The organism is Mycobacterium sp. E802 (assembly GCF_001666875.1).
In the GTDB taxonomy this organism is placed as follows: domain Bacteria; phylum Actinomycetota; class Actinomycetes; order Mycobacteriales; family Mycobacteriaceae; genus Mycobacterium.
This window is the reverse complement of record NZ_LZJD01000033.1, coordinates 1-45,547: the sequence shown is the minus strand read 5'-3', so window position 1 is coordinate 45,547 and position 45,547 is coordinate 1. Positions and strand designations below refer to the sequence as shown.

Below are 45,547 nucleotides of genomic sequence, written 5' to 3'. Positions count from 1 at the left end.
AAGCCAGAAACCTAGAGCCGCAACGACGTGCGCCCACCTCAAATCAACAAACCACCCACGGAAACGTCACAAGAGCCAAAAATGACCAGCTTCCCAACTCCCAACACGTGCGCTTCGGCGGAGTGGTCGTGCCGCCGGCCAGCAGTGCCATATCGATTGCCCAGGCCATCCTCAACGGGCAGATCAACGGCAACGATATCGTCGAGCAGGGCCGCATCATTGGCCTGGACCTGTCAGCGGACTGGTGCATGTCCCCGCCGGAGTTCCGCGACAATCTGCTCTATGTCACCTGCTCAGACAACGGCTTCCTGGCGCTGCGTCTCGACCCCGCCGTCTACCCACCGCGATGACCACCACCATCATCGGGCGCATCGCAGCACTGCTCATGGTGGCCGTCCTAGGCGGCATCATCGGGGCGGCGGCCACTCAGCGCGACGATCCGTCTCCCTTACTGTCCGCGCTCGATATTGGCTTCGCGCAAGACATGTCGGCCCATCACCAACAAGCGATCACTCTGTCGGACATGCTTACCGCCGACGCCGCCGGCGATGTACGAGCCTTGGCAGAACAGATCCGCTTCACCCAACTCAACGAAATCGGCCAGATGACCGGATGGCTCCAGCTGGCCGGCGCAGCACCCTCATCGGCAACACCCATGGCATGGATGCACGGCCACCACGATCACACCATGCTCGCTGCGGCCATGCCCGGCATGGCAACACCAGCAGACCTCATCCGACTGCAACGCGCCACCGGAACCGCCAACGAAACCCTCTACCTACAACTCATGCTGCGCCACCACCAAGGCGGCATCGACATGGCCGCCCACGCTGCCCAACACACCTCGACCGACATCGTCCGCCGCGCAGCTGCCCTCATGGTCGCCGATCAAACCCAAGAAATCCAGATCATGACCATCATGCTCACCCAACGCCGCGCACGACCACTGAGCTACCCATAAACCGCCGCTAGCGATTCACCCGAGGTAAGCCGAGCGCGACCATGCCGATGATGTCACGCTGAATCTCGTTGGTGCCGCCGCCGAAGGTCAGGATCAGACAGCGGCGATGGGCCTGGTCGATCTTCCCACGCAAATGCGCGCCCTTGCTGTCCGGGCGCAGCGTCGCCGAGGTACCCAGCACCTCCATCAGCAGGCGGTAGGCCTCGGTGGCCAGCTCGGTCCCGTACACCTTGGCCGCCGACGCATCCGCCGGAGAAGGCGCACCATCCACAGAGGCCAGCTCCCAGTTGATCAGCTTGAGCACCTCGGCCTTGGCATGCACCCGAGCCAGGTTCAGCTGCACCCACTCGGAGTCGATGACCCGCTTGCCGTGCACATCCACGGTGTTCTGGGCCCATTCGCGGACCCCGTCCAGCGCGACGTAGATCGGCTGCGAGGACACCAGCGCGACACGCTCATGATTGAGCTGGTTGGTCACCAACTTCCAGCCGGCATTCTCCTCGCCGACCAGGTTGGTCGCCGGGACGCGCACATCCTGGTAGTAGGTGGCACTGGTATCGGCGTCGGACACGGTGTGCACCGGCGTCCAGGAGAAGCCCTCGGCGGTGGTCGGCATGATCAGCATCGAGATGCCGCGGTGCTTCTTGGCCTCGGAGTTGGTGCGCACGGCCAGCCACACGTAGTCGGCATAGGCGATCAGGCTGGTCCACATCTTCTGGCCGTTGACCACATAGTCATCGCCGTCGCGCACCGCCGTGGTCCGCAGCGCGGCCAGGTCAGTGCCCGCACCCGGCTCGGAGTAGCCGATCGAGAAATGCAGCTCACCCGCGGCGATCTTGGGCAGGAAGAACTTCTTCTGCTCCTCGGTGCCGAAGTGCATGATCGTCGGCGCGACGCTGTTGATTGTTAGGAACGGCACCGGCGCGCCCGCGATCGCGGCCTCGTCGGTGAAGATCAGCGATTCCATCGGGGTACGCGCCTGGCCGCCGTACTCCTCGGGCCAGTTCAGCGTCAGCCAGCCGTCCTTGCCCATCTGCGCGACGGTGTCGCGGTAGACGTTGCCTCGACCCATCTCGCCCTCGGACGAGTTGAGTGCCTCGACCCGTTCGGGCGTCATCAACTTAGAGAAGTACGCGCGCAACTCGCGGCGCAGCTCCTCCTGCTCGGGGGTGTAACCGATCCGCACCGTGCCTCGCTATCCTGGTGCCGACATGGCCCGATCGCGGTGCGCCGACGTAGTCAGCACTGTGGCACCGCACTCGAAACCTCCACTGATGCACTGCTATTCACCACTACCGCGGGCATGCCGTCCAGTAATCTTGCGGTTTCGCGGCCGGGGAGCGAACAGTGCCTCGCCCATGCACGGGTCACCGCCATCGCACAGTTCAACACTTGACACTTATTACTGTTTGTCCAGCGATGGTGACGGTACCACGGGGCGTTCGAGAATTCACCGGAGTGCGCTGCACTCGCAATCCGCCGGTCTAACCGATGCCCATCGCTGGACGACGAGGTTCTCGTCGGTGCGAATCCGCCGAGATGAGCCTCAGCGCGACTCCCTCCAACGGTCGCCGACCCGGCCAGGGGTCCTGTGGTTGGCATGCGACGTGGCGTGCCCGGGATCGCTAGGTTGCGCTTCGATGACGGCCATCGCGGGGCGAGAGAACGTCGCTCAGGTGTCAGGGGTGTGACGGTTCATCGACTAGGCTCGATCGCAGCGCTCGGCATTGGCTGGCGAAAAATCGCTGTGACACCGAGGCTTTCGGCGCAATCATGTCGAAGGCATGAAAGGCGCCTTCGGCGATGTGCAGGCGGGTGGGCACGCCGGCGTCGCGCAGACGGCCGGCGTAGGTCCTCGATTCGTCGTGAAACAGATCCAGGGAGCCCACTCCGATCCATGCCGGCGCCAGGCCCGCCAAATCGGTGCGGCGAGAGGGCACCGCTGCGGCCGGGTCGGCCGAGCCGAGATACCACCGCCAGGCGATCTGATTGTCACGCGCCGACCACATCACGCGCCGACCATGATGCCCTGCGGCCTCACCAGTGCGGTCGTCGAGCATCGGGTAGACCAGCAGCTGCAATGCGGGGGTCACCTCCGCGCGGTCGCGCGCCAGGAATGCCAGCATCGCCGCGAAACCCCCACCGGCACTTGCCCCTCCGACGGCAATCCGCGCAGGGTCCACCCACGGTTGACGCGCCAGCCACTGCAGCGCCACGTAGCAATCCTCCACCGGCGTCGGATGCGGATGCTCGGGCGCCAATCGGTGGTCGACCGCCACGACTGACACGTCGCTGAAGTTCATCAGCCGGCTACAGAACCGATCCTCCTGGGCAGCACCCCCCATCACCGTGCCGCCGCCGTGAATCCACAGAAGTGCAGGTTGCGGCCCGGACAGGTCGGACAAACGATGCACCCGCACGCTCACATCGGGGTTGACGGCAACAACACTCACCCGCTTGAGCCGGCCAGTGCGGACCGCAAGATTCATCACCGCACGCGGCAGGGCCAACCCGCGGTGCAGGCCATACCCGCCGGGCAGTGCGCGAGCAACCCACCTCAACTCGCGGTGGACCTTGGCGAGTTCGGGCCCCAGTCTGGCCATCAACCATCCCTTTGATTTGACACTTATCAGATTCCGTCCATCCGTAGGCTAGCATCGACGTCGACCTCTGGTGCGACAGCTCGAACACGGGAGAACACATGCGTGCGGTGATCATGAACAGTGGCGGCGATGTCCAGGTCGAGTCGGTACCGAATCCGCAGCTGCCGGGGCCACACGGGGCCGTGATCGCCGTCGATGCCGCCGCGATCTGCGGCTCTGATCTGCATTTCTATGACGGTGACCTGCCCTCGGTCGACGGTCTGGCGATCGGCCATGAAGCGGTCGGCACGGTCGTTGAATTGGGAAGTGCGGCACGTACAGTCGCCGTCGGTGACCGGGTGATGGTGTCGTGCATCGCCGGCTGCGGTCACTGCTCAGGCTGCGGTGCAGGCGACCCTGCGACATGCCAGAGCGGCTCGGCCATCTTCGGTTTCGGTGGAGCCCTCGGTGGAGCACAGGCTGAGCTTCTCGCGGTGCCGCTGGCCGATCACACTCTGCAGGTACTGCCTGAATCAATCGACGACGAAGCCGCGCTGCTGCTGACCGACAACCTGGCGACCGGATGGACCGCGGCACGACGTGGCGAAGTGGGTCCTGGGGACTCGGTGCTCGTCCTCGGTCTCGGCGCGGTCGGGCTGTGCGCGGTGCGCTCAGCGCTGAGCCTGGGGGCCGCAAGGGTTTTCGTGTTCGATCCGGTCGCGGGCCGACGAGCTCACGCCGAAGCCTGCGGCGGTACTCCACTCGACGGGGACGTCGCGGCCGCCATTCTCGAGGCGACTGCGGGGCGGGGGGTCGACGTGGTCATCGACGCGGTAGCCACAGACAGGTCACTGGATTCGGCTTTCGCCGCGGTGCGCACCGGCGGGATCGTGTCGGTGGTGGGCATCCACGATCTCGCGCCGTATCCGATGCCGATGCTCATCGGGGTCCACCGGTCGATCACTCTACGGATGTCGATGGCCGCCGTACAGTCGGCCTGGCGCGAAACGCTGCCGCTGATCGCTGCCGGAAAACTGGACACCCGAGGCATTTTCACCCATCGCATTGGCCTTGAGAAGGCCGCTGAGGGCTACGCGAAGGTGGCAGCGCGCACCGCTGACTGCACCAAGGTGATGCTCACCGTGTGAGCATCAGCGCCGCATCCCATTGGCGATGCAGGTGCTGCACAAGCGGTTCAGATCGGCCGAGGATGATCTGTTCGAGTCCGTGCTCAGCGCCGCGCTGGCACGCCTCAGCTGCCGGGAAATCTTCGTCCCGCAGCACCGCCGTGGCCCCGTCGAAGCCGGCTTGGGCCAACATTCGATCCGCATCGGTCACCATGGGATGGAGGGCGCCGCCGATCATGTGCACGACGCTGGTGTCGGCCGTGTCACCGGGATAGATGCGCAGCATCAGCGTCGAAACCGGGGATTCGACCAGGACGCAACTCGGGAAGATGCCGTACACCACCGACCCGCTGAACCGCTCGGGCCAATCCTGCTCGGGCAGCTCGCGAAGGTCTTCGATGTTGCGGAACGGGAATGCCCATCTGCAGTGGGCACCGAAAATGTCGAACACCGAGTTGTTGGTGACGATCGGCGCCAGCGTGTCCTTGTGCAGGAACGGGAAGTGATAGCCCTCAAAGTTCACGTCGACTGCCAGCTTCCAGTTCGCCCGCAACTGCAAATCCATGCTCTGCGCATGGGCGTATCGGTGGAACCCGAAGCTTGTCAGGTCCGCGAGCGCGTCGTCGAGGAAACCGTCCACCGAGACTGATTGATCGAGGGCGACCACGATGAGCCCGGCCTGTTCGCCGGCCGGCAGCGGGCGCAGACCCAACTGCGACAAGTCAACCCCGTCGAACATCCGCCGGCCCGGCACACTGGCCAGCCGGCCGTCTAGGTCGTAGCTCCAGGCGTGGTAGGGGCAGGTGAATCTGGTCGCGTGCCCGCAACCGTCGGCGACCTGGGCGCCTCGGTGTGCGCATACGTTGGCGAAAGCCTTTGCAAGGCCGTCTTTACCGCGCACCAACAGCACAGGCGTGCCCATCACATCCTTGGTGGTGAAATCGCCCGGCTCGGCAATCTCACCACCCCACGCAATCACATGTGGCACCCGCCGCATCATCTCGCGATCGGCGACGTGACGCTGCGCGCTCGTGAACACGTCCGCAGGCACGATCTTGACGTCCTCGGTGATGTCGAGGCCCTTGGTGAGGAAATGATCGAGCACCCGACGTGTCATCGACGCCACGAAAGGCAACTGGGTGGTGACTGTTTCGGCCGCCTTACGCACGGGCGCCAGGACCTCATCGAGATCTCCGCCCGTCTCGAATGAGAAGGCGACCGCCTCGGTGCGCTGTTCGGACATGACCCCTCCACATTGACTGGACATTCCTTGTATTGTGTCAACCCTGACGCTAGCATTGCCCCGCATGAGAGACAACGATCTTCTCGATGACCCTCGCCAGCAGTGCGCACCGGATGCGCTGCTCGGGCTCCCCTTCGACGACAACGACGATGTCATCCGTGCGGCGATCAACGACGCGAGCGTGCCGGCGCTGCTGATGTCGATGGTGCACATGACCGGCGACATGGGCCTGCTCGACGAACTGCCCAGACCGTTCATGCTCATCCCGATGGACCTGCAGGGCGGCATGAATGAGGCCGACAAACAGGTCGTGCGCGACCGGGCGTTCGATGTGGTGTGCGACTACCGGGACCGCGGATGCCCCCCACCGTTCGTTCCGAACGCCGAGCAGATGCGCCTCATGCTCGACGTCATGTCGGTCGGCCAGGTCACCGAGGACTACGTCGACTATGTTGCCGCCGACCTTCGCCTCTCTGATGCCGACCAGACCGGCCCAGCGCTGGGGTCAACCGCCCAGCAGCGCAGTACCTTCCCGGTGGTGGTGATCGGGTGTGGCGAGGCGGGTCTGTTGGCCGGCATCAAACTCAAGCAGGCCGGCATTCCGTTCACCATCATCGACAAGCAGAGCGGGGTAGGCGGCACCTGGCGGGCCAACCGCTATCCGGGCTGCCGCGTCGACATTGCCAACCAGTACTACGCCTACTCTTTCGAGCCCAGCGACCACTGGACGCATTACTACTCAGAGCAGCCGGAGATTCTCGGCTACCTCGAACGAGTCATGGCGAAGTACGACATCGCCTCGCACGTGCGGTTTTCGACCGAGGTCACCGACGCTGCCTGGGACGACGAAACCTCAACCTGGCGTGTGGGTATTCGCCCTAGCGACGGTGCCGTCGAGCAGTTGCAGGCGCGTGCGCTCATCTGTGCGGTCGGCCAGTTCAGCAACCCTGTCATTCCGGATATCAAAGGCACCAGTGCTTTCCACGGACCGTCGTTCCACACGGCGAACTGGCGCGACGATGTCGACCTCAGCGGCAAACGGGTCGCAGTGATCGGCGCCGGAGCCAGCGGCTTCCAGCTCGTCCCGGCCATCGCCGATCGCACCGAGCAGGTCGATGTCTATCAGCGCACGCCGCAGTGGATGGCCCCCAATGTCACCTATCATGACGCCATCCCAGATGGTGCCCGGTGGGCGATCCGTCACCTGCCCTATTACGGGCGTTGGCTGCGCTTCATCTCGTGGTGGCCGCTCACCGACGCCGCCGAGGACCGGGTGATGGTCGACCCCGATTGGGACACCGACGGGCTGTCCTGCGGTGAAGCCAACCACGCCGTGCGAGAGATGCTGATCGCCTGGATGCGGGCATTCACCGACGACGAAGAGCTTCTCGCCAAGGTGATTCCCACCTACCCTCCGATGGGCAAGCGGATGCTGCAGGACAACGGGACCTGGCTCAAAACCCTGCAACGTGACGATGTGGAGCTGATTCGCGACGGCATCGCCGAGCTCACCGCAGATGGGGTCCGAACCGTCGACGGAACCCACCGACCCGCCGATATCCTGTTGTGGGCCACAGGTTTCGATGTCAACCATCAACTCGGGCCAATCGATATTCGCGGCGTGGACGGCCAGGCACTCAATGACGCGTGGGGACAATCCCCCTACGCCTATCTCGGTATCACCGTGCCGGGATTTCCCAACTTCTACTGCATGTACGGGCCGGGCACCAACGCCGTCAACGGCGCCAGCATCATTTACAACTCCGAATGCCAGATGCGTTACATCCTGGGCTGCCTCGACATGGTCATCGCCAACGATGCCCGCAGCGCGACGGTACGCCCCGAGGTGTGCCAGGACTACAACCGGCGCAACCAAGCCCGGCTCAAGACAATGGTCTACACCTACCCGAATGTCGCCAGCTACTACAAGAATGCGGCGGGCATGGTCCCCAGCCTCTATGGTTTCCGCATCGTGGACTACTGGAAATGGACCAACCGCCCGAATCCCGACGACTACGAGATGCGGCACTGAACCAATGAGCAGAGCACTCATTGTCGGCTCCGGCCCGAACGGCCTGGCGGCGGCCGTGACCTTGGCACGCGCGGGCCTGTCGGTCACCGTCCTGGAAGCCGATGACACCGTCGGCGGGGGCACCCGCACGGTGGAGGCGATCGTGCCGGGACTGCTTCATGACCGATGCTCTGGATTTCACACGATAGCTGCCGGATCGCCTTTTTTGGCCGAGCTCGACCTGCACCGCTACGGCTTGAAGTGGTTGCATGCCGAGATCGACTGCGTGCACCCGCTCGACGATGGGTCTGCCGGGGTGCTGTACCGCTCAGTCGAGCGCACCGCCGAGGCGCTGGGGCCCGACGGCCGACGGTGGCGGGCATTGTTCAGCCACAACGTGTCCCGCTACGACAGGCTGTGCGAGGACATTCTCGGACCATTGCTGCACCTCCCCTGCCACCCGCTGGCGTTGGCCAGGTTCGGCCTACCGACGTTATTGCCGGCATCGATGCTGGTCAAAGGTTTCGCCACAGCCCAGGCGCGCGCCCTCTTCGGCGGTGTTGCCGCCCACACCTTCCAGCCACTGCACCGCCCGCTCACCTCCGCGATCGGGCTGGGCATCCTGACCGCCGGACACCACGACGGATGGGCGGTGGCCGCCGGTGGCTCACAGTCGATCACCAGGGCACTGGCCGCGCTGCTCGCCGACCTCGGTGGCGTGATCGAAACCGGTACCCGCATCACCTCGGCCACGCAGCTGCCGCCGGCCGACATCACAGTGTTCGACCTCGACCCTGTCGGTGTCGCCGGGATCCTCGGAGATCGACTGCCGGCACGTATCGCCAAGTCGTTCCGGCGATTCCGCTTCGGCCCCGCGGCGTTCAAGGTCGACTTCGCCGTCGAGGGAGGCGTGCCGTGGACCAACCCCGAGGCTCGCCGGGCCGCGATGGTTCACCTCGGCGGCGACTACGCCGAACTAGCTGCCACCGAGCGCGCTATCGCTGCCGGGCACATGCCCGAGCGGCCATTCATGCTGGTGGGCCAACAGTATCTGGCCGACCCGCAGCGCTCAGCGGGAACCGTTCACCCGCTGTGGACCTACGCCCATGTGCCCAACGGATTCCAAGGCGACGCGACTGCGGCGATGATCGCCCAGATCGAACGGTTCGCACCCGGCTTTCGCGAACGCATTGTCGGTCACAGCACCACATCGGCCACCGAACTGGCCTCTTACAACACCAACTACGTAGGCGGAGACATCAATACCGGCGCCAAAGACATTCGTCAGCTCGTATTCGGACCACGAACCACGCTGTCTCCCTACCACCTGGGCCTACCTGGCATGTACATCTGCTCAGCGGCCACCCCACCGGGACCGGGTGCACACGGCATGTGCGGATTCAACGCGGCACGCCTAGCGCTGGCTGGGCTCACCAGCTGAAAGCCCCAGCCACACCGCACGCCTGGAAAGCTTTGTGTCACAGGGACAGATGACCGTAGTCAACTATGCTGCCACGCTGGCTTCAGCTATCGAGCGCCCACCGCGGCGTGATGTAGGTCCCCTCGGCATCGGCGATGACGTCCCCACCGGGACTCGTCGCCATCCGGCCGGTGACAGCTATCTTGCGTCCTTCGGCCACACCGGCCCTTGCCTGCGCGTAGAGCGGGCCGATCGGCATCGGGCGGTGATACCGCACCGTGAGTGTGCCGGTCACTCCTGCCGTCCCCGCGGCCTCGGCAGCTTCGCCCAGCAGATGATCGAAGATCATCGCGACGAACCCACCGTGGACGATGCCAGGCATCCCTTCGTACACCGGGCCCAATTGCAGACTCGTCCACACCAAACCGCTGCCATCATGGTGGAACTCGACCGGCGGAGCGATGGGATTGCGGATCCCGGTGAGCGCATTGCCCCACATTCTGCGTGCGCCACCTTCGCCGGCACGGATACCCAACGTCGGCACCTGCCGCGCCCCGAGCATTCCCGTGGCCTCGTCGATCATGCGGCGCGAGGCCTCGATCCCCTCCGACCCGACAGCGGTGAGGGTGGCTGCCTCGATCAGCGACCGCACGCTTTCTGACAAAGGCGAAAACATCTCCACTTCGGCAGCGATCTCCGACGGCGTCAGTCCATCTACGATGAAACCTTCCATAGGACGAAGACATTACAGTCTGGCTATTCTGCTCACCCACTCTGGTGGAACCATGCGAGGCCACGCGACTGTCGACGATCGGCAATCCAGTCCCCTCCTGCGGAATTAGTTGCTCTGATTGGCTTTTGGTGTCGCGTAGGGCGCTGATGATGTAGTGCTGGAGCGTCACTGCGAAAAAGCGGGTTGGTGAGGATGCCAAGAAAAGGCAGCAGGAACTGGGGCATCCACCGCAGCATGTCACCAACCAAGTTGGCTATCGCGTCGCTCTTTGGATCTCTCGACTCATCCCATATCCCTACATCTTGGCAATTATGTCCTGTCGTCGCTCGGCGATCCGGGATCAAACGATGGCCATCCACTCTGTCTAACGCGTATGGTCATCAGTACCGGCCAACGGCAGGACGGGCTTCACCCCTGATCTGCGTGGGCCAACCCGAGTTGAAAACACGATCCCACCTGTGACGGCGATGACCGCAATCTGCACTGGCGTTTGCTCGTCGTTCAAACGAAAGAGGTGCTAGTGACCCGTCTTCAAGGATCAACGATGATTGTCACCGGAGCCTCATCCGGCATAGGGCTGGCCACTGCGCGCCGCCTTCTGAAGGAAGGGGCCACAGTCATCGGGTGTGATGTGAATCCGGGCAGCGAAGTCCTCGGCGGCCCGGGCGGCTACACGTTCGTCGCGGCCGATGTCACTGACGAGGCCGACGTCTCGCAGGTGTTTGCCGCCGCGACAGGCAGGATCGCCGGGGTCGTCCACTCCGCCGGGGTGGCCAGCGGAGGACCTGTGCACCTTTTGGACCGGGCGGAATGGGATCGCGTCATTGCGATCAACCTGACCGGCACTTTCGTTGTCGCCAAGGCTGCGCTTACCAGAATGGTCGGACAAGAGCGGGTCAACGGTGAGCGCGGTGCCATCGTGACGCTGGCGAGCATCGAAGGAATCGAGGGTACGGCCGGCGGTAGCTGCTACAACGCCTCAAAAGGCGGAGTGATCCTGCTGACCAAAAACATCGCCCTTGACTACGGTCCCATCGGTATCCGGTGCAACGCGATCTGCCCCGGTTTCGTCGACACCCCGCTGCTGTCGGTGTTGACCGCCGAGCCTTTCATGGCCGAGATGCGAGACAAGACCATCAACGAACACGCATTGCGCCGACTGGGCAGGGCCGATGAAATCGCCGCCACTGCAGCCTTTCTCGTCTCGCCGGACGCCTCGTTCCTCAGTGGCCAGGCAATTGCCGTTGACGGTGGCTACACCGCTGGACGCGACCACGGCGTCACAGCGATGATGGGCCTGGCTGGACCCTAGCCGCGGCGGCCCCGCTGCGGCTCAGCCGATGTTGCGAGACTCACCTGTCCAGAATCTGTTTCGCACCGCTTTCTTATCGGGCTTGCCCAGTGCGGTCAAAGGCAGACTATCGACCACGACGATTCGCTTCGGCACGTGCACGGATCCCTTGCGCGCCTTGACCGCCGCCTGAATCTGCGCCGTCATGGTCGCCACCGCAGACTCGTCGGCTGCCGCATCTGGACGCAGCACCACAACGGCGGTCACCGCCTCACCCCATTTCTGATCGGGCGCACCCACCACACACACCTGGCCGACGGCGCCATGTTCTGCGACGACATCCTCAACTTCACGCGGATACACGTTGAATCCGCCAGAAACGATCATGTCCTTGACGCGGTCGACGATGAACCAGAAGCCATCCTCGTCCTCACGCGCCAGATCGCCGGTGTGCAACCAACCATCTCGGAACGTCTCGGCCGTCTGCTGGGGCAGCTTCCAGTAGCCGCTGGCCAAGAGTGGTCCGCTCACACAGATCTCGCCGACCTCTCCCTGCGGTACCGCTTGTCCCTGGGCATCCAGCAGCGCGCAACGCGCGAACAGTGTCGGTCGACCACACGACGTCAGGCGTTTCTCGTCATGGTCGTCCCTGGCAAGGTAGGTGATCGCCATCGGCGCCTCGGTTTGCCCATACGTCTGGGCGAAGATCTTGCCGAACCGGCCGATCGCCTCAGCAAGCCGGACGGGGTTCATCGGCGAGGCCCCGTAGTACACCGTTTCCAGGGAGGAAAGGTCACGGGTGTGCGAATCCGGATGGTCCAGCAACGCATACAGCATCGCCGGGACCAGAAACGTTGCGGTGATCCGCTTTTCCTCGATGATCTTCAAGATCTCAGCCGGATCGAAGTTCGACAGGACGATCATCTCTCCCCCCTTGACCACCACCGGGGTGAAAAACGCGCCGCCGGCGTGCGACAGTGGGGTGATCATCAGAAATCGCGGCGTGTCTGGCCACTCCCACTCGGCGAGCTGAATCGAGGCCATCGCTGTTGTGGCCCGTGGCGTCAGGACCACGCCCTTCGGGTTGCCCGTCGTTCCCCCGGTGTAGCTGATACCCCCGATGTGATCAGGGCCCAGTTCGGCAGCAACCAGTGGACGTGGCGTGAAACCCGCAGCTACCTCGTTCAGGTCGGTCCCACGGCCTGCGAGTTCTGGCGGCACCGGTCCGAATGTCAGGACGTGTTCGAGTGTGGCGACTTTATCCAGTAGCGCCACCGCACGTTCGACGAACACCGGATTGGGGTCGATGATCAGCGCGGTCGCTTCGGCGTCGTTGAGGACGTAGGCGTGATCGGTGAGCGAGCCGAGGGGATGCAGAGGTGTCCGTCGATAGCCTTGAGTCTGGGCTGCCCCGGCGACCATCAGCACCTCGGGCCGGTTCAGCGCCAAGAGCCCGGCCATAGCGTCGCCACCAGCGCCGAGCGCTTCGAATGCCTGGACATACTGGTCGATCCGGTTCGCGAGTTCGCGTCCGGTCAGTGTGGTGTCACCGACGGAAAGCAGTGGCTTGTCGGCGTGTCTTTTCAGTGCGCCGATCAGCAAGTGCCCGGCATGCAGTGGGTGCCACAGTGCGTCGACACCGTGATGCGAACCAGGGGCTTCGGAGGGGAAGATCGCCGCCATCAGGACTCCAACCTTGACATGACACTTTCAAGCAACCGTCAAGCGGCACGCTACCATCGACGGCGTGTCTGATCCTGCAGTCCTCCTGGAACGCGATGGCCATATCCTGACGATCACGCTGAACCGCCCGCACAAGCGCAACGCGTTCAACGCCGAAATGCTCTGCCGACTGTGCGATACGTGGGATCTGCTCGACAACGATCCCGACTTGCGCGTGGGCGTTTTGACGGGCGCGGGAGGCAACTTCTCCGCCGGCGCCGACCTCGAAAGGCTTATCGGCGCCCTGTTGTCGGGAGCTGCGCCGGCTGACGAGTTCGAGGAGCGTATTCGTGACGACATCTCCATCCCCTACAAGGGATTCCTCAAAGACCACTACGTCAAGAAACCGATCGTGGCCGCGGTAGAAGGCTATTGCTATGCCGGCGGGATGGAGATTCTGCAGGCGATTGACATCCGAGTCGCAGCCGCTGACGCTCAACTCGCTGTCAGCGAAGTGCAGCGCGGCCTGTTCCCGATGAGCGCCTCGACCATCCGCCTGCCGCGCCAGATCCCCTACACCGTGGCGATGGACATGCTCATCGTGGGCGATCCGATATCCGGGCAGCGCGCCTACGACATCGGCCTGGTGGGTCACGTGACACCGACCGGGGGCGCACTGGCGCGTGCGCACGAACTCGCCGTGCGGCTCGCCTCGAACGGTCCACTCGCGGTGCGCAACATCAAGGCTTCGGTCATCGAGAATCTCGAGAAGACCGAAGCAGAGGCGTACCCGAGAGAACTTGAACTCGGCATGGCGGTGATGATGTCGAAAGATGCTAAAGAAGGGCCCCGCGCTTTTCTGGACAAACGCGCTCCACTCTTCACTGGTGAATAGTGTTGGCACACCGAAATGCACGAACCTACGCCGACGGCCGACCGTTCCGGGGCCCGGTTCCCGATGCCCACCAGCCCAGACGCCGGACCGCCGCATCGGACTCCCACAAAAAGCTCATCCACGTGGCTGGACATCTAGATGCTAGCTTCACGTCCAGTGGTGGTTCGAGGGTCGCGGCCGGCAAGCTGAGCGTAGAGCGGTAGAAGGCGAGTCAGTATGGGCAGTAACGTCGATCCATGCACCCCGGTCGTGGTTGGTGCTGGGCAGTTCTCGGAACGCTGCGGCGATCCGGAATATTCGGAACTGACGCCAATCGACCTGGCCACCAATGCGGTACGTCGCGCGATCGAAGACACCGGATGCCGGATCCGCGAGCTCACGGCCCGGATCGACACGGCGATCGGCATTCGCTCGTATGCCGATTCGATACCGTCGCAGACGTCCCACGCCGGTAACTACCCACGCTCGGTCTGCGATCGCGTGGGTGCAGACCCTGAGCGCGCCGTTCTGGGTACCGTCGGTGGGCACACCCCGCAACGGATGCTCACCGAACTTGCGGGTGACATCGCCGCGGGGCGCAGCCATGTCGGGGTCCTGTTCGGGTCGGAGGCCGTGGCCACCCAACGCCACCTGGCAGCGCAGTCACGACCGGCCGTTTTCGGCGAGCACCGCGACGGGCAACTGGAAGACCGCGGCCTCGGCCTAGACGGCTTGCCGCTCGCGTTGCTCTGGGAGTCCGGTTTGACTGAGCCCACAAGTCAATTCGCCGTATTCGAGAACGCCCGGCGTGCTCGTCTCGGAATGAACCGCGACGAATATGCCCAGCGGATGGGCAGGCTATTGGCGCCCATGCAAACAGTCGCCGCGGCCAACCCTCATGCCGTCGCACGCAGCCCCCGAAGCGTGCACGACCTGATCACCGCCACCGTGAGCAACCGGTACATCGCGCAGCCCTACACTCGGTCACTGGTTGCGCAGGACCGCGTCAACCAGGCTGCCGCAGTCGTCATCATGTCCAGACGGGCCGCGCAGCGCCTGGGCGTAGATCCGGATCAATGGGTGCACCTGCACGGCCACAGCGACCTCGACGGCCGGCGCATCCTCGACCGGACTGATCTTTCTCAGAGCCCGGCGGCGGTGCGTGCGGTCCAGACCGCGCTCACAATGTCGTCTCTGACCGTGAACGACGTGTCCTTTCTCGACCTGTACAGCTGCTTCCCCATCGCCGTGTTCACGCTGACCGACGGTCTCGGCCTGGACGAGGCCGACCCGCGAGGTTTCACCGTCACCGGCGGACTTCCGTTTTTCGGCGGCCCGGGCAACAACTATGCAATGCACGCAATATGCGAAACCTACCAACGGATCCGGGCAACGCCTGCAACGTTCGGAATGGTCTCCGCGACAGGTGGACCAGCGTGCAAATACTCGGTGGGTGTGTACTCGACAACCCCCTGTGAATGGCAACCGAGCGCAGACCGACCCGTCCAGGACCTGCTCGATTCTGAGGCGGGTGTCGACGTTGCCGCGCGTACCCAGGGTGCTGTGACAGTGGAGACCTACACCGTCAAACACACCAAGGACGGCCCCGTGGGCATCGTGGCCGGGCGATGCGACGACGGCCAACGCGTCTTCGCCACCACCCGTGACACCTCGACGACCACCCTGCTCACCGATGAAGACCCGATCGGGCAGCAGATGCATGTACGTCCGACAAAGTCGGGAAACACCTTAGAGCCGTGAACGGCGCTCGGTATGCGGGACTAGTTGAGAACCCGACAAAGCCGATCAAGCTCGGGTGAAGTTCGTAGCCACGGATGCAGCCCTGGCCCTACTTGCAGGCGGCGATTCCGGTGCCGGGATGGTGAAGAAGGTGATCGTGGCGGGATCGAGGGTTACCTATCCGGCCGGAATTTCACGAATCAGAACCACCCGTTCTGCTTAGCAGGTATAACGACCACATCAATGCGCCCCGAGCCCAGTGCGCGTAGCGCCCAGGTCACAACGATGGCGCGACACCCAACAGGTCAGTAGGCATGCTAACTAGAACATGTTCTAGGTTGGTGTTATGGACGTAGATTACGAGGGCAGCAAACGTGAAATTCAGACCGAACAGGGCACGCTCCGTTACCACGAAGCGGGATCAGGCGCGCCGCTGATACTGCTGCACGGATCGGGGATCGGTGTCACCGGTTGGCGCAACTATCGCCACAACGTCGCCGCCTTCGCCCAGCATTTCCACACCTACATCCTCGAATTTCCCGGGTTCGGCGTGAGCGACCCGGTAGGCGGGCACCCCGTCGTGGCCGCTTCCAGCTCCATCGTGCGGTTCATGGACGCGCTCGGCATCCCCGCCGCATCTTTCATCGGCAATTCGATGGGTGCGGTCGCCGCGGTGAACGTTGCACTCAGCCATGGTGATCGGGTGAGCAAGCTGGTCACCATCGGCGGTATCGGCCCCAACCTCTTCAGCTCCGTCGCCAGCGAGGGCATGCGCCTGCTCCAGGAATTCGCCGACGCCCCATCGAAGGACAAACTCGTCCAGTGGCTGCGGGCGATGGTCGCCGATCCAACGTTGGTGACCGACAAACTGATCGAGGAGCGCTGGCTGGCCGCCACCGATCCCGATGCCCAGCAGACCCTCAAGTCCATGTACGGCTCAGCGGCCTTCGCCGCCCAACAACGATTCCTGGCTCAAAGTGACACGCCACCGTACTGGTCGATGCTGCACAAACTCACCTGCCCGACCCTGCTCACCTGGGGTCGAGATGATCGGGTCAGCCCCCTGGACATGGCACTGCTGCCGATGCGGGTGATACCCGATGCCGAACTGCACATCTTCCCCTGCGGGCATTGGACCATGACCGAAGCACAACACCAGTTCGAAGCCGTCGCGATCGATTTCCTGCGGCGGTCCGGCTCATGAGGCGACAACGCCCACCACACCCGACCGGGCGCTCGGTCCTGCCCGATCGGCCCATACGAAACGTGCACGAGAGGTGGCTGGCCGCACCCGCGGACGTCGTCTGGGACCTGCTAGGCGAGATCGGACAAGACTCTGATGCCGTGTGGCCACACCGAAACTGGCCACCGATGAAACTCGATGGGCCACTGCGGGTGGGAGCCGCAGGCGGCCACAGCGCCGTGCGGTACCGCTGCACCGCCATGGTCCCCCGCCGACTGATCGAATTCACCTTCGACGACATCGGCGGACGCCGACTCGACGGTCACCACGCATTCGAGCTACTGGACCGCCGAGGCGGCACCCTGCTACGGCACACCATCGACGCTCAAGTCGCCGACCGCAAGGGCACGTGGTGGTTTCGCGTGTTCGTCCAGCCCACCCACGACGTCGTGGTCGAAGAACTGTTCCAGACCATCGAATCCCGACTCGCTCAGTCTGAATGCGCGCCACCGCGTTGGTCGCCGTGGGTGCGGTTGCTTCGACGGCGCCGCGGGCTTCCCACCCGGCCCCAACGCGGATGACATCCATATGGTTTTCGACACCGATTTCGAATAAGCCCCGTGCTCCCTGGAAGCCGAGCAGGGCGGTGCCCACCCGCGCCGCTGTTAGCCCTTTGGGTATACCCCAGAACGGTTCTCAGCCGACCGGCCCGACAGTTCTTTCCCTGCCGACACACCCGATGACGATGAATTGGCTTCTACCCGTTGACCTGTCGGTGACTCGGTGCACTATCCGGTGCGCCGTGCCCGCCGCCGTCGCGGCTTGGTCATCGCCGAGAACGCGCCCATTGCCCGCGCCATGTGTGGATACAACACGGCCGGACCGATCCAGCGGGTGAGAACATCTCGAAGTTCGATACCGTTGCGGGGTGGCACACCAGGCTCGAGCAGGAAGGAATGCAGAATCCGCAAACACAGCTCGGCCAGCTCGCCTAGAGCAGCCTCATCGAATCCTTCGTGCTCCCAGTCGACGTGGTATCTGTGCAGCATCGCCCGACTGAATGCCAACGAGGTTTCCGATGCGACGCCGGCTCCGGGCTTGCTGTTCGTCAGCATCGTGACGATCTTGGGTTCGTCGGGCAACGTCTCGATCGCGAACGCTACCCCGTCCACCACAGCTGTCACCGGGTCGGACGTGGTTCCCACGTGAGCTGCGAGGTGGTCGAGGAAGCCATCTGCACTCCGTACGGCAGTGGCGACAAGCAACGCGTCCGAGCTGGGAAAGTAGCGGTATATGGTCTGACGCGACACACCGACCGCCCTCGCGACATCGGCGATCTTCATCGCGGCGCCGCGTTCTTCAACGATGACATCAGCCGCATCGAGGATGCGTTCGATCGCCTCGTCGTCGGAAGTCGGTGCGTGGCCCGACCAACCGTGGCTGCGCATGCCTTGGTAGTCCTTTGCTCGATATGACAAGTCGTCATTCGGAATCGTAGCGACTGGCCAGGCGCTCGCGCGTCCCACCTGCGGTATCCGATGCGGAACATGACTCACCTGCGCCAGTGACTGCGCACATTATCGGCCCATACCCCGACTGCACAGCACTGCGCAGCACCGGCGATCCCGATACCTCCAGATTCGCCCACACGCCCCAGCGCCGGCACCGTCACGGCCGATGATTCAGCACCAGCCTCGGCGCGAGGTTTTCCCTCCCGCCATGTGGGATGCTGACACCACGCACCAACTCACGCAGCGCCTCTGTCAATTGAATACTGCTTGGCACAAACATGATTCGATAAGGCAGACCGTGGCTGGCTGCAATGGTGGGGCGAATCGTCGGCGGCCGGATTATCCTGCGACGGCGGTGGTTCCGTAGTAGTGCGCCATGTCCTCGCCAGCGTAGTAGCTGGTCATCCAGGTGTGGTACCACGGGGGTACGGCGACGGTGGCGGTGTGATGGTTGGGCAGCTGCGATCGAACCAGGCCGCCAACGAGTTTGAGCAGCCGACGTGTCGGAATACCGGCATAGATGCTCGGCGCCCGGGAGCCGGCCCTCCGACGCAGAAACGGTGCTCTGGCGACGAATTCGTCTTTCCATATCGTCTTGGTGGCCGCGTCCACCGGTACTCCGATCGCCTCAGCAGGCACGTGGGCGCAAAATCCGTCGGCAATCAGCTGGGCAAGTGAACTGATGTGCGCCATCGATGTGCGCAGGGTACGGAGCCGATAGAACCGGTCCCCCACCACCCCGTCGAAGATCAACTCCGCCGAACTACGGTGTTCGATCTCCTCGATGTAGTGCCAGAGGAACAATGAAGCAATGCGGGAATCGCCGTGGAACAACCTTTCCCGCTGTTCGATCATGAAGGTGAACAGCGGTGGGAACGTCGCTTCCAGGCTGGCGACGTAGGCGAGGTGGAACTTCAACGGCCTGCTGTCGTAGAGCTCCTCATAGGACGCGTTGACGTCGTCGAGAACCTGCTGTAGACCCGGATGGCGCGCGATCATCGCGTTAACGTGCTTGCGGTGCGCAGCGGTGTGTTGGGCCTCCTGCGCGATGAAGACCTCGGCCTCTTCGCGCAGATCCGGATCGGTCATGGTTTTCAGCGCCTCGCGCACGGCCAGCACGATGTAGCGCTCGAACCCCACGGCCATAAACGAGATCATGTTGGCTTGAACTCCGGAAGCCGGATTGGCCGGATTCCACTGGAACGGGATCGACTTGTCGATGTCGAATCGCATCTTACGGAATGTTACATCTGTCATGCCGTCACGTACTCCTTGATCAGCTCGTGCACCGTGCTGCGTTGGTCGAGATGCATGAAATGTCCTGCACCATCGATGACTTCGTGTCTGCTTCCAGGCGGGAGCACATGCATTCCCAACTCCCCCATCCGCGCGTCGATCGCGCCGTCGATCCGGCCGTGCATGACCAGCATCGGCAGCAACGGCGCACTGCTCATCGCGTACTGGTCCAGGGCGCGGTGGCGTCTGCCACGCCGCAGCGGCCGAAACTGTGCCCGGTAGTAGGACAATGCGGCGGTGCGGCGGCGCGGACCAGTCAGGCTTTCGCGCAGCCGCGCGAGGTCGACGCCGGCGTCATAGCCCGGTGGGCACCAGTCCCGCCACAACTTCGGCAGGACCCATCCCAGACTGCGCTCGGAGACACCCGGAAGCTGTTGGAACAGCACGTACCAACTCATACGCACCTGTCTGGGTAGGACCCGCATCAGGATGCGTCCACGGCCGGATCCGGGCTTGAGTCCGGCCACCATGGGCACACCCATCGAAACGACCTTCTCGAACGGGTTGTCCGGGTGTGCGGCGATGCCGTTGGCGGCCAAGCCGCCCCAGTCGTGGCCGACCAGGACCGCATCGGCGCCGCCGCCGAGTGCGGCATGCAAGGCGATCGCATCGAACATCAGGGCGCCGATGCCGTAGTCGCCGTCACGGGCGAGTTCGGTGGGTCCGTAACCGCGCATGAACGGTGCGACGACACGGAATCCTTGTTCGGCGAAGAACGGACCAACGTGGCGCCATGTCCATGCCGTATCAGGATACCCGTGCAGGCACAGCATCAGCCGGCCGTCCTCGGGCCCCCAGGCCAGTGCTTCAAAACGCAGATGCGCAAGCTCGACGGTCAGCCGCTGGGGCTCACTCATACCGTTGCGACGTTCGGGTGCCCAACGCTACGGGGCAGCGGCGCGTTGCGTGGGCGCCCGTCGGCGCGCAGGAAACTACCCGTGCGCCGGCGGCCCACCAACTCCGACGGTTGGCCATCGGCGAATACCGTCTGCCCGGCCACCATAACAGTCCGAACAGTGGCGTCGTTGCGGTTGACCATCCGGCTGAGCCCGCCGAACGCGGGGATGGGTGCTTCCTGATAGTCGTCGAGCGTCGCGTCGAGACGTTCGGGGTCGACCACCAGCACGTCGGCCCAGTCACCGATGCGTAGATGCCCGGCGTCCAGGTGATACCAGTCGGCGAGTTCCCCGGTCAGCCGGTGGACGGCGCGTTCGACGGTCATGAACTCCTGCCCGGCCCGTTGCGCGTCGCGCACATGACGCAGCAGTCTCAGCCCACAGTTGTAGAACGCCATGTTGCGCAGATGCGCGCCTGCGTCGGAGAAGCCCATCTGGATGCCGCCTTTGACTGCCAGTTGTCGCAGCATCTTGGGCCGGTGGTTGGAAATCGTAGTCCGCCAACGTAAATCGTTGCCATGTTCGAGAACCAGGTCAAGGAATGCATCCACCGGGTGCAGACCGCCGCGCTCGACACCGACATCGCCGAACGACTTGCCGATCAGACTCTGATCAGGGCACGCCACGATCTCGGCATCGAAGAAGTCTCGGTGCCAGGCACGCGGACCGAACCTGTTGTCGTAGTCCTTACGGAACTGCCGGCGGTATTGCTCGTCCTTGATCAGCTCGTTGCGCTCCATCTCGGTCTTGAGATGCAGTGCTGCCGCGCCCGAACCAAACTCCTCGAAGATGACCAGATCGATCCCGTCGGCATACACCTCGAACGGGACGGGCAGGTGCTGGAACCGGAAGTCACCGCCGAGCCGGTTGGCGATGGCGGCCAGCACCACGGTGATCCACATTCCGCCGGGTGCGGATTTCATGTCTGCAGCTGCCAGCAGGCTCGTCTTGAGTCGCGGGCGCCCGAAACCCACCGACTGCATTGCTTGCGACACGATGTTGTGCGGGTGAGTGATGTCGGGTCCCGATTGCAGCGCGCGGTCGCGGCGGCGCAGCAGTGACTTGAGCCGGCGCAGTTCTCTGGCCTTGGCGTAGGTCGAGGGCAATGTTCGTGAGCGGCATACATCGCCGTCGATGCGGTCGAAAAGCAGTTGTTGCGAAGACATCCCGATCAAACCGGCATCGAGCGCCTCAGTCAGCATGTCCTCCAGGCGGGCCTGTTCATCGCGGGTTGGCCGAACGTCCTTGCGGGTAGCTCTGTCGAGTCCCATCACCGCCACGCGCATGTCCGAATGGCCGATGAAGGCCGTCACGTTGGGGCCCAGTGGCAGGTCCTCCAACGCCTGCACATACTCCTCGGCGCCGGTCCAGTTCTTGTGCTCTCCGACGATGCGCACGACATGTTCGTGCGGGATGGCCTCGACGCGGCCGAACAGGTCGGCGGCCTCCGAGGCGTTGACGTGGACCGTGGACAGCGAGCACGAGCCCATCACGATCGACGTCACGCCGTGACGTAGGGATTCGGTGAGTCCAGGCGCGGCCAGCACCTCCGCGTCGTAGTGGGTGTGGATGTCGATGATTCCCGGCATCACCCAGCACCCCGCAGCATCGACGACCTCGATCCCCTCGATCGGATCTGTGCTCACCGCAGCCACCCGGCCGTCACGGATCCCGATGTTGCGGATTGCCGACGGTCTGCCGGTCCCGTCGAACCAACGGCCGTTGAGGATCACCGTGTCGAAAGTCATGGTCGAGCGCTCCCTCAGGATCGAAACCGGTTTTGGGTTGACAGTTTATCCGAACCGTCAACCCTTGTGCTAGCTTCTGGTTCAAAGCTCTGCGACGGAGGGATGCAGCAGTGGGATTTCTCAAGCCGAACACGCCTCACATCGATGCCTCGCAGTGGCACACCCGCGGTCGTTCCGATCGCATCAAGCCGATGGCTCAGCACATCGCCGAGAACGGGATGGGCAATCCCGACATCTTTCCTGTGCTGTATGCCCTCAAGATCGGGCTCTACATCCTCGGGGGCCTCCTGTTCGCATTGTCGACCACCGGCATCGACCGCTGGAGCGATATCGGCACGTGGTGGAGCGAGCCGATCGTGTTCCAAAAAATTGTGTTGTGGTCGCTGCTGTTCGAGGTTCTCGGGCTTGGTTGCGGTTTCGGGCCCCTGACCGGCAAGATCATGCCCCCGATGGGTTCACCGCTGTACTGGCTGCGGCCCGGCACGATTCGGCTTGCCCCGTGGCCCAACAGAATTCCGTTCACCGGTGGAGACAGCCGGTCGATCGTCGATGTCGCACTCTATGCCGGGCTGCTCGCGACCACGGTGGTGGCGTTGCTGTCGGACGGCGCCGGCCCCATCACCGAACTGGACACCTCGGTTGGGGTGATCCCGGTGGCCAAGATCATCCCGATCGTGGTGATTCTGGCGGTCCTCGGCTTGCGTGACAAGGTGATCTTCTTGGCAACCCGTGGCGAGGTGTACGGCAGTCTGACCGTCACATTCCTGTTCACAGCACCGAACATGATCGTCGCCGCCAAACTGGTCATGCTGGCAATCTGGATCGGCGCCGCGACATCAAAACTGAACCGACACTTTCCCTTTGTCGTCGCGACCATGATGGCCAACAACCCAGTGGTGCGGGCGAAGTGGATGAAGCGGATGTTCTTCCGCAAGTACCCTGACAATCTTTTACCCAGCCCCATCGCACACCTTCTTGCCCACACCGGGACGGTCATCGAGATGGGCGTGTCACTGGTCCTGTTCTTCTCCGCGGGCGGAGTGGTGACCTACGTTGCCGCGTTCTTCTTGATCATGCTTCATCTGATCATCCTCACCTCGATCCCGCTCGGTGTGCCGCTGGAGTGGAACGTGTTCACCCTCTTCGGAATCTGCACACTGTTCGTGGACAAGGCCAGTATCGGGCTGGGCGATGTGACACAGCCGTGGCCGATTGTGGTGCTGCTGGGTGCCATCGTGACCGGGATCGTCATCGGCAACGTCAACCCCACCAAGGTGTCCTTCCTGCCCGGGATGCGGTACTACGCCGGCAATTGGGATGTCTCACAATGGTTCTTCACCGAGGCGGCCAGCCAGAAACTGGCTGACAACAGGATCGGGTTGGGACTGGTACAGCACAAGCAGATCGAGAAGCTGTCCTCGCCGGAGGCTGCTCAGATCTCGCTGTCACTCGGCCATGCTTTCCGCGGCATGTACGCCCATGGCCGAGGGCTGCTGACGTTATGGGACCACGTGATTCCGCCCGGCCGCGACTCGGACGACTACACCGTCATCGATGGCGAACCCGTTGCCGGCTACGCGGTGGGATGGAATTTCGGCGATGGGCACCTACACAACGAACAGTTGATCAACGCGCTGCAGCGGCGCTGCAACTTCGAACCCGAGGAACTGCGTGTGCTGATCCTCGACGGTCAACCCATCCATCGACAGCGTCAGCAGTACCGGATCGTCGATGCGGCCACCGGGGAGATCGAACGCGGCACGTTCGAGATCGCCGATCTCGTAATCAGGCAACCGTGGGACCTTGACGTCCCGATCACCGTCATCAGCAGGTCCGGTGCCGACGCACCTCAGCCCTGATGTCTGGCGATCTCGGCCGTGACCACCGGACCGAGCCAACGGCGTACATAGCTGCGTAGTGCCGCACCGGTGCGAGGCGGACGGCCCGGGTCGATCATGAATGACTGCAACATCCTCAGCATGTATTCGACCAGGTCGTCAATGCCCTCATCATCGAATCCGAGCGACTTCCAATCCACGTCCAGGCCGGCCAGAATCCCGTGACCGAATCGCTTGGCCATGTCCGAGGTCACCTCGTTGGAAGTGCGACCGAGATCGTTCTGCAGCATCAACTGCACCGATTTGTCGCTGGGCAGCCACTCCACTGTGTAGGAAAAGCTCTCTACCAGCGCATCCACCGGATCGGCAATACCGCCGAGGTGGCTGGCGAGGCGTTCAAGGAAGCGCAGGCCCGACCGCGTAGCGACGGCCTCCAACAGCGAATCTCCCGGGAAGTAGTTGTAGACCGTCTGCCGAGAAATCTCCAGTGTCCTTGCGACATCCACGACGCGCACGCCCGCGCCACGCTCGTCGATTGCCGCGCTGGCCGCGTCAAGAATTCGTCCGATGGCCTCTTCGTCACTCGCAGGGGAGGCCCCGCCCCACCCGTGGGTGCGCATGGACACGCATCCTAAACGTTGGTTGCGACCTCGTGGGCCGCGCCAGGGCCGCGTCGCTGGGGTGCAAACCCGTCAGTGACCGCGTGGCTCGCTGCTGGCTTCGAGGTAGGTCGTCAGTACGTCGATGAATGTGGTGCGGTCACGCTCGGTGTTCAGCGGTGCAGGTGAGACCATCTGGGCAACGATGATGCCGCGCAGCATCGTCCAGATGAGGTTGCCAATTGCTGCGACGTCGGGCGCACTGAGGTCGGTGCCCAGATGCGCTCCGAGTTCTCTGAACTGTCGATCCACCGCTGCCAGTTGGGTATTGATCGCTCGGGCTCGTGTTCTGCGGGTCGAAATGAGTATCTCGAGTGCGGCCATTGATGTCGGGCTGGAGAATGCGGGCCATACGGCGTCGATGACGCCGGCCACCCGCCGCCTATGGGATATCCCGGCACGGGGTGGGGGTAGCTGTTCGATCACTTCAGTCAGTTGCCGCAGTCCAGCATCGACCACGGCCATCAATAAGCCATCCAGGTCGCCGAAGTGGTATTGCACGACACCCCAGGTGAGCCCGGCGCGTTCGGTGATCCGTCGCACGCTGGGCGCGGTGAAGCCTTCCTCCAGGATGTAACGGACGGTTTCGTCGATGACCGTCTGGCGGGTGCGATCGGCGCGCGGTTGGTTACCACTCGCTGGTCGTCTCGGTTTGGTCGCGTCAGCCATCGCCGCTGCCGTTCACCACATGACGCCGCGGGTGTGGTCCAGCGGGCGAAGGTCGTGGGCGGCCAGGATGCCGCCCGGCGCCCGGCAGACGGCGTCGATCGCATTGACCGCACGTGCCGCGGTGGCGATGACGCCGGCCTGGTTGTGGTCGGTGCCGACGCGGCCCACGTGGGTGTTGATCTCGATGCCGGGATCTCCTTCGACGATGACCCGGTGAACGCCGGGGTGGCCGTCGGGCGGGTACGCCCAGTCCGGTGCTGCCGCGTCGGTGAGCCGGTTGACGTGTTCCATGGTGATCACCGTCTGGCCCGCCCGCATACCGCGCACTCCGAACCGTACAGCGGCGACGTGTCCTGGGGCGACATTCATCATGGTGCATGAAATGGGTTCGGGCGTAACCCATTTCTCATGCCACTCTGTCACCTCGTCCAGCTCGACACCGAGGTCGGCGGCCAGGCTGCGCACCTGGATCCCCCACATCGACGCGAGCACTCCGGGGGCAAACAGGATCGGCTCATGCTCTGGTTCGGTACCGAATCCGAAGCTGGCGCCGGTGAATTCGGCGTCGTCGTAGCTGCCGTAGTCGAAGATCTCCTGCACGGTGATCGATGTCGCTCGCGCGGCCAGGCTCAGCGCCGTATAGGCCAGGGAGTCGCCGGAGTAGCCGGGGTCGATGCCGTTGATATAGAGCGTGGAGTCACCGTCGACGCATGCTTGTTTCAGTGGTTCGCGTAGCCATCCGTCGGTGAAGTCGGGTGCCACCAGCCAGACGAAAGATGTTCCGACCACATTGGTGCCCGATTGCAGGAACTGGATGATGTCTGCCATGGCATCGTGGGGTCTGGTCTCGGCCTGCGAGGTGTAGACGACACAGTCGGCCTGCAGGGCAACCAGTGCGTCGATGTCGTCGGTGGCGATCACCCCGGTGGGTTGCGCGATGCCGCACAGTTCGGCGGCGTCACGGCCGATCTTGTCGGGGCCGGACGCATGCACACCGACGAGTTCGAGGTCGGGGCGTTCGATGATCGTGCGAAGCGCGTGAACACCGACGTTGCCGGTGGAAAACTGGATGACGCGTGTGGTCATTTGATGAGGATCCTTACAGCAGGTCGGTGATGGTTTTCAGGCCGGCGTCATACAACACGCCGGGCAGCATGCCGCCATCGATCTCGATGGTGGTGCCATTGACGAAGTCGGCCTCTCCGGAGGCCAGGAATACCACCGTGCGTCCGACCTCCTCCGGCTCGCCGCCGCGCTTCATCGGCACGGCATCGAAGTACACCGTGCCGGTTGGATCATCCTTGGGCAGCACGAAGGACCGGAAGTTTTCGGTGATGGTGGGACCCAGGGCCACACAGTTGACGCGAACCTTCGGACCCCATTCCTGTGCCAGCGAGCGAGTGAGGTGATTGAGGCCGGACTTCGCCGCACCGTAGGACACCAGGGTAGGAGAACCGGCCGGATGCCCTGCGCCGCTGGAGATATTGACGATGCACCCAGTACCGTCCTGGGTCTGCATCTGCCGGTAGGCCCGGATGGCGAACCACAATGGGCTGATCAGGTTCATCTGGATCGCGAACGCATGGAACAACGCTGTGCGTTCGAAATCATCATCGGATCGCGGTGCGCCTTGGATCTTCGACACCAACTTCGGAATGTCATGAACGTGTGGTGCAGGCACGGTGCCGCCGGCGTTGTTGACCAGGATGTCGAGGCGACCGAACCTGTCAACAACCTCGTCCACAAACGCGTCGATCGCGTGGTGATCGCCCTGGTCGCAAACTAGTTGGGCCGAACGCTGCGCCCAGTCGGCGTTGTCGGAGGTTCCGGGCAATTCATCGAGGGCCGAGCGGGAACACCCAACCACCGTGGCCCCGGAGCGCAGCAGCTCGTGTGCTATGCCGACGCCGACGCCCCGGCTGGTCCCGGTGACAATGGCGACTCTGCCGTCGAGTTGGCCCATGTGTGGAATGCTCCTTTGCGCTAGGGAAGGTCCGTGGACAGAAATGTGATGGGCAGTCCGAGAACCGAAGTCTCGATCTCATCGAGCTGCCACCCGTCACCAGACCGGTGTTGACGGAAAGTGGTCAGAGCGCCGTAGCGGTGGGCCACTTGTTCGGCGCTCGGCGCGTCGTGCGTGCGCACGGCCAGTGTGTACACCCCGTCGCCGTGGCGGTCGAGGAAGTTCTTGACGGGGTTGCCCGGGTCCTCAGAGGTCGGCGTGACCAGTTCGATGCCGCGCGTCCAGTCGAGCAGCACACGCAGGCCGACATCGTCGAGGCCGAAATCGTCGAACAAGAAGCCTAATTCGGTGAAGAAGTCCACCGCCCGGTCCAAATGGTCCGGCGCCACCGCGATGACCGCATGATGCAGCGTGGGAGTTCGAAAATCGGCCATACAAGAAGATTACGCCTGTTATTTTTTTGGTGTGGACAGAACGACGAAACTCAGGGAGGCCCCATGACCACGACGACAGACAAGACCTACCGCGTTGCGGTGTGGGCCACCGGCGGGGTGGGTCGCTATGCGGTCCGCACCGTCTGCGACCGCCCCAACCTCGAACTAGTCGGCGCATGGGTGCATTCAGAATCCAAAGACGGACAGGACATCGGAACACTCGCCGGAATCGCCCCGGTCGGGGTGACCGCCACCCGCGACGCCGATGAACTGCTGGCACGCGGCGTCGACTGCGTCATGTACGCCGCACCCGCTGGCCCACGACCGGCCGAGGCACTCGCCGACTTCTGCAAGATCCTCGCCGCCGGCACAAACATCGTCACCACCTCCCTGCCCGGCCTGGTCTACGAAAAAGGTTCCCTTTCAAAGCGTTTCCTCGACCCCATCCGCGAGGCGACGGCCCTCGGCAACAGCTCAATCTTCTCCTCAGGCATCGAGCCCGGGTTCGGCTGTGACCTGTTCCCGATCGCGCTGATGACCATGTCACACACGGTTCACTCGGTCCGCGGAATCGAGATCACGAACTACTCCGAGTACCCCGTCGCATGGGATGTCCGCGAACTCTTCGGGTTCGGCCAAACACTCGACTACCAAGGTGGACTCAAACAACCCGGCGTCCTGCGCTGGGGCTGGGGCGCTGCCATCACCATGGTCGCCGACGCCCTCGGCGTGGAGTTCGATGAAATTCGGGAAACCTGCGAATTCCTTCCCACTCCGCGCGATCTGCACACCGCGTGCGGGTTAATTCCTGCCGGCACCGTTGGCGCCACCTACGCCAAATGCATCGGCGTGGTCGACGGAGTAGAGGTCATCAGCCTCGAGCACGTCGACCGAATGGCCGACGACCTCGCACCCCAGTGGCCCACCGGACGCACCGGCGCTACCGACGGGATCTGGCGGGTGATCATCGATGGCGAGCCCTCCTTCGACGGAGAATTCGAAGTCGGCCACCGGCCCGGCGAAAGCGCAAACGACCACGGCTTGCTCGCTACCGGTATGCGTGCCGTCAATGCAATCCCCTGGGTATGCGAAGCCCACCCCGGAATAGTCGACGCCCTGCATCTACCCCTGACCTCAGCAATCGGCTCCCTACGCCCGCACCGCACCGGGATCCCGGCATTCTGACACCGCGTCGAACACCGTCGCGCATCGCCGCGTTGCTCCCGCACCCGATTGGCGAAATACCCCGGATCTAGCATCGGCAATTCGCCTACTCGCCGATTGGGCATCGGTCAAACGAGAAAACTCAACGCCGCCCTTTGCAATCTATCGGTTCCGTGCAGGTCAGAGCCCGCTGACGGACACCCATTGATTGAGAAATGACACCAGGAACATCTTCATGCCCGACCATCAACCATCTCGTTCGTGGCGCGGCTGTGCGGATGTGTAAGCCGCATAAGCGTCGAGGCGTTGGCCACGCCGCCAAGGATCCAGTCGCGGCCCGCCGACATTTGGGGTTCGCACGTCAGGTACCCCGTCGGTCAATCGGTGGTGATGACTACTAGTGCCCCGCCGTCGCCTCTCCAATTGCGTCACAGTGACGATTTTCGAGAAGGTGCCTGTGTGTCAGATTCGCTTGCCGTACAGGCTTTTTCGATGAAGACGAGGCCGGGTTGAAGCCTGGCGGTCGGCTTCGGGTTCCGGCTGGTGATAGCGTCCCCGGTGAACGCAAGGAGCTGGCCGGATGGTTGTTTGGTTAAGGCGGATGAGGTGGCGAGCCGTGTCGCTGCTGCCTCTGGCTGCGACGCTGATCGCCGGCTGCGGTACCGATCCAAGCCGACCTGTCGCCTCGGATGATCCCGTGACGACGCTGCCGGTTCCGGCGAACATGCCGCCGTTCCCATATCCCAGCGACATTCCGCCGGTGTGGCTGCCCAGCGCTGTGCCCACTGTCCAGCTCCCGAGTGAGATCCCACGGGAGCCACTGCCGGCCGATGTACCGCAGGTTGAGTTGCCTGCCGAGATTCCCCGCGTTCAATTGCCCTCCGCGATCCCGCCTATCCCCTTCCCGTAAAGCGTTCTACCCCAATATATTTCGTCACTGTGACGAATGCCATTGGGGTAGAACGAGGCGGTCGTGGCGTTGCTCCAGACCCGTGTTCAAGAGGGCACGACCGATCGGTCATCGAACACCCTGAGGTCGAGCGGTTCGCCCAACAATTCCACCTGAATGCCGTCGGGATCCAGAACGCAGGCCACTGGAGCATTCGTGCGTGATGTCTTGATAGTGCGGACATCCGAGGCCAGTCCAAGAGATTTGAGCCGCCGCAGCGTCTCCTCGACGTCGACTTGAAATGACAGCACGCACATTCCTCGTTGAAGCCGTCGCACTCCCTCGGGTTCGCGTTCCGCGTCGAAACCGTCGATCTGCATCAACTCCACACACCCGGTGTTCGGTTCCCCTGCCACGCCGAGGAAGACGGTCCTGGTGCGATTGGTGGGCGCATTGAGCAGCGTGACCAGATCGGGCTCAACGACTGTGTCAAAGAGCGTTCTCAGCCCAATTCCGTCGCAGTAGAACCGCAGCGACGCATCCATATCCGCGGGGCAAATCGCGATGTGGTGAACAGCCACTCCGGTTGGTTCAGGCGCTGACATTCGCGGCTGCTCTCCTCCTGGCTCAAGGCCTCGAATCATGCTCATTCTCAATGTATTCCTACTTTGACACCGTGTCTTGAACAAGCTGCTGGGCGCGAGAGCAATTCGATTCTCGCCGGTATGCCGTCGAGCACAGCCATACCACCCTCGCGGACGCCCACTGTCTTGCGGTCCCGCAGATCGATTCGGCCAGGAAGGTGTGAGCCGGTGGCTGAAGCGACGCCCAGAGTGCGCTCACGCCAGCCAGTCGTTACCCGCAAGACCAAGTGATTTCACATCGAGCGTGGGCGTGATGTCGGATCTCGGTGCCAGGCCATGGTTTTCGAGTACCGACCGCAGTACCTCAGCGGCATCGATGTTGAGTGGGCTGGACACCCACATGGCGTAGGGCAGATTGATGAACCGGTTCTCCCGCACGGCCCTGAGGTTGCGGCTGGCCGGGTTGGACCGTAGGGCGTCGATCTTTTCCTCGACCGACTGACCCGGGTAGTCGACGAACGCGATCAGATCTGGATCGGCCGTGGCGATCCGCTCCCAGCTCACCGTGGTCCAGGTGTCGCGAACGTCCTCGGTGGCGTTGCGCGCACCGGCAGTGTCGATGATCCCTTGCGGCCCGCCGAACATCCCCGACGAGAAGACGGTGTCGCTGCCGCTGTCGAACAAGAAGACGGTCGGCTTCTGCTCGGGTTGCGGTGCAGCACGTAGCGTTTCGAGTCTCGCAGCCACCTCGTCGGCCGCGCGTGCGCCCTGTTCGGCGTTGCCGGTGATGATGCCGATGTTGCGCAGGTCGGTATCGAGCGCGAGCCACGGGTCCATCGTGCCGCGTACGCGCTCCCCCTCGACCTGCCGGCACGCCTCGGACAACTGGTAGACGCCGATACCGTGTCCGGACAGGATTTCGGGCGTGATCCCCCGGGCCTCCCCCATGCCGTAGTTGTATCCGGCGAACAGCACCTGTGGCTTTGCGCCGACGATGTTCTCCAGCGTCGGCTGCGTCGGCGCAACCTCGTTGAGCTCATCGACCTGCGAACCGTATTCCAATCGAAGCACGTCGACGTCACGTGCCATCGAGCTGACCGCGACCATCTGCTCGTGCGCACCGGCGGCCAGCGCGATGGCGATCATGCCGCCGTCGTTGACGAACAACCGATCGAGCGGCTGTTCATAACTGACCTCCTCGCCGCAGTTGGCGACGGTCACGGTGGACGACGCAGCGGACACCTCGTGCTGCGAGCCGCAGGCGGTGATCAGGCCAAGCGTGAGTGCCGCAACGGACCATTTCATCCAAAAGGTATGTGCCACAGTCATCTTCCGTCGGTGGTGTCGAACGCCGGATCGGCGTGGGTGAGCAGCAGGTGGGGACGTCTCGTCGTGGGATGGGTGATGACATCGCCGGCGACGTCGAACACCTCAGACAGCAGCTCGGGATCGAGCACCTCAGTAGGCGGTCCGTGCGCGACGAGCCCACCGGCAGCGACGACGGCGACCGCGTCGAAATGCCTCAGCACCAAATCCAAATCGTGCATGGCAGCGATGACCGTGCATTCGAGGGTGTCGAGAACCCTCATGAATCTCAGCTGCCATGCCGCGTCGAGATGATTGGTCGGTTCATCGAGCACCAGCACCGACGTCTGTTGGGCCAACGCGCGCGCGAGCACGACACGATGACGTTCACCACCGGAGAGTTCCGCGCAGGACCGGTTTCCCCAACCGCTCAGACCGACCGCCATCAGCGCGTCCTCGACGATGTCGTGCTCCTCACCCGCACCCGTCGACGACCACGGATTCCGGTACGGCGTCCGGCCAAGCCGGACCGCCTCGGTGACGGTCAGCTCGCCCGAGGGCCGCTCTTCCTGCCCGACGACGGCGACGGTGCGCGCCCGGCGCCGCGCGGGCATCCGATACACATCCTCCCCGTCGACCTGGATCGTTCCGGCCCGCGGAGCCTGCAGACCCGACAGCGCCCGCAGCAGGGTGGTCTTGCCGGCGCCGTTGGGTCCGACCACGGCCAGTCGGGTGCCGGCGGGAACGACCAGATCCACCCCGGACACCACGGTTCTCCCGCCGCGGCGACACACGACGGCATGCGCGCTGACCGTCGCGGCACTCACGTGCTGCTGCCGAATTCGTAGCGGCGACGGCCCATCAGGAACAGAAACACCGGCGCCCCGATCAGTCCGGTGACGATACCCAGGGGCATCTCCCGGGGTGCGGCCAGTTCACGGGAGATCACGTCGACCCACACCAGAAACAGCGCTCCGCCGAAGACCGTCACCGGCAGCATCGCGCGATGAGTGGCGCCCACGACGAGCCGCGCCGCGTGCGGCACGATGAGCCCGACGAACCCGATCCCACCGGCGACGGCGACCAGCACGCCGGCGAGCACCGCCTGCGCCACGAACAGGGCGTTGCGCAAGGCCCGTACCGGCACACCGAGCGACGTGGCGGTGTCGGAGCCGGCGGCGTAAGCGTCGAGCCACGAATGGATCAGCAACGCCCCGATCAGCGAGACCAGGACGATGACACCGGCGATCGGCACTTTCGCCCACGTCGCTCCGGCGACACTGCCGAGCAACCAGAACATGACGCTCTCGGCGGCATGCGGGTCACCGGTGGTGAATACCAGCAACGACGACAACGCCATGAATGCCGAGGACAGCACGACACCTGACAGGATCAGGCGAAGGGCGCTCAGTCCGCCCTGGGCGCGTGCGACGGCGTACACGGTGAGGGTGGCGACCAACGCGCCCAGCAGCGCCCCTCCGGACAACGCCCATACCCCCAACGCCGAGAGCACCCCGAGGGTCATCACCGACGTTGCGCCGACGGCGGCACCTGCGGACACCCCCAGCAGATACGGCTCGGCCAGCGGGTTGCGGACCAAGGCCTGCATCAGCGCGCCGGCTAACGCCAGACCCGCGCCCACGATCGCGGCCAGCATCGAACGCGGCAGGCGCAGATCCCAGACGATGACGTCGTAGGCCGAGTCGACCTCGATCCCGGCGATGACGCGGCCGATCACGGTGCGCCACACCTCGCCGATCGGGATGTCCTCCGCGCCGAAGGCGACCGAGACCACGATGCTCGCCAAAGTGAGTCCCGCGAGAATCGCGGTGAGCGGCGGGGCCGGAACGCGTCGTACGGTGGGAGCCGGTGCCCTGACCCCCGCAAGGGTTGCCTTCGGGGGCACGGTCATGGGAGGCCGGTGGATCGACACGCCTTGCCTTCGTCTGCCGGGGTATCTGTGCGCGAGATACACGTGGACTCAACCGAGGACGGCAGGTATTCGGACTTGGGATCATCCGAACTCGACGCCTTCCCAGAAGACCGCGAGGTGTTCCAGTGGCTTGTGCCGAGTCCGTCTCCCATACCGCTGCGCGCCAGTCCCGGATTCTCACCGGGTTCCCTGGCATCCGTTGGCACGGATGCGACCGACCTCGTCGAGGACACTACCAAGCCCCGGTCAGCAGACGGAATGGCCCGATTTCGACCATCGTGGGAAAACCCGTCGTAGGCTGTTTGCTACAGCAATAGCACTGCAACCCCTCTCTCCAGAGGCAACTACTATGACGAAACGCAGAATCGTCGCGGTCTCCTCGGAATGCACTGCGACTCTCATCGTCCTCGGTGCCGCTGCTGTCGTCGGGCCACCCGCGCGCGCAGACGATTTCGGGACTGCCTTACAAAGCCGCGTCGGCCAGCTTCGCCAGACCTGTCCGGGTCTCAGCGGCGAACCGAGCTTGAGGTTGGCAGCGCAACGGCACGCCGATGACATGCTGATGACCGGCGTGGGCGGCCATACAGGTTCCGATGGCTCTTCACCGCAAGCCCGTATCGCGGATGCGGGCTACAACGCCGGGTACACGGGTGAAATCGTGTACTGGGGTACCGGATCGGCAGCCAGTGTGGCCGCAGCGCTCGACGCGTGGATGAACAGTCCCCCGCACCGGGACGTCATCCTGAATTGCAGCTACACCGCAGTCGGCTTTGCGACAGCCATGGACAGCAACAAGATGACTGTGGTGGGTGACTTCGCGGGAGCATAAGCCGGGGTCGGTCGTCCACTCAGCGGCTGCACATCAGGTCGACATACGCGGTGGTGTAGCGCACGAGGTTGTTCACATTGCCCACCGGTCCGCGTTGCACCCAGGAGTGCTTGACGTCAGTGCCCTGGCGCACCGCCGTCACGGTGCACTGATCCATCGGCGCATTTCCGACCTTGTTGAGAATGACTTTGAAACCTTGGGCTTCCAGATCGCTGATCGTCGCTTGGGCCGAGGTCTGCCCTGTCGGTGCCGCCACCGCCGGCGCGGATGACGCGAGAGCCAAACCTGCCGCAGCCGAGGCGACGGCAACGATCTTCACGAACGTATTTTTCGTCATCTGAGCCCCTTTCGGCCGATCACCAGCCGCTCCGTGTGGGTGCGGCGTATAGGTCCAGGCTAGAGACGAATACGGCTGGTGGCCGGAACTCATACCCAACGCATAATTAGCTGCAGCACAAGCTCATAGACGCTTCACATCGAATTCAGACACAACGGCCGACAACGGTGACAGCTCAGAAATTGCCGTCCAGGAATTCGGCATACGCCGGCAGGTCGAGTTGGCCGTGTCCGGAGAGCCCGATCACCACAACCTGTTCGGCTGAGTTGTCGGCCACGTGCGCCGCGGCGGCGGCGATCGCATGAGTGGATTCGGGCGCGGGCACGATTCCCTGGGTGCGGGCGAACAGGACGCCGGCAGAGAACGCATCGTGCTGCGAGATCGCGATGCCATCGACCAGTCCGAGTTCGACGGTGTGACTGAGCGCCGGTGCCATACCGTGATAACGCAGCCCGCCCGCGTGGATCGGATCGGGTACGAAATCCATACCGAGCGTGTGCATTTTGAGCAACGGTGTCAGCCCCGCCACGTCACCATGGTCATACCGGTACTCCCCCTGTGTGATCGACGGGCATGCGGCGGGTTCGGCGGCGACGATCTTCGGGTTCGAGCGGCCATGGATCTTCTCGCGCAGGAACGGGAATGCCAGGCCGGCAACGTTCGAGCCGCCACCGGCGCAGCCGAAGACGACGTCGGCACCGTTCGGTTCGACCGCGGCCAACTGGGCGACGGCTTCCAGACCGATGACGCTCTGGTGCAGCACCACGTGGTTCAGCACGCTGCCGAGGGCGTAACGGGCGTCCGGATCGGCTGCGGCGACCTCGACCGCTTCGCTGACCGCCATCCCGAGGCTGCCGGTGGTGTCGGGACTCTGGGCGAGGATGGCACGGCCCGACTCGGTGAGCGTCGAGGGGCTGGAGTGCACCGTGCCGCCGTAGGTGCGAATCAGGTGACGTCGGTACGGTTTTGACTCGTAGGACGCCCGGACCTGCCACACCTCGATCTCGAGGCCGAACTGCGCGCCGGCGAACGCGAGCGCACTGCCCCACTGGCCGGCGCCGGTCTCGGTGGTGAGTTTGCGAACACCGTCAATGCTGTTGTAATACGCTTGTGCCACAGACGAATTGGTCTTGTGGCTGCCGACCGGGCTGACACCCTCGTACTTGACGTAGATATGCGCCCCGGTGTTCAGCGCCTGCTCGAACCGCCGGACCCGAATCAACGGTGCCGGGCGCCACATGGCATAGATCTCGCGCACGGCGTCCGGGATCGCGACGTAGGGCTCGGTGGATACTTCCTGCGCGATCAACCCGCTCGGAAACAGAGCTGCGAGATCGTCGGGCCCCACCGGCTCTTTCGTCGCCGGATGTAGGTGGGGTGGAATCGGCCGGTCCAATTCGGCGGCCAAGTTGTACCAATGCGTCGGCACCTCGACGGTCACCAGATCCGGATGGGCAGCGTCGGCGTGCAACGTCATGCCGACACTGTAGTGGGTCCGCTCATACGCCCTCAACAGGTGCGTTTCGCCAAGTAGACCCTTGTTTCGGCCGGTCTCAGCGCGCGTCGACACACATGCTTTCTCCGGGGAGGTTTATCCCTTGCCGGCCTCGGCTAGCCAACGTGTCCGTGAGATTCATCCGCATACGGATTGGAGGTCTACGGCATGAAGATCACAAAGGTTCTTGCAACCACGGCTATCGCAGGTGGAATGGCTGCCGGTGCGGTCGGACTGAGCGCGGCTACCGCCGGCGCCGATCCGGCGTGGGCGCCGGCGCCCGATCAGCCGATGCTCGCGACGGCGCCGCCACCGGGGCCCAATCCCGGCAGCCCGCCTGCGTGGGCACCTCCGGCGCCCGCGCAACCGGCATGGGCCGCGGGTAACCCGCAGGTCTGGGATGAAGGTTGGCACCACTGGGGCGTGTGGATGAACGGCGTGTTCGTCCCGACGTTCTGATCGGCACCGACCCGACCTCCGCCATCGCCGGCGTACGGCGGTGTCGGAGGTCGCTTCGTATGCCGATGGGACCCACGATGCATTCCTTCACCAATGCCAGATTCACCGTTGAATCTCGGATACAGAGCTGTATATTAGGTGTGCGTTACGCCACATGAGTCCGTGGTCGGCGCTCCGCTCCCATAAGTGAAGGACTGCAATGGATCTCGTTGACCGCATCGCCAAACATCGCCGTATGGCCGAGAGCTACCGTGACAAGTACGTGTTGCGGAAGGTTCAGGAAGGCGAAACGTACGACGAGTGGGAGTTCACCGACGACGCGGTGTACACCTCCCCCTATTTCGTGGCGGGGCAGGAACTCGTCCTCAAAGATGTGGCAACCTCTTTCGACGTCGCCGCCACGGTCGAGGCCAAGGCGTACTCGGTGGTCTTTCCGGATTGGAAGCCTGTGGACCACAAGTTCTGGCCGGCCGAGAACGGTCTTGTCATGCGCTACCGCTGGGAAGGTACGACGGCCGAGGGTGAGACGATGGGCTTTTACTCCATCAGCTTCATCGACACCAACGACGACGGGCAGATCACTCACTGGTCGACCTATGTCAACGATGAGGAGTACGGCCCCTTCCTGGAGAAGGCCATCGGTGCCCGTGGCCCGTTCCACGGTGACGAGTACATGGAGGCGCTGGCCCGCCACTTCGAAAGGCACAACCTCACCTGGTGAACGAAAAAAACTGATGCACAGTCGGCGCCAATACTCGACACAGCGCCGGCACAACTGCCCGAAATAGCGTTGCTCTCCGTGCGGCACCGTTGTCGCACCAGGGAGAAACGGAGTAAGGCAATGCGTTTCAAGAACACCGTAGGCGTCTCGACGATGGCGGCGGGCATCGGGGTGGCGGCACTGCTGGGCCTCGGCATCGGTACGGCCAGTGCCGATCCCGGCCCCGGGCCCGGCTGTGATCGCCCCGGTGCGCCCTGCGACAACCACAACAATCGAGGTCCCCAGGCCGAGGAGTGGCACAATCGCGGCATTGACCAGGGACGGCGCGACCATCAGCCGTTCGACTGGAACGGCCAACGGGTGACGCCCATGCCGGCCGGCGACGGCCACGGCTGGGGCTTCTGGTTCCTCGGTACCTGGATCCCGCTGTAAGGCAACGTGACCCGTGGTGGGGTACTCGAATGGGAGTGCCTCACCGCAAGCGCCGTGCTTACCTGGGCGTGGCGCACACCGCTTTCACCGCACCGTCCATCGCGGTGGCCGCGGTCCAGTGGGCTTGATCTGCCGGCTGAAACGTCGAAAGCTTCGCGGCATAGTTGTCCACGTATTTCGACTGTGCGCGGAGCAAATTGACGAGAAGCGGGTCTGTCGCCTTGTCGGACAAGCGCCGCAGTTCGGCCGCCTCCTCGCGCATAACCGGGACCACGGCCATCGTGATGGACCGCTGTTTGGGCGTCCAGCGCGCGGCCGGCACGCCGTGATCGGTCTTGGCCCATGCCCGCTGCCTGCCGTCGAAGCCGGCACTGGCCCGTTGCCACTGAACGCAGATCGGGTCCGGCTTCGCGGCCGCGAAGGCCTGGGCGGGGCGGGCGCCGGCCTGGTCGCTTGCTGCCGATGAAACCGGCTCGGCAGGAATGGTTTTGGTTGACGGCGGCGAAGTGGGGGCAGACGCGGCCTGCCCCTCTTCGTTGTTCGGCAGCGTGACCGCCAGAACACCACCGACGATCAGCACGGCAGCAGTGGCGGCGCCGACGGCCTTCCATGTCCGCGACCGACCTGTCGCCAGACAGGCACCCGAAGGCCACCGGCTGCCGCTGCCGAGCGCGACGTGGAACGCGGCGTCGGGACGGGCGCGCAACTCGGCGACGGCCACTTCGACGGCCGCGGTGGGCGTGCCCAGATCGGTGAGCGCCTTGACGAACCTGGCGACCGAGACGAGGTCGCGGCTGTAGAGGTTCTCCGGTGGTTGCATCGTGGGCAGAAACCGCGCCACCAGATCTTCCCGCAACTGAGACGCTTGGGCGATTTCCGCCGCGGTGAGCCAATGCCCCGGAACGTCTTCTGTGCCAATCCCTGTCATCAGGTGGTCCTTCCCGCGCGCATCTCATGATTGGTATCGCACTTCGTCGATGCCCTGCAACCGCTCAGCACCTGATCAACGCCACATTGCGATCACAACTGAGCCACCGGCAGATCACGGCCGCAACCGTCCACACGTGCCCGGCCGGGCTTGGCATGATGCGGACATACTGCTGCGCAGTCCGGTTTCGTCATGCTTCTACTGAACGAAGGTGCGTAATGGATCAGTACCGTCGCGGGGAATTCGTGTTCGACGTCATCGATGATGGGCCCGCCGACGGCCCGGTGGTGGTCTTACTGCATGGGTTCCCACAGCAGAACACGAGTTGGCTGCCGATCATCTCGCTGCTCACCGCGCAGGGATTCCGGTGCCTCGCCCCCAACCAGCGAGGTTATTCCCCCGGTGCCCGGCCACTTCGCCGTCGGGACTACCGCGCATACGAACTTGTGCAAGACACCCTCGCGCTGATCGACGCCAGTGGTGCCGAGCGGGTGCATCTCGTCGGTCATGACTGGGGTGCGGCGGTCGCCTGGAGTGTGGCGGGCCACGCCCCCGAGCGGTTGGCGTCGTTGACCGCACTGTCGGTCCCGCACCCGATGGCGTTCCTGCGGTCTCTGCTCACCAGCCGGCAAGGCCTGGCGTCGTGGTACATGTACGTCAACCAAGTGCCGCGACTGTCCGAATGGCTCATGCTCGGCCGTGACGGCAAGGGAGCGGCAGTCACCAAATCCCTGATCCGCAGCGGACTCCCGCCCGAAGCCGCTGCGCGCGACACCCGGTCGATGATCGAACCCGGCGCGTTGACTGCCGCACTCAACTGGTATCGGGCGATGCCGCTGAGCCGGTCGGGCCTCGGCTCGGCGCCGCCGAAGATCACGGTGCCGACGTTGTATGTGTGGAGCGATCGCGATATCGCGATCACCGCCAAACCCGCGCACGACACCGCCCGGTATGTCAGCGGTCCGTACCGGTTCGAGACTCTGACCGGTGCCTCCCACTGGCTGCCGGAGGAGAAGCCGGCAGAGATCACCGAGATGTTGTTGCAGTGGTTCGCGGCGCACCCACTCTGAGCGCATCGAGGTTCACCGCGCCCGCGACGATGCACCCCGTGTGTAGGCCGAGCGCGGACGATGACCATAATCGACAAACATCAAGGTGAGCTAACGATCGGAGCGGACGTGGCGAGGACCGAGACTGACCGGTCCGCATCTCCCGCTCCCCTGCGGCATCCTCACCCCGGCCTGTTGATCGCCGGTTTGAGCCTGGTGGCGCTGACCGTCGCCGTCCTGCAAACCGCGGTGGTGCCCATCCTCGGCATCATCGCCCGGCAATTGAACACCTCGTCGGTAGCAGTCAGCTGGGCCGTCACCGCCAACCTGCTGGCCGCGGCGGCTTCGACCCCGTTGATCGGCCGGCTCGCCGACCTCTACAGCAAGAAACGCGTTCTGCTCGGTGTGCTGGTGGTCGTGCTGGCGGGTTCGGTGCTGGCCGCGGTGACCGCATCGGTACCGCTGCTGGTCGCGGCCCGCGTGCTGCAGGGTGCCTCGTATGCGCTGTATCCCATCAGCATCGCGATCCTGCGCGAGGAACTCGCCGAGGAACGACTGGTCGGGGCGATGTCGGTGTTGTCCGGAACGCTCGGTTTCGGCGGCGGCGTCGGCCTGGTGGTCACCGGCGTGCTGATGACCGGCGATGCGGGTTATCACCGTGTCTTCTGGCTCACCACGGCGTTCACGGTCGTCGTCATCGCCGTCGCGATCATGGTGGTACCCAACCGTCGGCCCGCGGCCGGCGGCGCGATCGACTGGCTCGGCGCGGTCGGCCTGGCGATCGGTTTGTCGGCGGTACTGCTGGCGATCACCCAGGGCAACTCGTGGGGCTGGATTCACCCCGGCACCCTGGCCTTCCTGATCGGCGGCGCGGCCACGCTGATCGGCTGGTGGTGGTGGGAGCGACGGGCGGCCGATCCCCTGGTCTCGACGAGCATGCTGGCTCGACGACCCATCCTGCTGACCAATCTGGCCACCGTCCTGGTCGGCATGGGACTCTACTTCGCATTCCTGGGCCTCACCCAGTTCGTGCAGATGTCGCGCGAGGCCGCCGGGTACGGGTTCGGCGCCAGTGTGCTGCAGGCGAGCGTGTACTTCCTGCTTCCCGGCGCGCTCACCGGTTTCGTGGTGGCGCTCGTCAGCGGCCGCTACATCGACCGATACGGCGCCCGGAAGGTGCTTGTGGTCGCAGCGGTCGCCGGCATCGGGGGGTTCGTCATGCTCGCGGTGGCGCACGACCGTCCCTGGCAGGTGGTGCTGACCGGGGTCCTGGCCAACGCCTACATCAGTCTGGGATACGGGGCGTTGCCCGCACTCGTCGTGAGCGAGGTCGACGCCACCGAGACCGGCATCGCGACAAGCATGAACGCCATCGCCCGCACCATCGGCAGTTCCATGGCGGCGGCGGTGGTGGCGGTGCTGCTCGGCCATCAGATGGTGCCGTCCGAGATCAGCTTCGTGACGATCTTCGTCGCCGGCGCGCTGACCGCTGCGCTGGCGATGGCGCTCATCGCGGTGTCGCGGGCTCCGGACCGCCACGACGAGACCGTCCACAGCCTGTCCGAATCCCGTGCGATGAACCACGAGTGGGGTTGATCGAGAACTCCCCGTTTCGTGTCGGAGCGATCGGATCGGCTGCGAAACTTGTAGCGCGTCGCCGGCGCGGTGTCGATCGCCAGCGATGGAATCGCGCAGTTCGAGCCGGGTCAAACGAAGGATTCCATTGTAAAAATGTTAAATCGTTGCGGAATCGCTTGCGAAGGTCGGCGGAATCGGCGATTGTTTACCGACAGCTCCCGCGGCTGCACTTGAGGAGGAGACCGCTGACCGGCCCAGACATCACCGCCGTCGACAACCCGACAATCCAGGACGACGCGCCACGCGCCAGTGGAACGCCCGTCATCGAGATCGACCATGTCACGAAACGGTTTGGTGATTATGTGGCGGTCGCCGATGCGGACTTCTCCATTGCCTCCGGCGAGTTCTTCTCGATGCTCGGCCCGTCGGGCTGCGGCAAGACCACCACCCTGCGCATGATCGCCGGATTCGAGAGCCCGACCGAGGGCGCCATCCGGTTGGAGGGTGCCGACGTCTCGCGCGTGCCCCCGCACAAACGCAACGTCAACACGGTGTTTCAGCATTACGCGCTGTTTCCGCACATGACGGTGTGGGACAACGTCGCCTACGGCCCGCGCAGCCGCAAGAAGTCCGCCAGGAAAGATGCCGCCGAGATCAAACGCAGCGTCGACGAGCTGCTCGAAATCGTGCGGCTCACCGACTTCGCCAAGCGCAAACCCGGCCAGCTCTCCGGGGGCCAGCAGCAGCGCGTGGCATTGGCACGCGCCCTGGTCAACTACCCCAGCGCCCTGTTGCTCGACGAGCCGCTCGGCGCGCTCGATCTCAAACTGCGCCACGCGATGCAGTTCGAACTCAAACGCATCCAGCGCGAACTCGGTATCACGTTCATCTACGTCACCCACGATCAGGAAGAAGCGCTCACCATGAGCGACCGGATCGCGGTGATGAACAACGGCAACGTCGAGCAGATCGGCAGCCCGACAGAGATTTACGACCGGCCGGCCACGGTGTTCGTGGCGAGCTTCATCGGGCAGGCCAACCTGTGGCCGGGCCGGCAGACCGGGCGGGCCAACCGCGACTTCGTCGAGATCGAGGTGTTCGGCACCACGCTCAAGGCCAAGCCGGGCGACACCACGATCGAGGCCGGTGGCCACGCCACCCTGATGATCCGTCCTGAACGCGTGCGGGTGTCCACGGATCAACCGGGCGCAGCCGACGTCGTATCAGTGCCCGGGACCGTCAAAGATCTGACCTTCCAGGGGCCGGTGGTGCGGCTTTCGGTTGCCGCACCGGACGATTCGACGATCATCGCCCACGTCGGTCCCGAGCAGGACCTGCCGCTGTTGCGCCCGGGTGACCCGGTGCACGTGAGCTGGTCACCGGAGGCGTCGCGCGTGCTGCCCGCCGCGGACATCCCCACCACCGAAGATCTCGAAGAGATGCTCGACGATACGTAACCGCCGCTCGCCATTCCTCTCGACGACAGCGTCCGACCCCACCGAAAGGCCGCCATGCCCGAAAACACCGATCCGCGACTGCTTTCCCGAAACCGTACGTCTCGGCGCCGATTCCTCGGCGGCGGCGCCGCGGCCGCCGCCGCCCTGGCCCTGGGCCCCTCGATCCTGGCCGCGTGTAGCTCCGGGGAGCAATCCAGCGCACCGTCCACCTCGGCCGAACCTGACGACGGCGCACCGGCCAGCGGCCTGCTGCGGGTTTCCAACTGGCCGCTGTATATGGCGCCCGGGTTCGTCGAGGCGTTCCAGAAAGCATCGGGCCTGCAGGTCGACTACAAGGAAGACTTCAACGACAACGAACAGTGGTTCGCCAAGGTCAAGGAGCCGATGTCGCGCAAACAGGACATCGGTTCCGATCTGGTGGTACCCACCGAGTTCATGGCCGCCCGCATCATGAACCTGCACTGGCTCAATGAGATCCGTGACTCGCGGGTGCCCAACAAGAAGAACCTGCGGCCTGATCTGCTGAACTCGAAGATCGACCCGGGTCGCAAGTTCATCGCCCCGTTCATGTCGGGCATGGTGGGTCTGGCCTACAACAAAGCCGCCGCCGGTCGCCCGATCACGAAGGTCGAGGATCTGTGGGATCCGGCCTTCAAGGGCCGCGTGAGCCTGCTGTCGGATCTGCAGGACGGCGTCGGCATGGTCATGCTCGCGCAAAACAACTCGCCCGAGGATCCCAGCACCGACGCCGTCAAGAAGGCCGTCGACACGATCCGGGAGAACAAGGACAAGGGCCAGATCCGCAAGTTCACCGGCAACGATTACGCCGAGGAGCTGGCGGCGGGCAATGTGGTTGTCGCCCAGGCCTATTCAGGCGACGCCGTGCAGCTCAAGGCGGACAACCCCGATATCGAGTTCATCGTGCCCGAGGCCGGTGGCACCTGGTTCATCGACACCATGGTGATCCCGTACACCACGCAGAACCAGAAGGCCGCCGAGGCGTGGATCGACTACATCTACGATCGGGCCAACTACGCCAAGCTGATCGCCACCACGCAATTCGTCCCGGTGCTCTCGGACATGACCGACGAACTGGGCAAGATCGATCCCGCGATTGCCGGCAACCAACTGATCAACCCGCCCGCCGCGATGCTGGACAACCTCAAGTCGTGGGCAGCGCTGACCGACGAACAGACCCAGGAGTTCAACGAGCTCTATGCCGCCGTGACCGGGGGCTGACCCCGTGGCAGGCGTAGCCACCAGCGGCCGGCGGCGCAGCAGGATCGCTCCGTACCTGATGATCCTGCCGGCCCTGGCTTACCTGGGCATCTTTTTCGTCGTCCCGTTTTTCTCGCTGGCGCGGACCTCACTGTCCACCTCCGGCGGGTCCATCTATCTTCCGACACTGACGTTCGACTGGAATTTCGGCAACTACGCCGACGCATTCAGCCACTATCAGGATCAGATCGTGCGGTCTTTCGGCTACGCCCTGGCCGCCACCGTGCTGTGCGCAGTTCTGGCCTTCCCGCTGGCCTACGTGATCGCCTTCAAGGCCGGCCGGTACAAGAACCTGATTCTGGGACTGGTGATCCTGCCGTTCTTCGTCACGTTCCTGATCAGGACGCTGGCCTGGAAGACCATCCTGGCCGACGACGGGTTGGTGGTCAGCGTGCTCGGCTCGATCGGGTTGCTGCCCGGCGAGGGGCGGTTGCTCTCGACGAGCTGGGCGGTGATCGGCGGGCTGACCTACAACTGGATCATCTTCATGATCCTGCCGCTGTATGTCAGCCTGGAGAAAATCGATCCCCGGCTGATCGAGGCATCCAAGGACCTGTACTCCTCGAATCGGCGCAGCTTCACCAAAGTGATTCTGCCGCTGTCGATGCCGGGCGTCCTGGCGGGCAGCATGCTGGTGTTCATCCCGGCGGTCGGTGACTTCATCAACGCCGATTACCTGGGCAGCACCCAGACCACGATGATCGGCAACGTGATCCAGAAGCAGTTCCTGGTGGTCAAGGACTATCCCGCGGCCGCCGCACTGAGCATGGTGCTGATGGGCATCATCCTCGTCGGTGTGCTGCTCTACACCCGCGCTCTGGGGACGGAGGATCTGGTGTGACCGCCACCGCGATCGACGCTGCGATCAACCCGCCACAACCCAAGGCAGTCAAGGGATCCCCGAAATGGGGCGACCTGGTCCTGCGGCTGGTGGCCGGGTTGGTGTTGCTGTACCTGTTCCTGCCGATCTTCGTGATCGTGCTGTTCTCGTTCAACGATCCGTCGGGCAAGTTCAACTACACCTGGCAGGGTTTCACCCTCGACAACTGGGCGCACCCGTTCAAGTATCCGGCGTTGACCGAGGCGCTGAAGTTGAGTCTCAACGTCGCTGGGGTGTCGACGGCGATCGCCCTCGTGTTGGGCACCCTGGTGGCCATCGCCCTGGTGCGCCAACGGTTCCGCGGCCAGAAGGCCGTCGACACCTTCCTGGTCCTGCCGCTGACCGCGCCGGAGGTCGTCATGGGCGCCTCGTTGCTGACACTGTTTCT

At 64.0% G+C, this 45,547-nt stretch carries 43 protein-coding genes, 1 pseudogene and 1 riboswitch; of the genes and pseudogenes, 23 read left to right on the top strand and 21 right to left on the bottom strand.

Going from position 1 to position 45,547, the window contains the following annotated elements:
* Both A5699_RS29805 and A5699_RS05045 read left to right on the top strand, forming a co-directional pair.
* Positions 1-350: pseudogene (locus tag A5699_RS29805) on the top strand (hypothetical protein); the annotation flags it as partial.
* Positions 347-961, top strand: coding sequence for a DUF305 domain-containing protein (locus A5699_RS05045; RefSeq protein ID WP_067766318.1), 615 nt, complete (start codon positions 347-349; stop codon positions 959-961). The pseudogene A5699_RS29805 and the gene A5699_RS05045, both read left to right, overlap by 4 nt.
* A gap of 7 nt (positions 962-968) precedes the next feature.
* Here A5699_RS05045 and A5699_RS05040 read toward each other — a convergent pair whose 3' ends face one another.
* On the bottom strand, positions 969-2,147 hold the full coding sequence (locus tag A5699_RS05040; protein ID WP_067766315.1) for an acyl-CoA dehydrogenase family protein: 1,179 nt from the start codon (positions 2,145-2,147) through the stop codon (positions 969-971).
* Positions 2,148-2,640: 493 nt separating this feature from the next.
* On the bottom strand, positions 2,641-3,564 hold the full coding sequence (locus A5699_RS05035) for an alpha/beta hydrolase (protein WP_067766313.1): 924 nt from the start codon (positions 3,562-3,564) through the stop codon (positions 2,641-2,643).
* A 98-nt stretch (positions 3,565-3,662) separates the two neighbouring features.
* On the opposite strand from A5699_RS05035, the gene A5699_RS05030 reads away from it, so the two are divergent.
* The gene (locus A5699_RS05030; protein WP_067766310.1) at positions 3,663-4,691 is read left to right on the top strand and encodes an alcohol dehydrogenase catalytic domain-containing protein; all 1,029 of its coding nucleotides are present in this window, start codon (positions 3,663-3,665) and stop codon (positions 4,689-4,691) included.
* Here A5699_RS05030 and A5699_RS28950 read toward each other — a convergent pair.
* Positions 4,681-5,913, bottom strand: a complete 1,233-nt coding sequence (locus A5699_RS28950) for an aromatic ring-hydroxylating dioxygenase subunit alpha (protein WP_197508192.1) — start codon at positions 5,911-5,913, stop codon at positions 4,681-4,683. The two genes, A5699_RS05030 and A5699_RS28950, sit on opposite strands and share 11 nt — an antisense overlap.
* Positions 5,914-5,977: 64 nt before the next feature.
* On the opposite strand from A5699_RS28950, the gene A5699_RS05020 reads away from it, so the two are divergent.
* Complete coding sequence (locus A5699_RS05020) at positions 5,978-7,945, top strand: NAD(P)/FAD-dependent oxidoreductase (RefSeq protein ID WP_067766308.1); 1,968 nt, start codon at positions 5,978-5,980, stop codon at positions 7,943-7,945.
* Between the two features lie 4 nt (positions 7,946-7,949).
* Positions 7,950-9,365 (top strand): NAD(P)/FAD-dependent oxidoreductase, encoded by a 1,416-nt coding sequence (locus A5699_RS05015; RefSeq protein WP_067766306.1) that lies wholly within the window; start codon positions 7,950-7,952, stop codon positions 9,363-9,365.
* 82 nt (positions 9,366-9,447) lie between these two features.
* Here A5699_RS05015 and A5699_RS05010 read toward each other — a convergent pair whose 3' ends face one another.
* Positions 9,448-10,077, bottom strand: a complete 630-nt coding sequence (locus A5699_RS05010) for a PaaI family thioesterase (RefSeq protein ID WP_067766303.1) — start codon at positions 10,075-10,077, stop codon at positions 9,448-9,450.
* Between the two features lie 544 nt (positions 10,078-10,621).
* Here A5699_RS05010 and A5699_RS05005 point away from each other — a divergent pair.
* Positions 10,622-11,389 carry an SDR family NAD(P)-dependent oxidoreductase gene (locus tag A5699_RS05005; protein WP_067766300.1) on the top strand — a complete coding sequence of 256 codons (768 nt, stop codon included), beginning with the start codon at positions 10,622-10,624 and terminating at the stop codon, positions 11,387-11,389.
* Positions 11,390-11,410: 21 nt separating this feature from the next.
* Here the strand turns inward: A5699_RS05005 and fadD8 are convergent, their stop codons facing one another.
* Positions 11,411-13,051: a fatty-acid--CoA ligase FadD8 gene (gene fadD8 / locus A5699_RS05000; protein WP_067766297.1), complete on the bottom strand. Its 1,641-nt coding sequence runs from the start codon at positions 13,049-13,051 to the stop codon at positions 11,411-11,413.
* Between the two features lie 64 nt (positions 13,052-13,115).
* Here fadD8 and A5699_RS04995 point away from each other — a divergent pair, with 64 nt between their 5' ends.
* The 4 genes from A5699_RS04995 (at position 13,116) to A5699_RS04980 (ending at position 17,408) form a co-directional block, all read left to right on the top strand.
* A complete protein-coding gene (locus A5699_RS04995) occupies positions 13,116-13,925 on the top strand; it encodes a crotonase/enoyl-CoA hydratase family protein (protein WP_231965587.1) in 810 nt (269 codons plus the stop codon).
* Positions 13,926-14,141: 216 nt separating this feature from the next.
* Entirely contained in the window at positions 14,142-15,665 is a 1,524-nt protein-coding gene (locus tag A5699_RS04990; protein WP_067766292.1) for a hypothetical protein, read from the top strand.
* Between the two features lie 325 nt (positions 15,666-15,990).
* Positions 15,991-16,848: an alpha/beta fold hydrolase gene (locus A5699_RS04985; RefSeq protein ID WP_067766290.1), complete on the top strand. Its 858-nt coding sequence runs from the start codon at positions 15,991-15,993 to the stop codon at positions 16,846-16,848.
* Between the two features lie 167 nt (positions 16,849-17,015).
* Positions 17,016-17,408, top strand: a complete 393-nt coding sequence (locus A5699_RS04980) for an SRPBCC family protein (RefSeq protein ID WP_157561091.1) — start codon at positions 17,016-17,018, stop codon at positions 17,406-17,408.
* 207 nt (positions 17,409-17,615) lie between these two features.
* Here the strand turns inward: A5699_RS04980 and A5699_RS04975 are convergent, their stop codons facing one another.
* From A5699_RS04975 to A5699_RS04960, 4 genes are all read right to left on the bottom strand, one after another.
* Positions 17,616-18,275 (bottom strand): TetR/AcrR family transcriptional regulator, encoded by a 660-nt coding sequence (locus A5699_RS04975; RefSeq protein WP_067766285.1) that lies wholly within the window; start codon positions 18,273-18,275, stop codon positions 17,616-17,618.
* A gap of 402 nt (positions 18,276-18,677) precedes the next feature.
* On the bottom strand, positions 18,678-19,571 hold the full coding sequence (locus tag A5699_RS04970) for a metal-dependent hydrolase (RefSeq protein WP_197508191.1): 894 nt from the start codon (positions 19,569-19,571) through the stop codon (positions 18,678-18,680).
* Between the two features lie 20 nt (positions 19,572-19,591).
* Positions 19,592-20,491: an alpha/beta fold hydrolase gene (locus tag A5699_RS04965; protein ID WP_067766273.1), complete on the bottom strand. Its 900-nt coding sequence runs from the start codon at positions 20,489-20,491 to the stop codon at positions 19,592-19,594.
* Positions 20,488-22,278, bottom strand: coding sequence for an amidohydrolase family protein (locus A5699_RS04960; protein WP_067766267.1), 1,791 nt, complete (start codon positions 22,276-22,278; stop codon positions 20,488-20,490). Before A5699_RS04960 ends, A5699_RS04965 begins: the two co-directional genes overlap by 4 nt.
* A 110-nt stretch (positions 22,279-22,388) precedes the next feature.
* Between A5699_RS04960 and A5699_RS04955 the strand changes: the two genes are divergently transcribed.
* Positions 22,389-24,137, top strand: a complete 1,749-nt coding sequence (locus A5699_RS04955; RefSeq protein WP_067766265.1) for a DUF3556 domain-containing protein — start codon at positions 22,389-22,391, stop codon at positions 24,135-24,137.
* Here A5699_RS04955 and A5699_RS04950 read toward each other — a convergent pair.
* The 5 genes from A5699_RS04950 to A5699_RS04930 all read right to left on the bottom strand — a co-directional run bounded on the left by A5699_RS04950 (position 24,128) and on the right by A5699_RS04930 (position 27,841).
* Complete coding sequence (locus A5699_RS04950) at positions 24,128-24,736, bottom strand: TetR/AcrR family transcriptional regulator (protein WP_067766262.1); 609 nt, start codon at positions 24,734-24,736, stop codon at positions 24,128-24,130. The genes A5699_RS04955 and A5699_RS04950 overlap by 10 nt on opposite strands.
* A gap of 72 nt (positions 24,737-24,808) precedes the next feature.
* Positions 24,809-25,444 (bottom strand): TetR/AcrR family transcriptional regulator, encoded by a 636-nt coding sequence (locus tag A5699_RS04945; protein ID WP_067766258.1) that lies wholly within the window; start codon positions 25,442-25,444, stop codon positions 24,809-24,811.
* Positions 25,445-25,456: 12 nt separating this feature from the next.
* Complete coding sequence (locus tag A5699_RS04940; RefSeq protein ID WP_067766256.1) at positions 25,457-26,530, bottom strand: dihydrodipicolinate reductase; 1,074 nt, start codon at positions 26,528-26,530, stop codon at positions 25,457-25,459.
* Between the two features lie 13 nt (positions 26,531-26,543).
* Positions 26,544-27,407, bottom strand: a complete 864-nt coding sequence (locus A5699_RS04935) for an SDR family NAD(P)-dependent oxidoreductase (RefSeq protein ID WP_067766254.1) — start codon at positions 27,405-27,407, stop codon at positions 26,544-26,546.
* Between the two features lie 20 nt (positions 27,408-27,427).
* Positions 27,428-27,841: a hypothetical protein gene (locus A5699_RS04930; protein WP_067766251.1), complete on the bottom strand. Its 414-nt coding sequence runs from the start codon at positions 27,839-27,841 to the stop codon at positions 27,428-27,430.
* 63 nt (positions 27,842-27,904) lie between these two features.
* Here A5699_RS04930 and A5699_RS04925 point away from each other — a divergent pair, with 63 nt between their 5' ends.
* Positions 27,905-29,026 (top strand): hypothetical protein, encoded by a 1,122-nt coding sequence (locus A5699_RS04925; RefSeq protein WP_067766246.1) that lies wholly within the window; start codon positions 27,905-27,907, stop codon positions 29,024-29,026.
* A gap of 595 nt (positions 29,027-29,621) precedes the next feature.
* Complete coding sequence (locus A5699_RS04920; RefSeq protein ID WP_231965585.1) at positions 29,622-29,915, top strand: hypothetical protein; 294 nt, start codon at positions 29,622-29,624, stop codon at positions 29,913-29,915.
* A gap of 86 nt (positions 29,916-30,001) precedes the next feature.
* Here A5699_RS04920 and A5699_RS04915 read toward each other — a convergent pair whose 3' ends face one another.
* From A5699_RS04915 to A5699_RS04900, 4 genes are all read right to left on the bottom strand, one after another.
* Positions 30,002-30,499 carry a VOC family protein gene (locus A5699_RS04915; RefSeq protein ID WP_197508190.1) on the bottom strand — a complete coding sequence of 166 codons (498 nt, stop codon included), beginning with the start codon at positions 30,497-30,499 and terminating at the stop codon, positions 30,002-30,004.
* Between the two features lie 234 nt (positions 30,500-30,733).
* On the bottom strand, positions 30,734-31,783 hold the full coding sequence (locus tag A5699_RS04910; RefSeq protein WP_067766238.1) for an ABC transporter substrate-binding protein: 1,050 nt from the start codon (positions 31,781-31,783) through the stop codon (positions 30,734-30,736).
* Between the two features lie 20 nt (positions 31,784-31,803).
* Complete coding sequence (locus tag A5699_RS04905; RefSeq protein WP_067766234.1) at positions 31,804-32,610, bottom strand: ABC transporter ATP-binding protein; 807 nt, start codon at positions 32,608-32,610, stop codon at positions 31,804-31,806.
* Positions 32,607-33,695 (bottom strand): iron ABC transporter permease, encoded by a 1,089-nt coding sequence (locus A5699_RS04900; protein ID WP_067766232.1) that lies wholly within the window; start codon positions 33,693-33,695, stop codon positions 32,607-32,609. The genes A5699_RS04905 and A5699_RS04900 overlap by 4 nt, the downstream gene beginning before the upstream one ends.
* Before the next feature lie 63 nt (positions 33,696-33,758).
* Positions 33,759-33,950: riboswitch (cobalamin riboswitch) on the bottom strand.
* A gap of 115 nt (positions 33,951-34,065) precedes the next feature.
* On the opposite strand from A5699_RS04900, the gene A5699_RS04895 reads away from it, so the two are divergent.
* On the top strand, positions 34,066-34,545 hold the full coding sequence (locus tag A5699_RS04895) for a CAP domain-containing protein (RefSeq protein WP_067766231.1): 480 nt from the start codon (positions 34,066-34,068) through the stop codon (positions 34,543-34,545).
* 19 nt (positions 34,546-34,564) lie between these two features.
* Here the strand turns inward: A5699_RS04895 and A5699_RS04890 are convergent, their stop codons facing one another.
* Positions 34,565-34,882: a hypothetical protein gene (locus A5699_RS04890; protein WP_067766230.1), complete on the bottom strand. Its 318-nt coding sequence runs from the start codon at positions 34,880-34,882 to the stop codon at positions 34,565-34,567.
* Positions 34,883-35,057: 175 nt separating this feature from the next.
* Complete coding sequence (locus A5699_RS04885) at positions 35,058-36,359, bottom strand: TrpB-like pyridoxal phosphate-dependent enzyme (RefSeq protein WP_067766229.1); 1,302 nt, start codon at positions 36,357-36,359, stop codon at positions 35,058-35,060.
* Positions 36,360-36,590: 231 nt separating this feature from the next.
* On the opposite strand from A5699_RS04885, the gene A5699_RS04880 reads away from it, so the two are divergent.
* The 3 genes from A5699_RS04880 (at position 36,591) to A5699_RS04870 (ending at position 37,989) form a co-directional block, all read left to right on the top strand.
* Complete coding sequence (locus A5699_RS04880; RefSeq protein WP_369806661.1) at positions 36,591-36,836, top strand: hypothetical protein; 246 nt, start codon at positions 36,591-36,593, stop codon at positions 36,834-36,836.
* 199 nt (positions 36,837-37,035) lie between these two features.
* A complete protein-coding gene (locus A5699_RS04875) occupies positions 37,036-37,557 on the top strand; it encodes a hypothetical protein (protein ID WP_067766224.1) in 522 nt (173 codons plus the stop codon).
* Positions 37,558-37,677: 120 nt separating this feature from the next.
* Positions 37,678-37,989: a hypothetical protein gene (locus A5699_RS04870; RefSeq protein WP_067766221.1), complete on the top strand. Its 312-nt coding sequence runs from the start codon at positions 37,678-37,680 to the stop codon at positions 37,987-37,989.
* Positions 37,990-38,047: 58 nt separating this feature from the next.
* Here the strand turns inward: A5699_RS04870 and A5699_RS04865 are convergent, their stop codons facing one another.
* Complete coding sequence (locus A5699_RS04865) at positions 38,048-38,917, bottom strand: hypothetical protein (protein WP_157561089.1); 870 nt, start codon at positions 38,915-38,917, stop codon at positions 38,048-38,050.
* A gap of 218 nt (positions 38,918-39,135) precedes the next feature.
* On the opposite strand from A5699_RS04865, the gene A5699_RS04860 reads away from it, so the two are divergent.
* The 6 genes from A5699_RS04860 to A5699_RS04835 all read left to right on the top strand — a co-directional run.
* Positions 39,136-39,987: an alpha/beta fold hydrolase gene (locus A5699_RS04860; protein ID WP_067766216.1), complete on the top strand. Its 852-nt coding sequence runs from the start codon at positions 39,136-39,138 to the stop codon at positions 39,985-39,987.
* 60 nt (positions 39,988-40,047) lie between these two features.
* Positions 40,048-41,562, top strand: coding sequence for an MFS transporter (locus A5699_RS04855; RefSeq protein WP_082957579.1), 1,515 nt, complete (start codon positions 40,048-40,050; stop codon positions 41,560-41,562).
* Positions 41,563-41,828: 266 nt separating this feature from the next.
* Positions 41,829-43,001, top strand: coding sequence for an ABC transporter ATP-binding protein (locus tag A5699_RS04850; protein ID WP_067766324.1), 1,173 nt, complete (start codon positions 41,829-41,831; stop codon positions 42,999-43,001).
* A gap of 54 nt (positions 43,002-43,055) precedes the next feature.
* Entirely contained in the window at positions 43,056-44,240 is a 1,185-nt protein-coding gene (locus A5699_RS04845) for a spermidine/putrescine ABC transporter substrate-binding protein (protein WP_067766211.1), read from the top strand.
* A 4-nt stretch (positions 44,241-44,244) separates the two neighbouring features.
* Entirely contained in the window at positions 44,245-45,120 is an 876-nt protein-coding gene (locus tag A5699_RS04840) for an ABC transporter permease (RefSeq protein WP_067766209.1), read from the top strand.
* Positions 45,117-45,547: ABC transporter permease (locus tag A5699_RS04835; RefSeq protein ID WP_369806660.1), on the top strand; the 431-nt coding region annotated here is incomplete at its 3' end. The genes A5699_RS04840 and A5699_RS04835, both read left to right, overlap by 4 nt.

Bases quoted from the DNA above. Each gene is read 5' to 3' on its own strand.
- A5699_RS05045 (WP_067766318.1), top strand. From the start codon at position 347: ATGACCACCACCATCATCGGGCGCATCGCAGCACTGCTCATGGTGGCC.
- A5699_RS05035 (WP_067766313.1), bottom strand. From the start codon at position 3,564: ATGGCCAGACTGGGGCCCGAACTCGCCAAGGTCCACCGCGAGTTGAGG.
- A5699_RS05030 (WP_067766310.1), top strand. From the start codon at position 3,663: ATGCGTGCGGTGATCATGAACAGTGGCGGCGATGTCCAGGTCGAGTCG.
- A5699_RS28950 (WP_197508192.1), bottom strand. From the start codon at position 5,913: ATGTCCGAACAGCGCACCGAGGCGGTCGCCTTCTCATTCGAGACGGGC.
- A5699_RS05020 (WP_067766308.1), top strand. From the start codon at position 5,978: ATGAGAGACAACGATCTTCTCGATGACCCTCGCCAGCAGTGCGCACCG.
- A5699_RS05015 (WP_067766306.1), top strand. From the start codon at position 7,950: ATGAGCAGAGCACTCATTGTCGGCTCCGGCCCGAACGGCCTGGCGGCG.
- A5699_RS05010 (WP_067766303.1), bottom strand. From the start codon at position 10,077: ATGGAAGGTTTCATCGTAGATGGACTGACGCCGTCGGAGATCGCTGCC.
- A5699_RS05005 (WP_067766300.1), top strand. From the start codon at position 10,622: ATGATTGTCACCGGAGCCTCATCCGGCATAGGGCTGGCCACTGCGCGC.
- fadD8 (WP_067766297.1), bottom strand. From the start codon at position 13,051: ATGGCGGCGATCTTCCCCTCCGAAGCCCCTGGTTCGCATCACGGTGTC.
- A5699_RS04990 (WP_067766292.1), top strand. From the start codon at position 14,142: ATGGGCAGTAACGTCGATCCATGCACCCCGGTCGTGGTTGGTGCTGGG.
- A5699_RS04985 (WP_067766290.1), top strand. From the start codon at position 15,991: ATGGACGTAGATTACGAGGGCAGCAAACGTGAAATTCAGACCGAACAG.
- A5699_RS04980 (WP_157561091.1), top strand. From the start codon at position 17,016: ATGAAACTCGATGGGCCACTGCGGGTGGGAGCCGCAGGCGGCCACAGC.
- A5699_RS04975 (WP_067766285.1), bottom strand. From the start codon at position 18,275: ATGCGCAGCCACGGTTGGTCGGGCCACGCACCGACTTCCGACGACGAG.
- A5699_RS04970 (WP_197508191.1), bottom strand. From the start codon at position 19,571: ATGCGATTCGACATCGACAAGTCGATCCCGTTCCAGTGGAATCCGGCC.
- A5699_RS04965 (WP_067766273.1), bottom strand. From the start codon at position 20,491: ATGAGTGAGCCCCAGCGGCTGACCGTCGAGCTTGCGCATCTGCGTTTT.
- A5699_RS04960 (WP_067766267.1), bottom strand. From the start codon at position 22,278: ATGACTTTCGACACGGTGATCCTCAACGGCCGTTGGTTCGACGGGACC.
- A5699_RS04950 (WP_067766262.1), bottom strand. From the start codon at position 24,736: ATGCGCACCCACGGGTGGGGCGGGGCCTCCCCTGCGAGTGACGAAGAG.
- A5699_RS04945 (WP_067766258.1), bottom strand. From the start codon at position 25,444: ATGGCTGACGCGACCAAACCGAGACGACCAGCGAGTGGTAACCAACCG.
- A5699_RS04940 (WP_067766256.1), bottom strand. From the start codon at position 26,530: ATGACCACACGCGTCATCCAGTTTTCCACCGGCAACGTCGGTGTTCAC.
- A5699_RS04935 (WP_067766254.1), bottom strand. From the start codon at position 27,407: ATGGGCCAACTCGACGGCAGAGTCGCCATTGTCACCGGGACCAGCCGG.
- A5699_RS04930 (WP_067766251.1), bottom strand. From the start codon at position 27,841: ATGGCCGATTTTCGAACTCCCACGCTGCATCATGCGGTCATCGCGGTG.
- A5699_RS04925 (WP_067766246.1), top strand. From the start codon at position 27,905: ATGACCACGACGACAGACAAGACCTACCGCGTTGCGGTGTGGGCCACC.
- A5699_RS04915 (WP_197508190.1), bottom strand. From the start codon at position 30,499: ATGTCAGCGCCTGAACCAACCGGAGTGGCTGTTCACCACATCGCGATT.
- A5699_RS04910 (WP_067766238.1), bottom strand. From the start codon at position 31,783: ATGAAATGGTCCGTTGCGGCACTCACGCTTGGCCTGATCACCGCCTGC.
- A5699_RS04900 (WP_067766232.1), bottom strand. From the start codon at position 33,695: ATGACCGTGCCCCCGAAGGCAACCCTTGCGGGGGTCAGGGCACCGGCT.
- A5699_RS04895 (WP_067766231.1), top strand. From the start codon at position 34,066: ATGACGAAACGCAGAATCGTCGCGGTCTCCTCGGAATGCACTGCGACT.
- A5699_RS04890 (WP_067766230.1), bottom strand. From the start codon at position 34,882: ATGACGAAAAATACGTTCGTGAAGATCGTTGCCGTCGCCTCGGCTGCG.
- A5699_RS04885 (WP_067766229.1), bottom strand. From the start codon at position 36,359: ATGACGTTGCACGCCGACGCTGCCCATCCGGATCTGGTGACCGTCGAG.
- A5699_RS04880 (WP_369806661.1), top strand. From the start codon at position 36,591: ATGGCTGCCGGTGCGGTCGGACTGAGCGCGGCTACCGCCGGCGCCGAT.
- A5699_RS04875 (WP_067766224.1), top strand. From the start codon at position 37,036: ATGGATCTCGTTGACCGCATCGCCAAACATCGCCGTATGGCCGAGAGC.
- A5699_RS04870 (WP_067766221.1), top strand. From the start codon at position 37,678: ATGCGTTTCAAGAACACCGTAGGCGTCTCGACGATGGCGGCGGGCATC.
- A5699_RS04865 (WP_157561089.1), bottom strand. From the start codon at position 38,917: ATGACAGGGATTGGCACAGAAGACGTTCCGGGGCATTGGCTCACCGCG.
- A5699_RS04860 (WP_067766216.1), top strand. From the start codon at position 39,136: ATGGATCAGTACCGTCGCGGGGAATTCGTGTTCGACGTCATCGATGAT.
- A5699_RS04855 (WP_082957579.1), top strand. From the start codon at position 40,048: ATGACCATAATCGACAAACATCAAGGTGAGCTAACGATCGGAGCGGAC.
- A5699_RS04845 (WP_067766211.1), top strand. From the start codon at position 43,056: ATGCCCGAAAACACCGATCCGCGACTGCTTTCCCGAAACCGTACGTCT.